Origin of the sequence: Mycobacterium sp. 1245499.0, assembly GCF_001673615.1 — a bacterium.
Classification (GTDB): Bacteria; Actinomycetota; Actinomycetes; order Mycobacteriales; family Mycobacteriaceae; genus Mycobacterium; species Mycobacterium europaeum_A.
In genome coordinates, this window is the sequence record NZ_LZMG01000407.1 from 1 (window position 1) to 43023 (window position 43023).

38 protein-coding genes, 1 tRNA gene and 5 pseudogenes are annotated in these 43023 nt (G+C 67.9%); 23 read left to right on the top strand and 21 right to left on the bottom strand.

Translation table 11 applies throughout. The annotated features are described in order from the left end of the window. Positions 1 to 363 (top strand): annotated as a pseudogene (locus tag A5646_RS25560) (fumarylacetoacetate hydrolase family protein); the annotation flags it as partial. A 98-nt stretch (positions 364 to 461) separates the two neighbouring features. Here A5646_RS25560 and A5646_RS25565 read toward each other — a convergent pair. After that, complete coding sequence (locus tag A5646_RS25565) at positions 462 to 2729, bottom strand: ATP-dependent DNA ligase (RefSeq protein ID WP_067025214.1); 2268 nt, start codon at positions 2727 to 2729, stop codon at positions 462 to 464. Between the two features lie 129 nt (positions 2730 to 2858). Here A5646_RS25565 and A5646_RS25570 point away from each other — a divergent pair, with 129 nt between their 5' ends. From A5646_RS25570 to A5646_RS25590, 5 genes are all read left to right on the top strand, one after another. Beyond that, positions 2859 to 4385 carry a mannitol dehydrogenase family protein gene (locus A5646_RS25570; RefSeq protein ID WP_067025217.1) on the top strand — a complete coding sequence of 509 codons (1527 nt, stop codon included), beginning with the start codon at positions 2859 to 2861 and terminating at the stop codon, positions 4383 to 4385. Next, positions 4382 to 5239, top strand: a complete 858-nt coding sequence (locus A5646_RS25575; RefSeq protein ID WP_067025219.1) for an HAD family phosphatase — start codon at positions 4382 to 4384, stop codon at positions 5237 to 5239. Before A5646_RS25570 ends, A5646_RS25575 begins: the two co-directional genes overlap by 4 nt. Before the next feature lie 34 nt (positions 5240 to 5273). Beyond that, a complete protein-coding gene (locus A5646_RS25580; RefSeq protein ID WP_082984856.1) occupies positions 5274 to 6686 on the top strand; it encodes a mannitol dehydrogenase family protein in 1413 nt (470 codons plus the stop codon). After that, positions 6683 to 7591 (top strand): carbohydrate kinase, encoded by a 909-nt coding sequence (locus A5646_RS25585; protein ID WP_067025222.1) that lies wholly within the window; start codon positions 6683 to 6685, stop codon positions 7589 to 7591. Before A5646_RS25580 ends, A5646_RS25585 begins: the two co-directional genes overlap by 4 nt. A gap of 96 nt (positions 7592 to 7687) precedes the next feature. Beyond that, entirely contained in the window at positions 7688 to 8605 is a 918-nt protein-coding gene (locus tag A5646_RS25590) for a Ku protein (RefSeq protein ID WP_066866734.1), read from the top strand. Between the two features lie 6 nt (positions 8606 to 8611). Here the strand turns inward: A5646_RS25590 and pstA are convergent, their stop codons facing one another. The 4 genes and pseudogenes from pstA to A5646_RS28595 form a co-directional block, all read right to left on the bottom strand. Further along, positions 8612 to 9514 (bottom strand): phosphate ABC transporter permease PstA, encoded by a 903-nt coding sequence (gene pstA / locus A5646_RS25595; RefSeq protein WP_066866841.1) that lies wholly within the window; start codon positions 9512 to 9514, stop codon positions 8612 to 8614. 49 nt (positions 9515 to 9563) lie between these two features. After that, a complete protein-coding gene (pstC, locus tag A5646_RS25600; RefSeq protein ID WP_156748919.1) occupies positions 9564 to 10538 on the bottom strand; it encodes a phosphate ABC transporter permease subunit PstC in 975 nt (324 codons plus the stop codon). A 30-nt stretch (positions 10539 to 10568) separates the two neighbouring features. Beyond that, positions 10569 to 11681 (bottom strand): phosphate ABC transporter substrate-binding protein PstS, encoded by a 1113-nt coding sequence (pstS, locus tag A5646_RS25605; protein ID WP_066866738.1) that lies wholly within the window; start codon positions 11679 to 11681, stop codon positions 10569 to 10571. 244 nt (positions 11682 to 11925) lie between these two features. Continuing rightward, positions 11926 to 12196: pseudogene (locus A5646_RS28595) on the bottom strand (phosphate ABC transporter substrate-binding protein PstS); the annotation flags it as partial. Between the two features lie 137 nt (positions 12197 to 12333). Between A5646_RS28595 and A5646_RS25610 the strand changes: the two are divergent. From A5646_RS25610 to A5646_RS25645, 8 genes are all read left to right on the top strand, one after another. Then, on the top strand, positions 12334 to 13125 hold the full coding sequence (locus A5646_RS25610; RefSeq protein ID WP_066878698.1) for an SDR family oxidoreductase: 792 nt from the start codon (positions 12334 to 12336) through the stop codon (positions 13123 to 13125). Between the two features lie 25 nt (positions 13126 to 13150). Beyond that, positions 13151 to 14227 carry a diacylglycerol kinase gene (locus tag A5646_RS25615; protein WP_067025225.1) on the top strand — a complete coding sequence of 359 codons (1077 nt, stop codon included), beginning with the start codon at positions 13151 to 13153 and terminating at the stop codon, positions 14225 to 14227. A gap of 100 nt (positions 14228 to 14327) precedes the next feature. Next, positions 14328 to 15554, top strand: coding sequence for an Nramp family divalent metal transporter (locus A5646_RS25620; protein ID WP_067025229.1), 1227 nt, complete (start codon positions 14328 to 14330; stop codon positions 15552 to 15554). Next, the gene (locus A5646_RS25625; RefSeq protein ID WP_067025232.1) at positions 15555 to 16628 is read left to right on the top strand and encodes a poly-gamma-glutamate hydrolase family protein; all 1074 of its coding nucleotides are present in this window, start codon (positions 15555 to 15557) and stop codon (positions 16626 to 16628) included. A 7-nt stretch (positions 16629 to 16635) separates the two neighbouring features. After that, a complete protein-coding gene (locus A5646_RS25630) occupies positions 16636 to 17460 on the top strand; it encodes an LLM class F420-dependent oxidoreductase (protein ID WP_067025234.1) in 825 nt (274 codons plus the stop codon). A gap of 49 nt (positions 17461 to 17509) precedes the next feature. After that, a tRNA-Arg gene (locus A5646_RS25635) sits at positions 17510 to 17582 on the top strand. Between the two features lie 85 nt (positions 17583 to 17667). Beyond that, positions 17668 to 18060 (top strand): hypothetical protein, encoded by a 393-nt coding sequence (locus A5646_RS25640; protein WP_067025237.1) that lies wholly within the window; start codon positions 17668 to 17670, stop codon positions 18058 to 18060. Positions 18061 to 18172: 112 nt separating this feature from the next. Beyond that, positions 18173 to 18457, top strand: coding sequence for a hypothetical protein (locus tag A5646_RS25645; RefSeq protein WP_067025240.1), 285 nt, complete (start codon positions 18173 to 18175; stop codon positions 18455 to 18457). 28 nt (positions 18458 to 18485) lie between these two features. On the opposite strand, the gene A5646_RS25650 is transcribed toward A5646_RS25645, so the two are convergent. Beyond that, positions 18486 to 19862, bottom strand: coding sequence for a PPE family protein (locus A5646_RS25650; RefSeq protein ID WP_067025242.1), 1377 nt, complete (start codon positions 19860 to 19862; stop codon positions 18486 to 18488). Between the two features lie 28 nt (positions 19863 to 19890). Beyond that, on the bottom strand, positions 19891 to 21126 hold the full coding sequence (locus A5646_RS25655; protein ID WP_067025245.1) for a PPE family protein: 1236 nt from the start codon (positions 21124 to 21126) through the stop codon (positions 19891 to 19893). Positions 21127 to 22103: 977 nt separating this feature from the next. Here A5646_RS25655 and A5646_RS28605 point away from each other — a divergent pair. Further along, the gene (locus A5646_RS28605; protein ID WP_082972386.1) at positions 22104 to 22322 is read left to right on the top strand and encodes a hypothetical protein; all 219 of its coding nucleotides are present in this window, start codon (positions 22104 to 22106) and stop codon (positions 22320 to 22322) included. A 60-nt stretch (positions 22323 to 22382) separates the two neighbouring features. Here A5646_RS28605 and A5646_RS25660 read toward each other — a convergent pair whose 3' ends face one another. Both A5646_RS25660 and A5646_RS25665 read right to left on the bottom strand, forming a co-directional pair. Further along, positions 22383 to 22766 carry a hypothetical protein gene (locus A5646_RS25660; protein ID WP_067025248.1) on the bottom strand — a complete coding sequence of 128 codons (384 nt, stop codon included), beginning with the start codon at positions 22764 to 22766 and terminating at the stop codon, positions 22383 to 22385. Between the two features lie 45 nt (positions 22767 to 22811). Then, the gene (locus A5646_RS25665) at positions 22812 to 24344 is read right to left on the bottom strand and encodes a DUF4185 domain-containing protein (RefSeq protein WP_066866762.1); all 1533 of its coding nucleotides are present in this window, start codon (positions 24342 to 24344) and stop codon (positions 22812 to 22814) included. Between the two features lie 842 nt (positions 24345 to 25186). Between A5646_RS25665 and A5646_RS25670 the strand changes: the two genes are divergently transcribed. From A5646_RS25670 to A5646_RS25680, 3 genes are read left to right on the top strand one after another with little or no spacing between them, the layout of a single operon-like run. Further along, complete coding sequence (locus A5646_RS25670) at positions 25187 to 26413, top strand: acetyl-CoA acetyltransferase (protein WP_067025251.1); 1227 nt, start codon at positions 25187 to 25189, stop codon at positions 26411 to 26413. Positions 26414 to 26416: 3 nt separating this feature from the next. Continuing rightward, entirely contained in the window at positions 26417 to 27931 is a 1515-nt protein-coding gene (locus A5646_RS25675) for a carotenoid oxygenase family protein (protein ID WP_067025254.1), read from the top strand. 2 nt (positions 27932 to 27933) lie between these two features. After that, entirely contained in the window at positions 27934 to 28410 is a 477-nt protein-coding gene (locus A5646_RS25680; RefSeq protein ID WP_066878712.1) for a VOC family protein, read from the top strand. Positions 28411 to 28414: 4 nt separating this feature from the next. On the opposite strand, the gene A5646_RS25685 is transcribed toward A5646_RS25680, so the two are convergent. The 8 genes from A5646_RS25685 to A5646_RS25720 form a co-directional block, all read right to left on the bottom strand. Beyond that, positions 28415 to 28849, bottom strand: coding sequence for a hypothetical protein (locus A5646_RS25685; protein WP_067025257.1), 435 nt, complete (start codon positions 28847 to 28849; stop codon positions 28415 to 28417). 69 nt (positions 28850 to 28918) lie between these two features. Continuing rightward, entirely contained in the window at positions 28919 to 29686 is a 768-nt protein-coding gene (locus tag A5646_RS25690; protein WP_067025260.1) for a VOC family protein, read from the bottom strand. An 82-nt stretch (positions 29687 to 29768) separates the two neighbouring features. Beyond that, on the bottom strand, positions 29769 to 30242 hold the full coding sequence (locus A5646_RS25695; RefSeq protein ID WP_066866772.1) for an SRPBCC family protein: 474 nt from the start codon (positions 30240 to 30242) through the stop codon (positions 29769 to 29771). 3 nt (positions 30243 to 30245) lie between these two features. Further along, on the bottom strand, positions 30246 to 30434 hold the full coding sequence (locus A5646_RS25700; RefSeq protein WP_066866774.1) for an antitoxin: 189 nt from the start codon (positions 30432 to 30434) through the stop codon (positions 30246 to 30248). Positions 30435 to 30499: 65 nt separating this feature from the next. Next, positions 30500 to 32890, bottom strand: a complete 2391-nt coding sequence (locus A5646_RS25705; RefSeq protein ID WP_067025263.1) for a cation-translocating P-type ATPase — start codon at positions 32888 to 32890, stop codon at positions 30500 to 30502. Further along, the gene (locus tag A5646_RS25710) at positions 32887 to 34479 is read right to left on the bottom strand and encodes a serine hydrolase (RefSeq protein WP_067025264.1); all 1593 of its coding nucleotides are present in this window, start codon (positions 34477 to 34479) and stop codon (positions 32887 to 32889) included. Before A5646_RS25710 ends, A5646_RS25705 begins: the two co-directional genes overlap by 4 nt. Before the next feature lie 40 nt (positions 34480 to 34519). Then, positions 34520 to 35632, bottom strand: coding sequence for an MBL fold metallo-hydrolase (locus A5646_RS25715; RefSeq protein ID WP_156765714.1), 1113 nt, complete (start codon positions 35630 to 35632; stop codon positions 34520 to 34522). A 2-nt stretch (positions 35633 to 35634) separates the two neighbouring features. Further along, positions 35635 to 36366, bottom strand: coding sequence for an enoyl-CoA hydratase (locus A5646_RS25720; protein WP_066866782.1), 732 nt, complete (start codon positions 36364 to 36366; stop codon positions 35635 to 35637). Between the two features lie 27 nt (positions 36367 to 36393). Between A5646_RS25720 and A5646_RS25725 the strand changes: the two genes are divergently transcribed. The 3 genes from A5646_RS25725 to A5646_RS25735 all read left to right on the top strand — a co-directional run bounded on the left by A5646_RS25725 (position 36394) and on the right by A5646_RS25735 (position 40045). Further along, positions 36394 to 37872, top strand: a complete 1479-nt coding sequence (locus A5646_RS25725) for a carboxyl transferase domain-containing protein (protein ID WP_067025270.1) — start codon at positions 36394 to 36396, stop codon at positions 37870 to 37872. A gap of 109 nt (positions 37873 to 37981) precedes the next feature. Further along, positions 37982 to 38692: a two-component system response regulator PrrA gene (gene prrA / locus A5646_RS25730; RefSeq protein ID WP_112632790.1), complete on the top strand. Its 711-nt coding sequence runs from the start codon at positions 37982 to 37984 to the stop codon at positions 38690 to 38692. A 15-nt stretch (positions 38693 to 38707) separates the two neighbouring features. Beyond that, positions 38708 to 40045: a sensor histidine kinase KdpD gene (locus A5646_RS25735; protein WP_066866786.1), complete on the top strand. Its 1338-nt coding sequence runs from the start codon at positions 38708 to 38710 to the stop codon at positions 40043 to 40045. Between the two features lie 4 nt (positions 40046 to 40049). On the opposite strand, the gene A5646_RS25740 is transcribed toward A5646_RS25735, so the two are convergent. From A5646_RS25740 to A5646_RS25745, 3 genes and pseudogenes are all read right to left on the bottom strand, one after another. Then, positions 40050 to 40520, bottom strand: a complete 471-nt coding sequence (locus A5646_RS25740; RefSeq protein WP_067025273.1) for a hypothetical protein — start codon at positions 40518 to 40520, stop codon at positions 40050 to 40052. A gap of 26 nt (positions 40521 to 40546) precedes the next feature. Next, positions 40547 to 40627, bottom strand: a pseudogene (locus tag A5646_RS30175) (hypothetical protein); the annotation flags it as partial. Positions 40628 to 40639: 12 nt separating this feature from the next. Beyond that, positions 40640 to 41539, bottom strand: coding sequence for an OmpA family protein (locus A5646_RS25745; protein WP_156765379.1), 900 nt, complete (start codon positions 41537 to 41539; stop codon positions 40640 to 40642). Positions 41540 to 41637: 98 nt separating this feature from the next. On the opposite strand from A5646_RS25745, the gene A5646_RS25750 reads away from it, so the two are divergent. Both A5646_RS25750 and A5646_RS25755 read left to right on the top strand, forming a co-directional pair. Next, positions 41638 to 41901, top strand: coding sequence for a DUF2630 family protein (locus tag A5646_RS25750; RefSeq protein ID WP_066866789.1), 264 nt, complete (start codon positions 41638 to 41640; stop codon positions 41899 to 41901). Continuing rightward, positions 41898 to 42821: pseudogene (locus A5646_RS25755) on the top strand (phytoene desaturase family protein); the annotation flags it as partial. The gene A5646_RS25750 and the pseudogene A5646_RS25755, both read left to right, overlap by 4 nt. Here A5646_RS25755 and A5646_RS29630 read toward each other — a convergent pair. Further along, positions 42788 to 43023: pseudogene (locus A5646_RS29630) on the bottom strand (NAD(P)/FAD-dependent oxidoreductase); the annotation flags it as partial. The pseudogenes A5646_RS25755 and A5646_RS29630 sit on opposite strands and share 34 nt — an antisense overlap.

The following is a 43023-nucleotide window of genomic DNA, read 5'->3' on the forward strand; positions in this document are numbered from 1 at the left end:
CAGCGCACCCCGTCGGCGACCGTCCCGCTCGCCGACGCGCGACTGCTGGCACCGATTCCGCGCCCGCCGTCGATCCGCGATTCCCTGTGTTTTTTGGACCACATGCGCAACTGCCAAGCCGCACTGGGTGCCGGGCGGGTGCTCGCCGACACCTGGTACCGCATTCCCGCGTTCTACTTCGCCTGCCCGACAACGGTATTGGGCCCGTACGACGACGCCCCGACGGCACCCGGAAGCGCTTGGCAGGACTTCGAATTGGAGATTGCCGCGGTGATCGGGACCGGCGGAAAGGATCTCACCGTCGAGCAGGCCGAACAGGCCATCATCGGCTACACCATCTTCAACGACTGGTCCGCGCGCGATCAGCTCGAGCAGCGTCACCCCCGGCGGCAGCGCGTAGATGGTGTCGCCGGACAGGATCCCGACGCGCTCGCCGTCATCGCCTTGGTAGGTAACCCATTTCACTCGCGTACCACCTCACTTGCTTCCTTGTCCGGGCGCAGCCCCCGCCAACTCGATTGGCGCAACCGGTTATCCGGGGTCCACTCGCTATAGCGCACTTCACCCACCAGGACCGGCTCCACGTAGGTCACGCCCCGGGCTTCGCTGCGGGGCAGCGGTGGGTGGAACGGGGATTCATCGGTGTGCAGCGGAGCCAGCGTCTTCTTCAGGTTGGCCAGGTCGCGTTCGGTGAACCCGGTGCCGACGCGCCCCGCGAAGTACAGGCCGTCGGCGGTGGGGATGCCCATCAGCAGTGAGCCGATGCCGCTGCTGCGTCCGCCCTCCCCGGCCTTCCAGCCGCCGATCACGACTTCCTGGGTGTTCCAGTGCTTGTCCTTGATCCACGACGACGAGCGCCGCCCGGGCTGATAGGTGGCGTCACGCCGCTTGGCGATCACGCCCTCCCAGCCGCGCTCGCCCGAATGCTCCAGCGCCTGCGCGCCGTCTCCGGGCAGCAGTTCGGGAACGATGAGAGCGCTGCCCGCGGCCAGCATTTCCAGCACCTTGCGCCGGTCCGAGTAGCGGGCCCGCAGCAGCGAGCGGCCGTCGAGGTAGAGCACGTCGAACGCCCAGAATTCGACGCGGGAGCCGCGGCCGCGGTTCTGCATCTCGTGGAAGTTGGGCACACCCGAGCCGTCCAACACCACCGCTTCGCCATCGAGGACCACATGATGCGCGGCGAGATCGGTTGCCAGCGACTGTAATTCGGGATATTCCCGGGTGACCTCGCGGCCGCGGCGCGACCGTACCCGCAGCGCGCCGTGGTCGGCCTCGATCAACAGCCGGTAGCCGTCCCACTTGCCTTCGAATGCCCACTGGCTCGCCTTGAGTGCCGTCACCGAGCCGTGGGTGGCCAGCATGGGGGCGATCGTGTCGAACTCGAAAACGTTCTGGTCCTTCATCCGGTGCGCCAGCCACTGATCGCCGTTGGTTTGGATTAGCGCGTAGCGTCCGGAGATCTTGCTGCCGTGCAGATTGACGATCACCTCCCCTTTTCCGGCGGAGTCGTTGAACTTCTCGGCCTCGTAAGTTCCGGAGTCCCAGATGATCACCTTGCCCGCGCCGTACTCGCCCTTGGGAATGGTGCCTTCGAAACCGCCGTATTCCAACGGATGATCCTCGGTGTGGACCGCGAGGTGGTTCACCGACGTGGTCTCGGGCAGGTTCTTCGGCACCGCCCAGGACACCAGCACGCCGTCTCGTTCCAGCCGGAAGTCGTAGTGCAGCCGGCGGGCGTGGTGTTCCTGGATGACGAAGCTGTTGCCTTGTCCGACAGCGGGTTTCGCCACGGGTACCGGCTCGGGAGTTTTCGAAGCGTCGCGCATGCTGCGGTATTTCGTCAACCGATCCGGAACGGGCGCATCCTCGTCCAGCTCTGCAAGCAGGTCGCCGTCGCGGGCCACCCGCTCCAGCACCTCGTCATAGCGAAGTTGGCGCAGCGACGGGTCGTCGAGTTCGGCCCAGGTGCGCGGTGCCGCGACGGTGGGCTGTTCGCGTCCGCGCAGCGAGTAGGGCGCGATGGTCGTCTTGGAGCCGTTGTTCTGGCTCCAGTCCAGGAAGATCTTTCCGGCGCGCAGGCTCTTGGTCATGGTCGACGTCACCAGCTTGGGCATCGTCTTTTCCAGTTGTTGCGCAACACGTTTGGCCAACACCGTCGCGCCCTTGCTGCTCACCGGCTCGGCGAGCGGCGTGTACAGGTGCAGGCCCTTGCTTCCGCTGGTGAGCGGATAGGTAGTCAGCCCGATCCCGGTGATCAGTTCACGGACGGCGTGCGCCACCTCGGCCAGCTGAGCCATCGTGACGCCTTCACCGGGGTCCAGGTCGAACACCAGACGGGTCGCCGGTCCGGGTTTCAATTCCTCGGCCCGGCTACGGGTCCACTCGGCGACGAAGCGCCACTGGGGCACGTGGACCTCCAGCGCGGCCTGTTGGGCGATCCAGGCCAGACCGGTGGGGCTGTCGATGATCGGATATGTCGTCGTTCCGGATCGATGGGTCACGCTGGCGCGCGGCAGCCAGTCGGGCGCCGATGCGGCCAATTGCTTTTCGAAGAAGGACTCTTCGTCGACGCCGTTGGGCCACCGCTTGCGCGTGGCCGGACGGCCGGCGACGTGCGGGATCATCACCTCGGCGATTTGCGTGTAGTAGTCGAAGATTTCGCCCTTGGTGGTGCCGGTGGCGGGGTACAGCACCTTGTCGGCGTTGGTCAGTTTCACCCGCGGTGCCATGTTGTCAACCTACGCGTTTCGCGCGTGTTAACCGTTTTGACCTCCACTAATCGTGTCACAGTCGACTTTTTTTGTGACATGACTAACGAAGGGGTTAGATTGCCGATCGACCCGGGGCACAGACACACAATGTTTGACGTAGTCCCCTCCCCTTGGCGTCGAAACAGCGGCGTCCCACTCAGCGATGCGACGCTGCGACTGCATTCACAACGCGTCGACATCCCCACCTACGACCGGTCGGCCCTCGGCCGAGGAGTCGTCCACATCGGCGCGGGCAATTTCCACCGCGCACATCAGGCCGTCTACTTCGACGACTTGGCCCGTTCGGGCATCTCTGGGCGTTGGGGGGTGACCAGCGTCAGCCTGCATTCCCCCGACGTCAAACACCTGCTGTCGGCCCAGGACGGGCTGTACACCGTCGTGCAGCGCGGCCACGACCGCCAGACCGCCCGCGTGGTCGGCTCGATCGGCTCCGTGCATTACGCACCGAACGACGGCGCGGCCGTGCGTGCCGCCCTGGCAGACCCCCAAACCCGCATCGTCAGCCTGACCATCACCGACAACGGATACTTCCTCAACCCGGTCACCGACGAGTTCGACGCCGACCACCCCGACGTGCGCGCCGACCTCGTCTCCTCCGACGGTTTCGCCACCACGTGGGGATACCTGGCCGAAGCCCTGGATCGGCGCCGCCGCGCCGGCATCGCCCCCTTCACGGTGCTGTGCTGCGACAACGTTCCCGGCGACACCCAGCCCGCGAGAACCGCGCTGGTGTCGTTCGCCGCGTTGAAGGACCCCGGGCTCGCCCGCTGGATCGACACGCACGTCGCGTTCCCGTCGACCATGGTCGACCGCATCACCCCGCAAACCACCAAGTCCGAGCGCAAATTCGTCGAGCAGACGTTCGGCGTCGCCGACAAATGGCCGGTGGTGACCGAGCCGCATCGCCAGTGGGTGATCGAGGATTCGTTCAGCAACGGGCGACCACCGCTCGACGAGGTCGGCGCCGAGTTCGTCGCCGACGTCAGCGATCACAAGCTGATCAAAACCCGTCTTCTCAACGGAACCCACATCGCGCTTGCCTGCCTGGCCACCCTGGCCGGCTACCAGCGCACCGACGAGGCGATGCGGGACCGCATCATCTTCGACTACGTCGAACAGCTCCTGCGCGACGAGATTCAGCCGCTGCTGCCCCCGGTTCCCGGCATGAACACCCCCGAGTACCGGGGCACCTTGCTCGATCGGCTCAGCAACCCCCGGATGAGTGACCAGCTTTCGCGGCTGGCGCGGCGCGGAACGAACAAGATCGCGACGTTCGTGCTGCCCTCGCTGCAGGAGGCCATCGCCCAGGGCAGGCCGCACACGCTGCTGATGTTGGCCGTCGCCGGATGGGCGCGCTACATGCGCGGCCACGACCTCAACGGGCGCAAGCTGCGCCTGGAAGACTCGCAGGCGATTCCGGTCGCTAGGTTGGCCAACATGGCACGCAGTAACCCGGATCCGCTGCTGGGGCATGAGATGTTCGCCGAGGTGCGCGCGGTTCCCGGCTTCTCCCAGCGCCTGGGCGCGATGATCGTCGATATCGACGTGCGCGGTGTGGTGCCCACGCTGCGGGACGCGATGCGCAATGACGAGCGGGAGTTGGTGTCGCGATGACCGGCGGGTTGACCTTTGTGCGCGCCTTCGACCCGGCGCCGATCACCACGTTGCTGTGCGACGCCGACGACAACCTGTTCGGTTCGGAACGGCCGGCTTTCGACGCCTCGACCGAGGTGACCAATCGTTTCCTGGCCAGGTTCGGCGTGACCGCCCCGCTCAGCTCCGAGGAGTTGCGCAAGCGAGCCGTCGGGAAGAACTTCCGCACCACGGCCCTCGACCTGGCGGTGCAGTGCGTCGTGCCGCTCGAGCAGTCCCTGGCCCGGGGCCGTCCCGCGGCGGTGATCGCCAACGCCGACGACCTCGCGGGCGGCAACGCGCTGTCCGCCGACGAACTCGAGCAGTGGGTGGGCGAGGAGCGCGAACGGGTCACCGCTCATCTGGCTGCCACGCTGACCCCCGATCCGCAGGTGCTGGAGCCGCTGCGAGAACTCGCAACGCGCTACGCGCTGGCGGCCGTGAGCTCCAGCGCCACCAAGCGGTTGCGTGCCTGCTTCGCCGCCACCGGTCTGGACGCGCTGCTATCGGAGGCGGTGACGTTCAGTGCGGAGGATTCTCTTCCGGTGCCGACAAGCAAACCCGATCCCGCGGTGTACCTGCATTGCGGCCAGGTGCTGGGCGTGGCGGCCGAACAAGGGCTGGCCATCGAGGACTCGGTGGCGGGCGTGACGTCGGCGGTCGCGGCCGGCTACGCCACCATCGGCAACCTGATGTTCGTGCCGCCCGACGAACGGGATTGTCGCCGTGAGGAATTGATCGAGGCCGGTGCAGTCGCGATAACAGATTCGTGGCACGCTATCGCCGATGCCCTACTGTTGTCGGCCGCACCGGGCGGAGGTTCGGTAGCCAGGTGACGATCCGGGCACTGACCCGGGGAGGAGTTGGCCAATGGAGGCTGGCGGAATCAATCTGAACAATGCGACGCTCGCCACGCTGCCGATCGAGGCGCCGACCTATGACCGCGGCAGCGTGACCGTCGGCATCGCGCATATCGGCGCGGGTCATTTCCACCGCGCGCATCAGGCCGCGTACCTCAATCTGCTGCTGCAGCAGGGCCTGGCGCGCGAGTGGGGCATCTGCGGGGTCGGGGTGATGCCCGCCGACTGGACGATGCGCGATGTGCTCGACGATCAGGACGGGCTCTATACGCTGATCCTGGAAAAGCCCGACGGCAGCCGGGACGCCCACGTGATCGGCTCGATCATCGACTACCACTACGCCCCCGACGATCCGGAGCCGGCGGTGGAAGTGCTTGCGGCACCGGCCACCCGGATCATTTCGCTGACCATCACCGAGGGCGGGTATCGGGACCCGGACGGGCCCGCCTTCGCGTTGATCGTCGAGGCCCTGGACCGGCGTCGCCGGCGTGGGCTTCCCGCGCCGACGATCGTGTCGTGCGACAACATCGAGAACAACGGTGAGATCGCCCGGCGGGCCGTGCTGGCGAACGCCGAAAGCCGGGACCCCGCATTGGCGCAGTGGATCGATGAACGCGCCCGGTTCCCGAGTTCGATGGTTGACCGGATCACCCCGGCGACGACCCTGCAGATGGCCGCCGAGGTGCGGCGCGATTTCGGCATCAACGACCGGTGGCCGGTGGTGGCCGAGCCGTTCACCGCCTGGGTACTCGAGGACGATTTCGCCGACGGCAGGCCGCCGCTGGAAAAGGCGGGCGTGCTGCTGGTCGACGATGTCGCCCCGTACGAGCTGATGAAGCTGCGACTGCTCAACGCGGGCCATCAGTGCCTGGCCTACTTCGCCCATCTGTGCGGCTTCACGTTCGTCCACGAGGCCGCGAGCGATCCGTTGTTCGCCGAATTCCTGCTTGCCTACTTTGAATCCGAGGCCATCCCGACCTTGCCGCCGGTGCCCGGGATCGACCTGCACGACTACACCCGCACGCTGGTCGAGCGGTTCTCCAACCCTGGCGTGCGCGACACGGTGTCGCGGTTGTGTGCCTACTCGTCGGATCGCATTCCGAAATGGTTGATCCCGGTGATCTGCGACAACCTGGCCAGCGACGGCCCGGTTCAGGTGACGGCCGCGGTGGTGGCGAGCTGGGCCCGCTACGCCGAAGGCACCGACGAATGGGGTAAACCGTACGAGGTGGTGGATCAACTTGCGGATTCGCTGATCCCGATCGCGCGTTCGCAGTACGAGACTCCCACGGCGTTCATCGAAATCGCGGCCGTGTTCGGCGATTTGGCCCACCAGCCGCGCTTCGTCCAGGCCTACACCTGGGCGTTGGACTCGCTGCACCACAAGGGCGCCCGCGCGACGCTGGAGGCCTTGGTGCGATGACCCGCGGCCTGGTCATCGGCGAGTCGCTGATCGACATCGTCGGGGCCGACGAGCATGTCGGCGGTAGCCCGCTCAACGTCGCCGTCGGGCTCGGCCGGCTGGGCCGCGAGGTCGACTTCCTGACCTCCATCGCCGACGACGCGTACGGCAGGCGCATCGCGGACTACGTCGAATCCGCGGGCGTGCAACTGCTTTCGGATAGCACAACGGCGCGGCGCACCGCGACCGCGCGTTCAACGATCGCCGAAGACGGCTCGGCCGACTATGTTTTCGATCTGGACTGGCGGCTCTCCGGAACCCCGCCGGTCGCGCCGCCGCTTTTCGTGCACACCGGATCGATAGCCGCCGTGCAGGATCCGGGCTGCCTGGCGGTGGCGGCGCTGATCGATACCTATCGCGTCTCGGCCACCGTCACCTTCGATCCCAACGTGCGGCCGTCGCTGATCGCCGACCGGGAGCCGGCCGTCGCGCGCATCGAGCATCTCGTCGAACGCAGCGACATCGTGAAAGTCAGCGAGGAAGACCTGCGCTGGATCGACCCCACGCGGCCGCCCGAGCAGATCGCGCAGACGTGGCTGCGGTTGGGGCCCGCGATCGTGGCGGTGACGATGGCCGACCGCGGCGCGGTGGCTTTCTGCGCGGCCGGGGTGGCCCGGGTGCCGACCCGCGCGGTCCGCGTGGTCGACACCGTCGGGGCCGGCGACTCCTTCATGGCCGGCCTGCTCGACGCGCTGTGGGAATCGGAATCGTTGGGCGGTGACCGGCGCCCCGCGTTGCGCGAAATCGATGTGGACGCGCTGACCGCGGCACTCGAGACGGCGAGCATGTGTGCGGCGCTGACCGTCGCCCGCGCGGGAGCTGACCTGCCGGACCGGGCTGCGCTGGATGCCGCTTCGGCTCGCTAGGGGCGCCTCCCGTCGGTGCGCGGGCCCGGTCCAACGACCAAGGTCGTAGCCTCGTCGTGCTGTTGTGCCGCAGGCCCGCCGGGCATACTGATCTGCATGCGCTCCATCTGGAAGGGTTCCATCGCGTTCGGGCTGGTGAATGTCCCGGTCAAGGTGTACAGCGCCACCCAGGATCACGACATCAAGTTCCACCAGGTGCACGCCAAGGACAACGGCCGCATCCGATACCAGCGCATTTGCGAGGTGGACGGCGAGGTCGTCGAATACCGTGACATCGCCCGCGCCTACGAATCCGACGACGGCCGCACGGTCATCATCACCGACGACGACATCGCCACCCTCCCCGAGGAGCGCAGCCGCGAGATCGAGGTGCTGGAGTTCGTGCCGGCCAGCGACGTGGACCCGATGTTGTTCGACCGCAGCTATTTCCTGGAGCCCGACTCGAAGTCGTCGAAATCCTATGTGCTGCTGGCCAAGACGCTGGCCGAGACGGATCGGATGGCGATCGTGCATTTCACCCTGCGCAACAAGACCCGGCTGGCGGCTTTGCGCGTCAAGGACTTCGGCAAACGCGACGTGATGGTGATCCACACGTTGTTGTGGCCCGACGAGATTCGCGATCCGGACTTTCCGATCCTGGACAAGAAGGTCGAGGTCAAACCCGCCGAGCTCAAAATGGCCGGGCAGGTGGTGGATTCGATGGCCGAGGAGTTCAACCCCGACCGCTACCACGACGACTACCAGGAGCAGCTGCACGAGCTGGTCCAAGCCAAACTCGAAGGCGGAGAGGCGTTTACCACCGAGGAGAAGCCGAAGGAGCTGGACGAGACCGAGGACGTCTCCGACCTGCTCGCCAAGCTCGAGGCCAGCGTCAAGGCGCGCTCCGGTAACGGCAAGGCACCCGCGAAGAAGGCGCCGGCGAAGAAGGCCGCGGCGAAAAAGGCCCCTGCGAAGAAGACGGCCGCCAAGAAGGCTCCCGCCAAGAAGACGGCCTCAAAAGCGTCGTCGAAGTAAGCCCGCTCAGCGTTTGCGTGTGGCCAGGAAACGGGTCAGCGCGGCGACGATGTTGATGGCGGCGACCATGATGATCAGCGTCAGCGCCGCACCCCAGATCCGCAGGAAGCCCGCGTGTTCGGGGTTGGTGAGCTCGGTGTAGATCAGCAGCGGCAGCGAAGCCATGTTGCCGTGGAAGATGTCGAGGTTGATCGACCGGCTGTAGCCGACCAGCACCAGCACCGGCGCCGTTTCGCCGATCACCCGCGCGATGGACAGCAGGATGCCGGACACGATGCCAGGCATCGCGATCGGGAAGACGATCCGCACGATGGTCTTCCATTTGGACACACCGAGCGCATAGCTGGCTTCACGCAGGTCGTCGGGCACCAGCCGCAGCATCTCCTCGGCGGAGCGCACCACCACCGGCAACATCAGCAAGACCAGCGCCAGCGACACAGCGAACGAACTCTGCTGGAAGCCCAGCGTGGCGATCCAGAGGCTGAAGATGAACAGCGCCGCCACGATCGAGGGCACCCCGGCGAGCACGTCGACCATGAATGTCGTCAGCCGCACCAGGCGCCCGGATCCGTATTCGACCAGAAACACCGCGGTCATCAGTCCCAGCGGTACGGCCAGGGCCGCGGCCACCCCGGCCTGCACCAGCGTGCCGTACAGCGCGTGGTACACGCCGCCGGAGAACTGTTCCGGCAGCACGCCGTGCAGCGAATGCGTCCACCACCCCGACCGCGTCACGGCGTACCAGCCGCGTTCGATGACGATCCAAAGCACCCAGATCAGCGGCACCAGCGCGACGCAGAACGAGCCGAGGAAGAAGATGGTCGCGGCGTTGTTGGTGATCCGGCGCCGAAAGCTCAGCGGCCTGAACACCTCGACCTTGACCGGCCGGTCGAGCGCTTCAGCCGTCACGAGCGCCACTCCTCCTCATCGCTTCGCTCTGCATCGTCGCCGGCGCGGGTCATCCGTTGACCTTGCCGCCGGCGATCGCCCGCGCGAGCGCGTTGACGACGAACGTCAAGACGAACAGCGCGAACCCCGCCGAGATATACGCCCCGGTGGGCAACGGCTCGCTGAACTCGGCGGCCGCCGAGGCGATCTTCGAGGCGAACGTGTAGCCGCCGTCGAACAGCGACCAGTTACCCGGCCGGGCGGCCGACCGCAGGATGATCAGCACCGCCACGGTTTCGCCCAGCGCACGCCCCAACCCGAGCATCGAGGCCGCGATCACACCGCTGCGGCCGAACGGCAGCACGGTCATCCGCACCACTTCCCATTTGGTGGCGCCCAGCGCCTGGGCCGCTTCCATCTGGATGTGCGGGGTCTGCCGAAACACCTCACGCGAGACGGAGGTGACGATCGGCAGGATCATCACCGAGAGCACCACCGCGGCGGTGAAGATGGTCCCACCGCCGGCCAACGAGACGTTGCCCTGCTTGAACAGGAAAAACCAGCCGAGGTGGCGATTGAGATACGCCGCCACCGGCTCGATCTGGGGTGCCAGCACGAAAATCCCCCACAGCCCGAAGATGATCGACGGCACAGCGGCGAGCAGATCCACCACGGCGCCGAACGGGCGCGCCAGCCGCTTCGGCGCGTACTGGGTGAGGAACACGGCGATGCCGACCGCGACGGGGACGGCCAGCACCAGCGCGCTGACTGAACTGAGCACCGTGACCATCAGCAGGTCGCGGATACCGAACGCGAGGTTGTGCGGGTCGCTGGTGCTGAATTTGGCGCTGGTGAAGAAGTTCGCGTGGTTGACCCGCAGCGACGGGACGGCACGCAGCAACAGGAACACCGCGATCAACAGGATCGCGACCACGATCGTCGAACCGGCGGCGGCGGCGATCAGCTTGAACAGTCGATCGGCACGCCGTCCCACGTGTTCACTCAGCGCTGTGAGTGCCGGCTTCTCCGTGGTCGACGGGCTGATTGCTGTTCCTCGTGTCACGACCACCTCAGGTTATGTGATCGCGTTGATGGAAGCAGACAACCTCGCTTTGAACGCGTCAGGGATCGGGATATAGCCGTTGTCGGCCAGGCCGTTCTGCCCGGCGCCGATGGTGCTCTGCAGGAACGCCTTGACCGCGGTACCGATCTGGGCGTCGGGATACTTCGAGCAGACGATCTCGTAGGTCGCCAACACGATCGGGTAGGAACCGGCCTGGGTCGGCTTGTAGAACGAGAGCGTGTCGAGCACGAGGTCGTTACCCTGGCCGGCGATTTTGGCGCCGGCAATCGTCTTGCCCACCGAGTCGGCGCTGATCGACACCGCGTCCGGGCCGGCCGAGGTGACGATCTTGGCCATGTTCAGTTTCTGCGCCTGGGCAAACGACCACTCGTTGTAGGTGATGGATCCTTCGGTGGCCTTGATCGCCGCCGAGGTGCCGTCGTTGCCCTTGGCTCCCTCGCCGACCCCGCCCTTGAACGTCTTTCCAGCACCCTTGCCCCACGCGCCGTTGGCGGCGGCATCGAGGTACTTCTGGAAGTTGTCCGTGGTGCCGGATTCGTCGTTGCGGAACACGACGTGGATCGGTTCGGCGGGCAGCGTAACGCCGGGATTGAGCGCCTGGATCGCGGGGTCATTCCACGTCGTGATCGCGCCGTTGAAGATCTTCGCGGCAGTCGCGCCATCCAGGCTCAGCGAATTGACGCCGGTGACGTTGTAGGTGATGGCGATCGGACCGAATACCACCGGCAGATTCAGCGCCGGCGAACCGCAACGTTGTTGCGCCGCGGCGTATTCCTTCGGCGCCAGGGGCGAATCCGAACCGCCGAAATCCGTTTGCTTGCCGTTGAATTCGCTGATTCCCGCACCCGAACCGTTGGCGGTGTAGTTCAGCGTCTGGCCGGGGCAGGCCTGCTCGAACGCGTTGACGAAGCGGGTCATCGCATTGGCCTGGGCCGTCGAACCGCTGGCCTTGAGGGTCTTCGCCCCGCCGCAGCTCACCTTGCCCGATGCGGATCCGCTGGTAGCACTCGCGCCGGTCCCGTTGTTGTCGCTTCCGCATCCGGACAGCGCCAGCGCTGCGGCGCTGACGACACTGAGCACGGCGCCAAATCGGTTGAGTTTCAATTCGCTTCCTTACGGTAGGGATGAAACAGCATCGCCGCCGGTCGGTAACGCTGCGCCCCGACCGGCCCGTCTCGCAGCCACGAAGCTAACAGTAACAAGGTTAACTATGAGCAAACTGTTCGGCGATCGCCGCTGAACGCGTCGGCGACCCGCGTCGACGTGGGCGGGGGCCGAACGCGGTGTCACCTGGAAAGCGCGGGGCAGCAAAGAAAATGGCCCATCCGGCGAGGGCCCGTTCGGCGAATCACGCGATGGCGTCGATGGCAGCCGACAGCCGGGACTTGAACGACGCCGGTACCGGGATGTAGCCGTTGTCCGCCAAGCCGTTCTGCCCGCTCCCGATGGTGCTCTGCAGAAACGCCTTCACCGCCGCACCCACCTGGGGGGTCGGGGTACTTCGAACACACGATCTCGTAGCTGACCACCACGATCGGGTAGGACCCCGCCCGGGTCGGCCTATAGAACGAGAAGGTGTCCACGACCAAGTCGTTGCCCCGGCCGGTGAGGGTGGGGCCGGGTGCGGGCAGACTTCGTCTTCGGGTGGCGTCGACCGGCCGATATGCAAAAAGTAGAACCTGTTCCAGAAATGCCCGTTCCGAGACGGCGCGGCTTGCTACCGTGTCGGCTGATACCGAAACGAAGAGAGGCCGCCATGATCCTTGACAGGTTCCGTCTCGACGACAAAGTCGCCGTCATCACCGGTGCAGGCCGTGGCCTCGGCGCGGCCATCGCGCTGGCCTTCGCCGAGGCGGGCGCGGATGTTCTCATCGCCTCGCGCACGGAATCACAACTAGAAGCCGTCGCCGAGCAGGTCCGCGGCGTCGGGCGGCGGGCCCACGTGGTGGCCGCCGACCTGGCGCACCCGGAGTCCACCGCGGAGCTCGCCGGCCAGGCCGTCGAGGCCTTCGGAAAACTAGACATCGTCGTCAACAACGTCGGCGGGACCATGCCCAACACGCTGTTGACCACCTCGACGAAGGATCTCAAGGACGCCTTCACCTTCAACGTCGCCACGGCCCACGCGCTGACGCTGGCGGCGGTGCCGTTGATGCTGGAGCACTCCGACGGCGGCAGCATCATCAACATCACCTCGACCATGGGCCGGCTGGCCGGGCGTGGTTTCGCCGCCTACGGCACCGCCAAGGCCGCGCTGTCGCACTACACCCGGTTGACCGCCCTGGATTTGTGCCCGCGGATTCGGGTCAACGCGATCGCCCCGGGTTCGATCCTGACCTCCGCGTTGGACGTGGTTGCCTCCAACGATGAACTACGGGCACCGATGGAGAAGGCCACACCGATGCGCCGCCTCGGTGACCCCGTCGACATCGCCGCTGCCGCAGTCTATTTGGCCTCGCCCGCGGGCAGCTTCCTCACCGGCAAGACGCTCGAGGTCGACGGCGGCCTCACCTTCCCCAACCTCGACATCCCCGTCCCGGATCTGTGACCCCTGACCACTTGAGGAGCACGTCATGCCCATCCCCGTCGTCCAATTGGGCACCGGCAACGTCGGTATCCACGCGCTGCGGGCGCTCATCACCAATCCGGAGTTCGACCTCAAAGGCGTCTGGGTCTCGTCCGAAGCAAAGGCCGGCAAGGACGCGGCAGAACTTGCGGGACTTACCGACTCGACCGGCGTGCTGGCGAGCACCGACCTGGATGCCGTACTGGCCACCGGGCCGCAGTGCGCCGTGTACAACGCGCTGGCCGACAACCGGCTGCCCGAGGCGCTCGAGGACTACCGGCGCGTCCTGGCCGCCGGCATCAACATCGTCGGCAGTGGCCCGGTGTTCTTGCAGTACCCGTGGCAGGTGATTCCCGAGGAGCTCATCAAGCCCCTGGAAGAGGCTGCGCAACAAGGTAATTCGAGCCTCTATGTCAACGGTATCGATCCCGGCTTCGCCAACGACCTGTTACCGCTGGCGCTGGCCGGCACCTGCCAGAGCATCCAGCAGATCCGGTGCATGGAGATCGTCGACTACGCCACCTATGACAGCGCCGCGGTCATGTTCGACGTCATGGGGTTCGGCAAGCCGCTGGACGACATCCCGATGCTGCTGCAGCCCGGCGTGCTCAGCCTGGCGTGGGGATCGGTGATCCGTCAGATCGCGGCGGGCCTGGGCGTTGCGCTCGACGAGGTCACCCAGGACTACGTGCGCATCCCGGCCCCCGAGGACTTCGACATCGCCTCGGGCCATATCGCCAAGGGCACCGCCGCGGCGCTGCGCTTCGAGGTGTTCGGCAAGGTCGACGGCCACCCCGTCGTCGTCCTCGAACACGTCACCCGGCTGCGCGAGGACCTGTGTCCCGACTGGCCGCAGCCGGCCCAAGAAGGCGGCTCTTATCGCATCGAGATCACCGGCGAGCCGTCCTACGCCATGGATGTCTGTCTGAGCAGCCGCAAGGGCGACCACAACCACGCCGGCCTGGTGGCGACCGCGATGCGCGTCGTCAACGCGATCCCCGCGGTGATCGCCGCCGAACCGGGCATCGTGACCACCCTGGACCTGCCGCTGGTCACCGGCAAGGGGCTCTACCTGCCGCAGTGATGCGCGACGGGCGGGAAACGCCCTAGCCGCTGCGGGTCGCGCCCAGATGTTCGACTACCCTCACTTTCTTATTCGGTGAAGTGAATCGAGGGTCGGCACGTTGGGGCAGCGCACCCAGGGCTCGCTCAAGGGCAACTGGTACTTGCTCGGGCCCGCGTTCGTCGCCGCGATCGCCTACGTCGACCCCGGAAACGTCGCGGCCAACGTCAGCGCCGGCTCGCAGTACGGCTACCTGCTGTTGTGGGTGATCGTGGCGGCCAACGTGCTGGCGGGGCTGGTGCAGTACCTGTCGGCGAAGCTGGGGCTGGTCACCGGGCGCTCCCTGCCCGCCACGATCGGCAAGCGGATGGGCCGCCCGGCTCGGCTCGTCTACTGGGCTCAGGCCGAACTCGTGGCCATTGCCACCGATGCGGCCGAGGTCGTCGGCGGGGCCATCGCCTTGCACATTCTGTTCAACCTGCCGCTGCTGGTGGGCGGCGTGATCACCGGCCTGGTCGCCTTGCTGCTGTTGGGAATTCAGGATCGGCGCGGACAGATCATCTTCGAGCGCGTCATCACCGGCCTGCTGCTGGTGATCGCGGTCGGGTTCGCGGCGAGCTTCTTTGTCAAGACCGCCCCTCCTGAGGAGATGCTCGGCGGCCTGGTGCCCCGGTTCCACGGCACCGAAAGCGTGCTGTTGGCGGCCGCCATCCTGGGCGCCACCGTCATGCCGCACGCGGTCTACATGCATTCGGGTCTGGTCCTGGACCGGCACGGCCATCCCGACGAGGGGTCACACCGGCGCCTGCTGCTGCGCGTCACCCGCTGGGATGTGGTGCTGGCGATGACGGTCGCCGGCACGGTGAACGCCGTGATGCTGATCATCGCCGCGATCAACCTGCAGCACCGCGACGTGAGCGCCTCCATCGAGGGTGCCTACTCCGCGATCCACAACACGCTGGGCGCGACCATCGCGGTGCTGTTCGCGATCGGGCTGCTGGCATCGGGTCTGGCGTCGTCGTCGGTGGGCGCCTACGCCGGCGCCATGATCATGCAGGGGTTGCTGCACCGCTCGGTCCCCATGGTGCTGCGCCGGTTGATCACCCTGGTGCCCGCCCTGGTGATCCTGGCGGTGGGGTTCGATCCCACCCGCGCGCTGGTGTTGTCCCAGGTGGTCTTGTCGTTCGGAATACCTTTTGCCGTGCTGCCTTTGATCAAGCTGACCAGCGATCGCGGCCTGATGGGCGGCGACGTCAATCACCGCATCATCACCATTCTCGGCTGGGCCGTCGGCGTATTGATTAGTCTGCTTAACGTGGTGCTCATCTGGCTGACGGTGACCGGCTGAATGCCGGCCCGCCGGCACCTTTACTTCGCATACGGGTCGAACCTATGCGTCCGTCAGATGGCGCAGCGCTGCCCCGACGCCGCGGATCCGCGGCCGGCGGTGCTGGCCGACCACGACTGGCTGATCAACCAGCGCGGCGTGGCCACCGTCGAACCGCTCGCCGGTAACCAGGTTTACGGGGTGGTCTGGCAGATCTCCGACGGTGACTTGGCGACGTTGGACAGCGCCGAGGGTGTGCCGGTGCGCTACCGGCGCGACGAAATGACCGTGCACACCGACGACGGACCGGCGCCGGCCTGGGTGTACATCGACCACCGGGTGACGCCGGGCCCACCGCGGCCGGGCTACCTACCCAAAATCATCGACGGCGCCACCCAGCACGGGTTGCCGCAACGCTGGGTCGACTTCTTGCGCCGCTGGGATCCGGCCGGCTGGCCCCGCCTGAAATCGTCGACGTCCGGGGCTGGGCCGCAATCGTTTTCGGTGTTGCTGAGCGAGCCCGGGGTGACGGAGAGCAGCCAATTGCGTTCGCGTTTCGGCTTTTTGGCGATCCACGGCGGTGGGCTGGAAGAGATGACGGACGTCATCGCCGAACGCGCCGCCGAGGAGGCCGGTGCGTCGGTGTATGTGGTGCGCCATCCCGATCGCTACCCGCACCACCTGGCGTCGGCGCTGTTCGACCCGGCCGAATCACCGCGGCTCGCCGAGTTCCTCGACCATGTGGACGTCGCGGTGTCACTGCACGGGTACGGCCGCGACGGCCGCAGCACCCAGCTACTGGCGGGGGGCCGCAACCGGGCGCTGGCCGCCCACCTGGCCCGGCACGTCCGGCTGGACGGCTACCAGTTGATCACCGACCTCGACGAGATCCCACCGGAACTGCGTGGCCTGCATCCGCGCAACCCGGTGAACCGGGTGCGTGCCGGTGGAACCCAGCTGGAGCTCTCGGCGCGGGTCCGCGGGATCAGCCCGCGCAGCCCGCTGCCGGGTGACGACGGTTTGTCGTCGGTCACCAGCGCCCTGATCCAGGGGTTGGCCGACGCCGCCCGCAGTTGGTCGATATCGCATCGTTGAACGGAGAATGTTGGTGGCCAAGGATTTTCGCTTCGGAATGAGCATGCGGTTCTTCAAGTCGCGCGATGCCCTGCTGTACAAGGCCAAGCGCGCTGAGGACGCCGGCTTCGACATCCTCTGTGTGCCCGACCATTTGGGCGCCGCCGCGCCCTTCCCGACGCTGACCGCGGTCGCGATGGCCACCACGACGCTGCGGCTGAGCATGTATGTGCTCAATTCGGCGTTCTACAAGCCGGCCCTGCTCAGCCGGGACATGCAGGCACTGGACCTGCTCGGCGACGGCCGCCTGGAGATCGGGCTGGGCACCGGTTACGTCCGCGAGGAGTTCGAAGCCGCGGAGATCCCGTATCCCAGCGCCCGCGAGCGGGTCGACTACCTCGAACACATGACGAAGTACCTGAAAGCGCACCACCCGTCGACGCCGCTGATCATCGCCGGCAACGGCGATCGGGTGCTGACGATCGCCGCCCGCAACGCCGACATCATCGGGCTGACCGGATCCAGGGTGCGCGACGTCGAGGACCCGTTCGCCGAGCGGGTCGACTTCGTCCGCAAGGCCGCCGGAGATCGGTTCGACTCGCTGGAGCTGAATCTGGCCATCACCGCGATGCCGCGGGCCGGCGAGACCGAGCCCGACCTCAAGCTGACCCGCGCCTATTCGCCGGATCTGTCCGACGAGGAGATCCTGTCGCAGCCCTCGGTGCTCAGCGGTTCGCCGCGCGAGATCGCCGACACCTTGTCCGGGTACCGGGAGAAGTACGGCGTCTCGTCCTTCACCGTGCAGGACAACAACATCGAGAACTTCTCGAAGGTGATCGCCGAACTGCGCTGACCGCCGTGGCGATTCAGGGGTCGGCCTGCCGGTAAGCTCAGGCCCGTCCGCCCTCGTAGCTCAGGGGATAGAGCACGGCTCTCCTAAAGCCGGTGTCGCAGGTTCGAATCCTGCCGGGGGCACCGCATAATGTGTGACGGGCCGCCACTGTCATGGCCAGTCCGGCGAGGGGTATGAATCGGCGGCACGGCGCAAGAGGATGGTCGGATGACCACCTCACCGAACCGCGTTCTCATCCCGACATTCGCCGCGCTGCGCTTCGCCACCGGCGTGACCGCATGGGCGGCTCCGGCCAAGGCCGCGCGCCTGTTTGGGCTGGCCGGCGCCGAGCGGCAGCCCTTCACCACCCAGCTGTTCGGGTCTCGCGAATTGACGCTGGCCCTCGCCGTCACGGATGCCTCTCCGCGGTTGCGCACCCGCGCGCTACAACTTGGGCTGCTCACCGACGCACTGGACGTCATCGGGGCGCTACGCGGCGTCCAACGCCAGACGCTGCCGCCGGCCGGTGCCGTCATCACCGGCGGCGGCGCGGCGTTGTTTCTCGGCTTGGGACTTGCCGCGTTGGCAAACCAGAATCGCGCCGGCGCCTCGACGGCGTGAGCCGGGTGGTGAGTTGGGTCACGTCGTCGCCCGATCGGGCAACCTTCCGATCGTCCAGGTGTTGCAACACCTAGTCACTCAACGAACGGTGACCCCACCTAGCGAGGCTGACATGCAGACCCCCACCGGAGGACGTTTCGGCGCCCGCTACCCGATCGCCGAGACACTGTGGATCATCGCGGGCACAATCTTGTTGCTCGCCTTCGGGGACGTCGTAATCGTATTGGCCTTGGCGGTCGGCTTCGTGGGTATGACGGCCGCCTGGTGGATTCATCGCGACGCCCGCCCGCGCAGCGGTGACGAGGCCTTGGCTTCGGTGTCTCACCTGCCGGCCGACGCGCGCGACCTGACGATGGCGTCGGCGCACGCACCGTGGCATCGCCGCCGCGCGGCCTAGCGGCGCCACAGGCCGAGCCCACGTTTGGCTACCCCCAGGTGGCCCGGGGTGGTGTGGCCTTGGACTTCTCGGCAGAGGACAAGTGCACGGCATGGACGCCCGGTTTCTTGGCCAGCTGGTCTAGAAGGCTTTCCAGGTGCGCCTTGTCGGTATGCCAGTGCTGAACCGCCTCGGGCGCCTGTTGCAGTTCCGCCAGGACGGTCTTCAGCTTGTCCGGCGTGTCGGCGTCGTCGTCCGACCGGCGTCCCACCCCCCGCAGGGCGGTTCCGGTGATCCCGCGGGGCACCGCACCGCCCAGGGCGCTTCCGGCCAAGGCCGCCAGGGCAATTTCGCCAGCGAGACCACTCGTGCTCGCCATGACCGTCGGCGCTGCCGCCGCGCTGGTGCACTCCAGCAAGGTGGCGGCCAACTTGATCCCCGGGCTGGCCACCGCCCAGCTCGGCGGTACGGATAACGCTCCTGCCAGGCCGGCGCTGCCGACACTTGCGGACACGGCGGACGCGCCGGCCGTCGTGGCCGCCTGCGTGCTCGAGCCGAGCGCGGCGAACAGCGGTCCCTCCAGGTCGACCGCCGTGTCGCTCCAGGTCCGTGCCGTCACCACCAGGCCCAAGCTCAGGCTGAGCAACGTGTCGTTCACCGGACGAATGGCTTTGGTGACGAACTCGACGTTCGCGGCGATCCGCGCCAGCGGTGTGGAGTTCAGGTTGTTCAGCCATGTCGCCAACGACGACGGATCCGCTGCGGGGGATGCAGCCGGCGCTGCCAGGCTTTGCAAGGTTCGCGGCGTCGAGGACATCAACTGCGACAGGGCGGATTGCGCGTTGGCCGGAGCGACGCCGGCGGCCTGGGCGACGGCGCCCGATTGACCGAACGCTCCGGCGGGATTGGTGGTTTGTGGCGCCGAGTCGAACGGCGTCATCTGCGCGGCGGTCGCCGAGGATCCGGCGTAGCCGTACATCACCGCGGCGTCTTGCGCCCACATCTGCCCGTACTCCGCCTCCGTGGCCGCGATCGCGGCAGCGTTGTGGCCCAGCACATTGGTCGCCACCAGTGCCGTCAGCCGGCTGCGGTTCTCCGCGATCGCCACCGGGGGCACCGTCGCCGTGAACGCGGTCTCGTAGGCGGCCACCGCCGCCCTGGCCCGCGCGGCGGCCTGCTCGGCCTGCGCGGCGGTGAGACTCATCCATTCCACGTAGGGTGCAACCGCGGCCGCCATGGCCGCCGACGACGGCCCCTGCCAACCGCTGGCCAGGTTGGAAATCACCGCGTCGTACGCTGCCGCCGCAGAGTGCAGCTGAGCGGCCAAGCCATCCCACGCCGACGCGGCGGCCAACATCGGCCCCGAACCGGGACCCGCATACATCCGAGCGGAGTTGATCTCCGGGGGTAAGGCTCCAAAATCCATTGCTGCTCCTCGATATTGGCGACGGCAGCTAGTCCCGCGCGTCGTCGGCGTTGATGACGATGATGGTGGCGGTAGTTGCCGCCCGCCCGAATGCGCTGCCCCCGAGGCTCATTCCGCGAGTAGAACCACCGCCGGCGGCAGCCACGGCACGCCCGGCCAGACCCGAAGCGGCCATATTGCCGAACAGCGACCCCTGCCCCTCTGCCGCCAGTGCCGCCGGCGCACCGGCGACTGTGGTTTGTGGCAACACCATGGCGACCGGCCGAACTTCCGGGGCGGCGGCGGCCCATCCCTGTGGCACCGACAGGCGCCCGACCATGGCCGCTCGGCCTATCCCCGTTGGAACTTCGGCACCACCGGGCCTCGGTGAGCCGACCACGCGGTTGCCCGGCTCGGCCCCGCCGCCGAGCTGGGCCAGCTTGAGTCGGTCGCGGTCCAGCCGCTGCCTGGCACTGTTCACATTGGCCACGTTTTGTGGCACCAGATAGTTTTCGACGCCCAGCAGATAAGGGCTGCCGCCGATGCCGAAGAGCGACACTGGGCCCAGTGGACCCGTGAGCGCCGAGTCGAGAGCCGACAGCAGCGACGGGGGGTCGGCAGCAGCAGCAGCAGGCGTGGTCAGGCTCTGCAGTGATTGAGGCACGACGGACATCAGTTGCGGCAGAGCCGATTGCGTGTGGGTCACGACCGACCCGCCGGCAGCGTTGGCGACGGTAGCGGCTTGTGCCGCCGTCCCGGCCGGGTTGGCGGTCTGCGGCGCCTGGGTGAACGGCGTCATCTGAGCGGCGGCCGCCGAGGAACCGGCATAGCCGTACATCGCCGCGGCATCCTGGGCCCACATCTCGGCGTACTCGGCCTCGGTTGCCATGATCGCCGGAGTGTTTTGACCGAGGAGGTTGGTCGCGATCAGCGCCATCAACCGCGCACGGTTGGCGGCGACGATCGGCGGCGGCACGGTCGCGGCGAACGCGGCTTCATAGGCGGCCACCGCCACTCGCGCCTGATCGGCGGCCTGCTCGGCTTGGGCGGCGGTCAAGCTCATCCACGCGACATACGGCGCTGCCGCCGCCGCCATCATGCCCGACGAGAGGCCTCGCCAATCACCGGTCAGGCTCGCGATCACCGACTCGTACGACGCCGCCGCGGAGTGCAGCTGGACGGCCAACCCATCCCACGCCGCCGCGGCGGCCAGCATCGGGCCGGCGCCGGGGCCGACGTACATCCTGCCGGAGTTGACTTCCGGCGGTAGGAATCCGAAATCCATTGTTATCCCACCTGATTCAGCGGCACGGCGGTCGCACCTCGAGGCAAACCCGCACCGGCCGCAGTACCGGTTTACTGATTGGAAAATTATTTGCGGCCCGGCGTCGCGAGCCCGATTCGCTTTCGGTGCCGGGGGTGCAATACCGACCGGCTCGTGACCGGGCTGCGAGCGGCCGGTCGAGTGCTCTGACGTAAGTTGTTGATTCGCACATCGATTCGACGAATCACAGTCCGCGACCAGGAATTCCGGCAGGGAACTCGGAGAACCTTGCGACGTGGCTACGGCAGTTCGTGGGCCGTGGTGATAGCCGACGCCGCCGGCGTTGTCGCGCAACGCCGGTCACGACATGAAAGGGTCAACCTCGAATGGTTAGGATCCCCTGCTGCGCCACGGGCGATGCCTTCGACGCTGCAGGTATGACTCGACGCGGCAATTATGGGTATCCGTGATGACTTCGATTGCGCGCCAGCTGTCTTGACGGGTCTGCTCGGCGATGAACGCGGCGAGGAAGGGCCGTCCCCGGGTGAGGTGACCGGCCGGCACCGGGGCGTGCCCCAGGCGGCGCAAGGCGATTCCACAGGCGCTCGCCGCAAACACTGACGGCGAGCTGCCCTCCAGAGACCTCATTGCAACGCTCCTGCTTGCACGGCTTTGTGCCGCAAGAAAATCCCCGCTCTACAAGTAGATGAACAGAACACGATCGTACTTTTCGTTGTGACGCGATGTCCAGCTTGCGTTCATCCACTTCGTCTAGTGTCCCGCGCTACTCCGCGGGCGCCACCGGGGAGGCGCGCCGGGGCCGGGCGCCGCGGCGCATCTGGCCGGCCGGCCGGCCCCGTCGCCGCCAATTGGTCGGCAGTCACCACTCGAGTTGCGCGCGAAAGCCGGAGAAGAGGACTACCATCCATAACATGCGTGTGAGGGAAGAAACGTAGCGCCCGTCGCTTCGTTGGGGCATACGATCTGCCGAGCCTGCGATGCGGAAGCTAGTCGCGACACTGATGGCCGCTGGGGCCGTGCTGCTCAGCGGGGCTACCGCCAGCGCCGAGAATCAACCGGCGCCGCCTCCCCCGCCCGCCCCTTCGTTCTACGCACCGAAGTGCCTGAGTTTCGACCCCAATCCGCCGGCACATTGGAACTATCTGCCCTGCGGGTGGACCACGGACGGCAAGCGGTGGATTCCGCCGCCGCCGTGACCGAGACCCCCTGACACAGATCGGCGACGACGGCCTCGCGGAAAAGCCTTGCGCCGTTTGCTAACTGGCTTTGAGGTGTCCGCCTCCCCGGCAGCTAACGCCGCAGACGCCCGCATCCCCCCGGGCGTCTGCGAGCGAAAGCGCCTGGTCGATCGGAACACCACTGCAGTCCAGGCCGTTGACCACCAGACCGAGACTGATCGCGCCGTCGGCGCGGGTCCCTTCGATGCACACCTCGATGTCCCGCAGGCCCGGCCTGCCCACCGTCCAGAAATCCGGCCGGTGACCGTCGAACACCGTGTGGGTCTGCGCGCCGACACTGTCGCCCCTCGACGCCGCGCCCGCCGACGAACTGGGCACGCCGTCGGGTAGGGCCGCCGCCGCGAGAGGAGTGAGCGGGTCGGCCAGGCCGCAACAATTGTCGTGATACTCCAAGGCGATCATCGTCGCCCTCCTCTCACTCGGCCATCGTTGTTCGGTGGCAACGCTTTACGGCAGCACGGTGTGCATCAGCATCACGTCGTATGCCGACCACAACGACAGGTTGAAGTACAGGTCTCGTCCCGACGACCAGGGATGGATCATCGGCGCGTAGATGCCGCCGGGCATCTGGAAGGAGGACACCAGCGGTTGCTCGGGACTCCAGGGGCCTTGCGGCGTCGGCGCGGTCCTTGCCACCACGTCGTTGCTGCCGCCGTCGGTGTAGAGCACCAGGTACTGCTTGAGATAACTGTTGTATTGCGCCGACATTTCGCCAACCGGCCCGGGGAAGATCGGCGTCGCCGCGCCGGGATTGTTTGCGACCCAATGGCCGCCGTTGTCGCCGTTCCAGTACTGGTACTTGGTCAGGTCGGGCAGTTGGTTCGGTGGGACGCGGGACAGAAACGCCGCGCCGCCACGTCCCGACGGGGTGCCGAATTGGTAGAGGTAGCCATCGTTCCCCTTCAGGAACGCGCCCATCTGGAAGTTCTCATTGCCCGGCGTAAACCCGGCTCCCGGAATGGCGTCCGGTGAGGCCGTGCGGATGGTGGTCGGGAAGATCCCCCAGTTCTGGCCGTTGTCGTTGGACCTGGCGATCGCCGAGTAGTTGGTCGACCACTCGCCGTCGCGGCCCCACTGGCGGATCGACATGTAGCTCATGTACTGCGTGCGGCCCATGGACATCGCCGCGGTCGGGATGATTCCCGTCTCGTGCGCCGCCTTGTGGATGGTGTTGACGACCTGCTTGGACAGCCCGGGCGCCCACACCGGCGACCCCGAATACCGGTCGTTGGGCACACCGTCGGCGATGTGAATCCCCTTGGACAGGTCGTGGTCGTTGCTGCGGAACAAGGTGTTGTAGCGCCACTGCTGGCCGTGCACCTTGCAATAGCCGAACGTGTCACCGAAGGCCATCAGTACCTGACGGTTGGCGGGATCGCCGTTGTCCCAGGCGATCCCGAGGTCGGTGCCGGAGATGCTGAAGCGTTGCAGGGTCTTGTTCGGACCGTTCGGTCCGGTCACCCAGTCGACCAGTGACGTCGGCGCACCGGCGATCGAAGGAGGCGGCGGGCCGGGCTCGGGCTGCGGCTGCGGCATCGGCGCGGCGTTGGGACGCAGCTGGTTGGCATTCGGCGGCAGCGCGGGAACCCCGGGCGCGGGCGGATTGGGTCCTGGCGGCAGCACCTCGGCTTGCGGGTACATCGGCGCGGCCGGGTCGGCTCCGGGCCCTTCGGCTCGCGGATGCACCGGTGCCGAGTACTGCCGGCCTGGAGCTGTCGGCTTGAGCAGTGACGAGATCAGCGGGCCCAGCCGAGGCAGCGGCGCCTGGTCGTTCGTGTGCGTGGGCCGGCGCCCGGTCGGCGGCTGGACGACCGGCTGCGGCGCGGGCATGGCCACCGGCGGCGCGGGAGGATCGACGTTCGCCTCGGGCGCCCCACACGGTGTGGCGTTTGCCGTTGGCGCGGGCCCGATCACGAGGACGAATCCGACAGCGGCCGCCGACGCCATCGTGAGCGACACACTTCGCAGAAACGCCGACATGTAACACCTTTCGAGGGGTAGGACGCCGGTCCTTAGTTGGCTCATGTGACGATAGTGATCCACGGGGCATATGTGACCAGTGATGAACCGATAGGTATCCATCCGTGACCGTGTCGCAACGCGGCGATCGCGGCGGGGCCGCACCCGTTCGACGGTTAACTCCGGGCCGAACCGTGCAGTTGAGAGGCGTTGTCGGCTTTGCCGTTGTCGCCAACACAGTCAACCACGCGGCGCCGGAAGCGCTGCCAGGATGGGGCCACGGGCCGGTCGGACCGAACCGAGGCGGCTTCCCGCCGGCGACACTCCCGTCACTCGGTAGCGGGCGTTTCATTCCCGGGGTCCATCGGCGCCCGGCGCCGCCGTTCGAGGCGCCGCGGGGGGTGGGGCACCACTTTGCTGACCGAGCCGAGGAGAACGGCACAGACATCGGCTTGCGCGACGACCTGTCGTCCAGCCGGGCAGCGGCGCGCCGCGCCGGTCGCGCCCCGGGCGCGCATCGGTACAAGCGCACCACATTGGCGCAGCTCAGACTCTCGCCGACGGGACCGACCCGACGCTGTTGCACACACGCAAAACGAAATTCGCCATTCGCCTGGCACAGCGCGAACGCCATGCCACACTGAAACAGATTGGGTCAGCATGTTTGTCGACCCCCATGGGCGGCAATGATCCAACAGAGGCGAGCACGTCGGCCGGCCTTCGTGTCCGCCTAGGTCCCGTCGGTTCAGCCCGAGAGCCGACGGGGCCGCCCTCTTCTCGGGCCTTTCACGGCCCGAACACCGGTCCGCAACGGCTCGCCGATTGGCCTCAACAACACCGCCGCGCGGGAGTACCGTCGGCGTATGGATGGGTCGCCAGGCGTGTGGATTCTCGGTGGTTACCAAAGCGATTTCGCGCGCAACCTGACCAGAGAAGGCCGCGACTTCGCCGCGCTGACCGTCGAGGTTGTCGACGCCACACTGACCGCGGCGAAGGTCGATCCGGCCGCCATCGAGGTGGTGCACGTCGGCAACGCCTTCGGTGAGATGTTCGCCCGCCAGGGCCACCTCGGGGCGATGCCGGCGACGGTCTGCGACGGCCTGTGGGACACCCCGGCCTCGCGCCACGAAGCGGCGTGCGCGTCCGGCAGCGTGGCGGTGCTGGCGGCGATGGCCGATCTGCGATCGGGCGCATACGACACCGCACTGGTGGTGGGCATCGAGCTGGAGAAGACCGTCCCCGGCGACACCGCCGCCCAGCATCTGGGTGCCGCCGCGTGGACCGGACACGAGGGCGCCGACGCCCGCTACCTGTGGCCGTCCATGTTCGCCCAACTGGCCGACGAATACGACCGGCGGTACGGCCTGGACGACGCGCACCTGCGAGCCATCGCACAGCTCAACTTCGCCAACGCTCGGCGCAATCCCAACGCGCAGACCCGCGAGTGGACCATCCCGGACCCGATTGGCGACGACGACGCGACCAACCCGATCACCGAAGGCCGGCTGCGGCGGTTCGACTGCAGCCAAATGACCGACGGCGGCGCGGGTTTGGTGCTCGTCAGCGACGCCTATCTGCGCGAGCACCCCGATGCGCGCCCGATCGGGCGCATCGACGGGTGGGGTCACCGCACGGTCGGGCTGGGACTACGACACAAACTGGACCGCGCCGACGGTGACCCGTACGTTCTGCCCCACGTGCGGGCCGCGGTCGCCGATGCGTTGCGCCGCGCGCGGCGCGGCCTCGACGACGTGGACGGATTCGAGGTGCACGACTGCTTCACCCCGAGCGAGTACCTGGCCATCGACCATCTCGGGTTGACCGGTCCGGGTGAATCGTGGAAGGCCGTCGAGAACGGCGAGATCGAGATCGGGGGCCGGCTGCCGATCAACCCCAGCGGCGGGCTGATCGGCGGCGGACACCCGGTCGGCGCGTCCGGCGTGCGGATGCTGCTCGACGCGGCCAAGCAGGTCAGCGGCGCCGCCGGCGAGTATCAGGTCGACGGCGCGCAAACCTTCGGCACGCTGAACTTCGGCGGAAGTACCGCAACCACAGTCAGTTTCGTCGTCAGCGGCACCGAAGGCGCGTGAGCCATGGATGTTGAAATCGTCGGCAAGTTCCTGTCAACCCTGCCCGAAGACGACGATCACCCCTACCGAACCGGGCCATGGCGCCCCCAGACCACCGAGTGGGACGCCGATGACCTCGTCGCCGTCGAGGGTGAGATCCCCCGCGACCTGGACGGCGTCTACCTGCGCAACACCGAGAACCCGCTCCACCCCGCACTGAAGACCTATCACCCGTTCGACGGCGACGGCATGGTGCACGTGGTTGGCTTCCGGGACGGAAAGGCCTTCTACCGCAACAGATTCATCCGCACCGACGGTTTTCTCGCCGAGAACGAGGCCGGCGGACCGCTGTGGCCGGGTCTGGCCGAGCCCGTCCAACTGGCCCGCCGCGAGCAAGGGTGGGGCGCGCGCACCCGGATGAAGGATGCGTCAAGCACAGACGTCATCGTCCACCGCGGGGTCGCGCTGACCAGTTTCTACCAGTGCGGCGACCTGTACCGGATCGACCCGTACACGGCCGACACCCTCGGCAAGGAGTCCTGGAACGGCGGCTTTCCGGCCGACTGGGGCGCGTCCGCACATCCCAAGGTAGACAACAGAACCGGCGAATTGCTGTTCTTCAACTACAGTAAGCAAGAGCCGTACATGCATTATGGCGTGGTCGACGAGCGCAACGAGCTGGCACATTATGTCGACATCCCGCTGCCCGGCCCGCGGCTCCCCCATGACATGGCGTTCACCGAAAACTACGCCATCCTCAACGATTTCCCCTTGTTCTGGGATCCTCAGCTGCTCGAGCACGACGTGCACCTGCCCCGCTTCTATCCCGACATGCCGTCGCGATTCGCGGTGATTCCGCGCCGCGGCGGCACCGGAGACATTCGCTGGTTCGAGGCCGATCCCACTTTCGTGCTGCACTTCACCAATGCCTACGAGGTCGGCGACGAGATCGTGCTCGACGGATTCTTCGAAGGTGATCCGTCTCCCCTGGATACCGGAGGAACCAAGTGGGAGAAGCTGTTTCGCTTCCTCGCCCTGGATCGTCTGCAGGCCCGGCTGCATCGGTGGCGCTTCAACCTGGTCACCGGCGCGGTACGAGAAGAGCAGCTCTCGGAGTCCATCACCGAGTTCGGCACCATCAATCCCGGCCACGCCGCGCGCGACTACCGCTACACCTACGCCGCCACCGGCAAGCCCGGCTGGTTCTTGTTCGACGGTCTGGTCAAACACGACCTGCGCACCGGGTACGAGGAAAAATTCGCCTTCGGCGACGGCGTCTACGGCAGCGAGACCGCGATGGCGCCGCGCGCGGGCGCCGTCGGCGAAGACGACGGCTACCTGGTCACCCTCACCACCGACATGAACGCCGACGCCTCCTATTGCCTGGTGTGCGATGCCACCCGGGTCGGCGACGGCCCGGTGTGCAAAGTACAACTGCCGGAGCGCATCTCCAGCGGCACCCATTCGACGTGGGCACCCGGAACAGAGCTGCGGCGTTGGCGCACCACGGAGTCGGCGGCCGCGGCGATTGGGCTGTGACGATGCCGCATCGCCGCCGGATGACGCACTGGCCCGCACAGCTGGCCCCAATCGGCGGTCTGCGTTTCGCTCGCCGGTCGTCGAATTTCGCTGAGACGGTGCGGTTTTACCGTGAACTAGTAGGGCTGCCGCTCTATGAGACTTTCGAGGGAAGCTACGGCAGCAACGGCGCCATCTTCGGGCTGCCCAGCTGGAACCTGACGCTGGAGATCGTCGAATCGCCCGAGCCCATCGCTGTGGACCAGCACGAGCAGCTGTGCCTGTACTTCCCCGACAAGCGGGCCCAACAGGCCGCGACCGCCCGTCTTCTAGCGGCCGGGACGTCGCCTGTCGAACAGCACCCCTATTGGGCGGCCACCGGTGCGGTCACCTTCCGCGACCCGGACGGTCGCGAGATCGTGTTCGCGCCCTTCGTGTTCGGCGTCAACGAGCCCGGCCACAGCGCCAGTTCGGGAAAACACGAATTCCCGTCGGCCTGACGGTTCAGCGGACGGGCCGTCCAGAGGCCAACGCCGCGATGACGGCCACTAGCGAGCACGCCACCGCGCAGACGGCAGCACCCGCCCCGACGTAGAGGCCGTATTCGGCCGACACCGGCGGGCTGACGTTGATCTTGTAATACCACACCGTGAGGGCCACCAGCAGCGACGAAATCAACAGGGCGGCAATCGAAGCCACTTTCACCGAGAGGCCACGACCGATCATCGCGCCGACCACCAGTAGCGTCGAGGCCAACAGCACGATGAGCTGGCCCGCGCCGAACCCCCGCGGCAGTTCCAGGTTGCCGTGTGCGCCGCCGATGGCGTTGGCCCAGCCCCCGCCGTTCACGGTCGTCCTCAGCCACGGCAGCCATGCGCTGGCCGACACCACCACGGCGAAAAACGCCACCAGCCAACCGGGACGGAGTCGGCGAGTCATGCTAGCGAGATTAACGGACTGCGGCACCGGCCCGCGTGAGCGAGCGCGCGGCTCGCCGCACTTGGATCGCTAGGTCGGCAGCGAGGACAGGTTGAAGATCGCACCCGTCGGATCGCTCGCGGCGGCCAGCCGTCCGTACGGGGTGTCCTCGGCGTCGCGCACCACGGCGCCGCCGTTGTCGGCGATCACCCGCAGCGTCTTGTCGACATCCTCGGCGCCGAAGAAGATCACCCAGTTAGGCGAAATCTCCTCCGACAAGGCCGCGCCGTCCATCACGCCGAGCAGCTCCTCATCGCCGAACCGGGCTGTGCTGTAGCGGAATTCGTCTGTATCGGAAACCGGCTCGGTCTGCCATCCGAGCACGTCGCGGTAGAAGTCGAGGGCCGCGCCGTAGCCGCGCGTGGTCAGCTGGTGCCAGACCGGACTGCCGGCCGCCCCGATGAGCTCGAAGCCACGGTGCTCCAGCGGCTGCCACAAGCCGAACACCGCGCCGGTTGGGTCGGTCGCCACGGCCATGTGGCCCTTGGCGGGCACCTCGATCGCCATGCACACCGACCCGCCGGCCCCGGTCACCGCGGACAGCGTGGCGTCGAGGTCGGCGGTGTGAAAATAGGTGGTCCAGTGGTCCGGTGATCCTGCTTCGGGCCGGTTGGCCATCAGGCCCGCGACCATATGGCCGTCCTTGGCGGCGTTGACGTATCCGTGGTACTCGGGACCGGCGGACTCGAACGTCCAGCCGAAGACCACGCCGTAGAACTCCTGGGCACGGGCCACGTCGGATGTGGTCAGGTCGATCCAGCAGGGAGCGCCCAGCGGCGCGCTGTCACGGGTGGGCACGGTGACCTCCTTGGGGTGTCTGGCCCCGGACAGGGGGGCTTCACCACTACCGACTGCCGCCCCACCGAAAACTCATCGGCGGTCAGCCGTGCGCCCTGCCGTCGCCGTTTGTGCTGGGGTCGGATCGGGTGAACACCGTGACGAAGTTCTCCAGCGACCGGTCGATGTCGCCGCGCAGGGCGGCAGCGACGATCATGCCGATGGGCCCGAACAGCGCCGGGCCGCCCAGATGCACGTCGAAGCTGACGACCGAGCCGTCGTCCTTGGGCGCGATCTTGGCCATCAGCTTGACCTTGACCCCGCCGACGCCGTCGCCGTTGAGCGTCATGCCCTCGGGCGGCTTGTAGCGCACCACCGTCCATTTGATCCGGTTGTACATGCCCTTGACCTCGACGATCGACTCGACGACCGTGCCCTTTTCGATCTCGTCGGGCAAGGTGCTGCGCCACACCCGGTGAATGGTCAGCCAGTCCTTGTACCGGGACAGGTCAGAGGCGTGCTGCCAGGCCACCTCGGGTGGCAGCGGGACATCGATGGATCCGGAAAGCTTGGCCATTGCTCAGTTCTGCTGGTCGCCGGTGTCCGCGGTGCCGGCGGCCTTCTTGGCCTGCTCCTGCACCTGGTGGATGGTGTCGGTGTACTTGCCCTGCGTCTTGTCGTCGACGAACTCGCCGGCCTTGTCGATCGCCTTTTCGACCTTGTCGGCGTTCTGCGACAACAGGTCCTTCGCCTTATCCAGGAATCCCATGCGCCCTCCCTTTTCCCGGCATCGTACTTGGCCGGTGACGACGCCCCGCGGTGAGTTCGGCGCGCTCAGCGCCACAACCGCGGCTGCACGCCCAGCACTTTGGCCCGGATCCACCACGTGGCCTCGATCGCCGCCGCGCCCAGCACGCCGACCCCCAGCGCCGTGGCGGTCACCGCGACATTGGAGGGGTCGAGCAGGAACGCCTTACGCGCCAGCGGCAGGCTGAAAATCACCACATAGGCCAGGCCCGAAGCGATTACCAGCGCCACCCGCCACCACTGGTAGGGGCGGGCCACCACCGCCAGCACCCACAGCGCCGTCATCAGCAGCGTGATCAGCGCCGCGGTCGACGCCTGATCCTGTTGGACGTAGGTGGCGTGGCGGCCGTGATAGGCCAGCAGATAGGACGCGAACGTCGCGGTGCCGACGATCAGCCCGCAGGGCAGCGCCGAGGTGAGCACCCGGCGCACGAAACCCGAGTGGGCCCGTTCGTTGTTGGGCGCCAGCGACAGGATGAACGACGGTATGCCGATGGTGAACCAGGCGGCGATGGTGACGTGGATGGGTTGGAACGGATACAGCAGCGGGTCGGCCTTCAGGGGCTTGGCGAGCAGGCATTCGATGCCCACCAGCAAGGCCAGCAGGACCGAGTACACCGTCTTGGTCAGGAACAGGTTGGCGACGCGCTCGATGTTGCCGATCACCCGGCGTCCCTCGCCGACGACGTAGGGCAGCGTGGCAAACCTGTTGTCCAGCAGGACGATCTGGGCGACGGCGCGAGACGCCGGGCTGCCGGCGCCCATCGCGACGCCGATGTCGGCGTCCTTGAGGGCCAGCACGTCGTTGACACCGTCACCGGTCATCGCCACGGCGTGGCCACGCGACTGCAGGGCGTGCACGATGGCGCGTTTCTGGTCCGGCCGGACCCGACCGAACGTGGTGTGGGATTCCAGCGCGTCGGCCAATGGTGCCGGCTCCGACGGCAATTGGCGCGCGTCCATCGTCTCGCCGTGCAGCCCGAGCTTACCGGCGACGGCCCCGACCGAGACGGCGTTGTCACCGGACAGCACCTTGACCGAAACACCTTGACCGGCAAAGTAATCCAGCGTCTCGCGGGCGTCCGGTCGCACCTTCTGTTCGAGGACCACCAGCGCGACGGGGGTGACGCGGCCCGGCGCGTCCGGGTGATCGACGGCGACGTCGCCGGCGGCGACCAGCAGGACCCGCATCCCCTGCGCGCCGATCCGCTCGGCCTGTTCGGCGGCCGCCGATCCCGGCTCGAGCAGCACGTCCGGGGCTCCCATCACCCAGTTGCCGTGGTCTTGAAAAGAGACGCCGCTCCACTTGGTGGCCGACTTGAAAGGTGCTGTCGCCGTTGCGGTCCAGCCGGGTGGCTCGCTGTAGGTCTCGGCGATCGCCCGCATGCTCGCGTTGGGTCGCGGATCCTGGGCGGCCAACGACGCCAGCACGTCGGCGATGGGCGGGCGCTGCCCCGGGTCGTCGAGTTCGTCGACCCGCGCGACCCGCATGCCGCTTTCGGTCAGGGTGCCGGTCTTGTCCGCGCAGACCACGTCGACCCGCGCGAGTCCCTCGATGGCGGGCAGCTCCTGTACCAGGCAGCGGCGCTGGCCGAGCCGGACCACCCCGACCGCGAACGCGACCGACGTCAGCAACACCAGCCCTTCGGGGACCATGGGCACCAGCGCGCCGACGGTGCGCAGCACGGCCTGCCGCCAGCCGGTGTGCGTGGTGGTGAACAGCTGGGTGTAGATGGTGAGCAGACCGGCGGGCACCAAGAGGTAGGTGATGAACTGCAAAATGCGGTTGATGCCGTTGCGCAGTTCGGATTTCACCAGGGTGAACTTGCTGGCCTCCTCGGCGAGCCTGGTCGCATAGGCGTCCGGTCCGACCTTGGTGGCGCGGTAGGCGCCGCTGCCCGCGACGACGAAACTGCCCGACAGCACCGCGTTGCCGACGGTCTTGGCGATGGGGTCGGCCTCACCGGTCAGCAGTGACTCGTCGACTTCCAGGTTCGCTTCCTCGACGATCTCGCCGTCGACGACGACCTGATCCCCGGGGCCCAGCTCGATGATGTCGTCCAGCACCACCTCGGCGGGCGGCACCGCCCGGGTGCCGGATTGCCTGCGCACCAAGGGTTTCGCCTGCCCGACGATCGCCAGCTTGTCCAGGGTCTGCTTGGCCCGGATCTCTTGGACCATGCCGACGACACTGTTGGCGATGATCAGCAGCCCGAACATGCCGTTGATCAGCGAACCGGTCGCCAGCACGATCAGCAGCAGCACCCCCAGTATCGCGTTGATCCGGGTGAAGACGTTGGCGCGCACGATGTCGGTGATGCTGCGCGTGGCGCGTTCGCGCACCGCGTTGGTCTTGCCGTCGGCCACCCGCTGCGCCACTTCGGCGTCGGTCAGGCCAGACGTAGCAGCGAGAGTCATCGCGTGAAGGTCCCCAGCTTGTCGGAGTCGTAGTATTCCAAGTTCAGCGAAGGCGTCGGCGAACCAGAAAATGTAGCCTTGGAAATCGTTCCGGGTGGGGCGTTTTCGTCGGTCAGGCCGAAGGTGAAGGTGTCGCCGTCCCAGTGGGTGAGGGTGAGCGTCCGGTGCCTCGGACCCATCGCCAGTTGCAGCGCGCCGTCGTGTTCGGTGACGACGGCCGGTCCCCAGTAGTCGCTGGCGTAGATGCCGGCGTAGTCGCCGAGGGGTCTGGCCGGTGCGGGGTTGGCCGGGGGTTGCTTGCCGACCAATGACCCCAGCGGGTTGTTCAGCCAGCCGATCGCCTTGTTGTACAAGGGCCCCCAGTCCTCGCGAATGTGGCCGTACTGGACGAGGTCCATGAATTCGGCGGTCAGCGTTTCCGGGATGCCGTAGGGCGCGGCGTTGGTCAGCGCGATGATGCCCAAATCCTCGGCGGGCAGCGCGACGAAGTTGGTCGCCGCGCCCAGATCGAAAGCGCCCGAATGGCTGTACTCGGTGCGTCCCGAAGAATCCACCGAGGAGTTGAAACCGTATCCATAAAACCCGGTGCGCGCCTGCGGAGTTTTCGCGGGCGCCGATACCACCTGCGGGCTGACGGCGGGCAGCAGCGCTTCCGGCGAGACGATCCGCCGGCCGTCGTAGGTTCCGTTGCCCAGCAACATCATCAGCCAACGGGCCATGTCGTTCACCGATGAGCTGACGCCGCCCGCGGGCGACTGGGCATCGGGGTCACGCTGGAACCGGGCCTGCCACGTGCCGTCGATCTTGATGTGGTTGACCGCATGGTTGGGCCGGGCGAGGAAATCGGCGAACCGTGAGCTGGTCGACGTCATGCCCAGCGGGCGGTAGAGCACCTCGTCGGACAGGTCCTCCCACGGCTTGCCCGCCGCGGCCGCCACCGCCTCCGCCCCGGCGGTGATCCCATAGTTGGTGTAGGCGTAGCTGATTCGGAACGGGTCCAGCGGCAGGTACTTGAGCCGCTCGAGCGTTTGCCGACGGTCGTAGCCCAGGTCTTCGAGCTTGTCACCGGCGTGGTCGGGCAGCCCGGAGCGATGCGCATACAGGTCGCCGACGGTCACATGGCCGGTGACATAGGGATCGCTCAGCGCGAACCACGGCAGCTTGGCCGCGACGGGCGTGTCCCAGGCGACAACGTTGTCGCCGACTTCGTGCGCGATCACGGTCGCGCCGACCGATTTGGACACCGACGCCAACTGGAAGACGGTGTCGGCGTCCACCTTGTTGTCCTGCCCCTGCCCCTTGCTGACGTCTTTGACGCCAAAACCTTTGGCGTACAATATTTTCCCGTCGTGCACAATGGCCACGGCCATTCCGGGGATGCCGCTGCTTCTCATCAGGTCGCCGACCAGTCCGTCGACCTTGGCGACGGCCTCGTCGATGCGGCCGGCGGGGATCGATACGCCGAAGACCTGGTTGGGCGGGACGTCGGACAGTGTGGACGGCGGCCCGGCGGTCGGCTGGCCGGAACCGCAACCCGTCAGCCCGAGCAGCGCCGCGGCGATGGCGGCCATGGCCGCGCGTGTGGTCACCCGCGCACCCTAACGCGGTGACGATGCGCGTCGCGGGAACCTACAGCCGCCACCAGGGATCGGATTCCTTCGGCGCCGCGGGATCGATGCGTTGACCGGGCAGCGGCACCGCCACGTTCACGCCCTCGGGTCCCGCGGCGGCGAGCAGGCGCTCAACCGGTTCCGCCCACGGGTGGGGGGCCAACCGGAAAGTGCCCCAATGGATTGGCACCAGCAGCCCACCGTCGGTGACGTCCAGGTGCGCCCGCACCGCCTCCTCGGGGTTCATGTGCACGTCGGGCCACGCCGTGTTGTAGGCCCCGATGGGCAGCAGGGTCACGTCGAACGGTCCGTGGTCGGCGCCGATCTGCGCGAAGCTCTTGGTGTAGCCGGTGTCGCCGCCGAAGTACGCGCGGTGGGCGGGGCCGACGAACGCCCACGACGCCCACAGCGTCGTGTTGCGGTCCAGAAAGCGTCCCGAAAAGTGCCGCGCCGGTACACAAACCACCGTGAGCTCGTCGACCTTGGCGCTCTGGTGCCAGTCGAGTTCGACGATGCGGTGCTCGGGTATCCCCCACCTGCGCAGGTGGGCCCCGATGCCGAGCGGCACGAAGAACGGGGCCCGCTGGGTGCGGGCCAGCGCCAGGACCGTGTCGATGTCGAGGTGGTCGTAATGGTCATGGCTGATCACCACCGCATCGACGGCGGGCAGCGCCTCGAGTTGGATCGGCGGCGGGTGCAGCCGCTGCGGGCCGACGACGTCGGAGGGTGAACACCGGTCGCTCCACACCGGATCGGTGAGCACCCGGTAGCCGTCGATCTCCAGCAGCGCCGTGGAGTGGCCGAACCAGCTGACGGCCAGCCGGCTGGGGTCGGCGTCGAGGATTCCCGGCGACGCCAGCGGGATCGGCCCCTTCGGCCGGCTGCCGCCCCGGTTCCCGATCAGCTCCCAGGCGACCAGCCGCAGTTGCTCGCGGTCCATCCTGGCTTCCGAGGGGGGCTCGAGGTTGACGAAAGCGCCGTCGCGGTAGTTCGGCGACCCCGCCGTCACCGCGGCGATCGAGGCGGGGTGGGCGCCGAGCGCGTCCGGCGCGCCGTGCAGCGCTCGCACCAGCCAACTTCCGGCCGCCAGCGACGCCGTACCGGCGACCAGCCGCAGCGTCCCCCGCATGATCGTCAGGCCCCCTGGAACTTCGGCGGCCGCTTCTCGATCCGGGCGACCTGGGCTTCGATGACGTCTTGGCTGCTCCAGGCCTTATCGAAGAGTTCCTTGTGCACCGGCCCGGCCTCCTCGATGGCGCCGTCGTCGTTGAGCACCCGCTTGGCGTGCTGGATCGCCAGCGGCGCCAGCCCGGCGATCTCGGCCGCCCAGGCCTGCGCGTCGGCGAGCGTGCCGATGCGGTTGGCCATCCCCGTTTGCAGCGCCACGTCGGCGGGCAGCTTCTCCGCCGTCAGCAGCATGGCCCGGGCGCGGCCGTGGCCGACGAGCGAGGACAACCGCCGGATGCTCCAGTTGTCCAATGCCAGACCATATTTCGAGGTGGGGAACTGGAAGAACGCGTCGGGTGCCACCACCCGCAGGTCGCATTGCATGGCCAGTTGCAGGCCGGCGCCGATCGCCGGGCCGTTGATGGCCCCGATGACCGGGATCAGCGTGGCGTCGAGCACCCTGTGCAGCTCGACGAGCCGGTCGGGGTAGTCGGCGGCGAAGGCGTCCCCGGACAGGTCCGCGCCGGCGCAGAACACCGTGCCCTGACCGGTCAGCACGATCGCGCGGGTGGAGCCGTCGCCCGCCTTCAGCACGGCCTCGCGCAGCTCCTCGACCAGCTCGGAGTTCAAGGCGTTGCGGCGCTCGGGACGCTGCAGCTCGATGGTCATCACGGCCTCGGCCTGGGTAACACCGATCATGGCAGCCACCCTATATAGCCTCGTCTCGTGAGTCGTATCACGGCTGGTGAACTGCGCGATGCGGTGCTGGACGAAAATTCCTTTCTCCGCTGGGACACCGAGCCGCTGGCGGTGCCGGTCAGCGCGTCCTACGCCCAGGAGCTGGCCGATGCCCGCGCCGCGACGGGTCTGGACGAATCGGTGCTGACCGGCGAGGGGCGCGTCTTCGGGCGCCGGGTCGCGGTAGTGGTGTGCGAGTTCGGCTTCCTGGGCGGTTCGATCGGTGTCGTGGCGGCCGAACGGATCACCGCCGCGGTGCAGCGGGCCACGGCCGAGGGGCTGCCGCTGCTGGCCTCGCCGAGCTCCGGCGGCACCCGCATGCAAGAGGGCACGGTCGCGTTTCTGCAGATGGTGAAGATCGCCGCGGCCGTGCGGCTGCACAAGCAGGCACACCTGCCGTACCTGGTGTACCTGCGCAATCCGACGACCGGTGGGGTGTTTGCGTCGTGGGGCTCGCTGGGCCACGTCACGGTCGCCGAGCCGGGCGCGTTGATCGGCTTCCTGGGCCCGCGCGTCTACCAACTCCTCTACGGCGAACCGTTCCCCGATGGCGTGCAGACCGCGGAGAACCTGCAGCGCCACGGCGTGATCGACGGCGTCGTCCCGCTCGATGAGCTGCGCCGCACCCTGCACCGCGCGATGACCGTCATCGCCGACGCCCCCGAACCGCTGCCCGCCCCGGCGCCACCCGAACCGACACCCGACGTTCCCGCGTGGGATTCGGTGGTGGCGTCGCGACGGCCGGACCGGCCCGGGGTGGGACTGTTGCTGCGGCACGGCGCCACCGACCGGGTGCTGCTGTCCGGGACCGGCCAGGGCGAGGCGGCGACGACGGTGTTGGCGCTGGCCCGCTTCGCCGGCCAGCCGGTGGTGGTGCTGGGCCAGCAGCGACTGACGGGCGGTCTGGTGGGGCCGGCCTCGCTGCGGGAAGCCCGGCGCGGCATGGCGCTGGCCGCCGAGCTGCGGCTGCCGCTGGTGCTGGTGATCGACACCGCGGGCCCGGCCCTGTCGGCCGAGGCCGAACAGGGCGGGCTGGCCGGCCAGATCGCCCAGTGCCTGGCCGAGCTGGTGACGCTGGATACGCCGACGGTGTCGGTGCTGCTGGGCCAGGGCAGCGGCGGGCCGGCGCTGGCGATGGTGCCCGCCGACCGGGTGCTGGCGGCGTTGCACGGCTGGCTGGCGCCGCTACCGCCCGAGGGGGCCAGCGCGATCGTCTTCCGCGACACCGATCACGCCCCGGAACTCGCTGCGGCACAGGGCATCCGATCGCGTGATCTTCTGGAGTCTGGAATTGTTGACGCCGTCGTGCCGGAGCATCCCGACGCCGCCGACGAGCCGGTCGAGTTCGCGCAGCGGTTGGCGCGGGCCATCGCCGCCGAGGTGCAGGCGCTGCGCGATCTTCCCGCCGCCGAACGGCTGGCGGCCCGGTTGCGGCGCTACCGCAACATCGGCCTGCCCGCCACCTAGCCCCGCGAGCAGACGCAAATGTCCCGGTTTCCTCGGCGTTTCGGGTGCTTTTGCGACTGCTCGGCCCCCAGGTCGCGCCTCCCACAGCGATAGTCGACAATCAGGCAAAATGGGCCGCATGGACACTGGAGCTAGCTCACCGCGGGTCTTGGTCGTCGACGACGATTCAGATGTGCTCGCGTCGCTCGAACGCGGTCTGCGGCTGTCCGGATTCGAGGTGTCGACCGCGGTCGACGGCGCCGAGGCGTTGCGCAGCGCCACCGAGACGCGCCCGGACGCGATCGTGCTCGACATCAACATGCCCGTGCTGGACGGCGTCAGCGTGGTCACGGCGCTGCGCGCCATGGACAACGACGTCCCGGTCTGCGTGCTCTCCGCCCGCAGCTCGGTCGATGATCGGGTGGCGGGCCTGGAGGCCGGCGCCGACGACTACCTGGTCAAGCCCTTCGTGCTGGCCGAGCTGGTGGCGCGGGTCAAGGCGCTGCTGCGCCGCCGCGGCGCCACGGCCACATCGTCCTCGGAAACCATCACGGTGGGCCCGCTGGAGGTCGACATCCCGGGCCGGCGCGCCCGCGTCAACGGCGTCGACGTCGACCTGACCAAGCGGGAATTCGACCTGCTGGCGGTGCTGGCCGAGCACAAGACCGCGGTGCTGTCCCGCGCGCAGCTGCTCGAGCTGGTGTGGGGTTATGACTTCGCCGCCGACACCAACGTCGTCGATGTGTTCATCGGATACCTGCGCCGCAAGCTGGAGGCGAACGGCGGCCCCCGGCTGCTGCACACCGTGCGCGGAGTGGGATTCGTACTGCGCATGCAGTAATCAGGTCGGCCGGCCATGAAGTTCCTGTCCCGAATCCTGACCCGGACGCCCTCGCTCCGGGCCCGGGTCGCGGTCGCGACGGCCATCGGCACCGCGATCGTGGTGGTCATCGCCGGAGCGGTGGTGTGGTTCGGCATCACCAGCGCCTGGAAGGAACGCCTGGATCGCCGCCTGGACGAGGCTGCGGGTTTCGCCATCCCCTTCCTGCCCCGCGGTCCCGACGACATCCCCCGCACCCCCAACGATCAGGACACCGTGATCACCGTGCGGCGCGACGGCCAGGTCAAGTCCAACTCGGACGTCACGCTGCCGCCGCTGGACGTGGGTTATGCCGACACCTACATCAACGGGGTGCGCTATCGAGTGCGAACGTTGGAGGTGCGCGCGCCGCAGCCGGCGACGCTGGCGGTGGGCGCGACCTACGACGACACCATCGCCCAGACCAACAACCTGCATCGCCGGGTGATCCTGATCTGCGCGCTGTCGATCGGCGCGGCGGCGGTATTCGCTTGGCTCCTGGCGGCTTTCGCGGTGCGGCCGTTCAAACGCCTGGCCCAGCAAGCCCGTTCGATCGATGCCGACGAACGCCCGCAGGTGGCGGTGCGTGGCGCCAGCGAGGCGGTCGAGATCGCCGAAGCCATGCGCGGGATGCTGCAGCGCATCTGGACCGAACAGGACCGGACCAAGGATGCGCTCGCGTCGGCGCGCGACTTCGCCGCCGTGTCCTCGCACGAACTGCGCACCCCGCTGACCGCGATGCGCACCAACCTCGAGGTGCTGTCCACCCTGGACATGCCCGACGACCAGCGCAAGGAGGTGTTGGGCGACGTGGTCCGCACGCAGTCGCGGATCGAGGCCACGTTGACCGCCCTCGAGCGACTGGCCCAGGGCGAACTGTCGACGGCCGACGACCACGTGCCCGTCGACATCACCGAGCTGCTGGACCGCGCCGCGCACGACGCCGCCCGGATCTACCCGGGGGTCGACGTTTCGCTGGTGCCGTCACCCACCTGCATCATCGTCGGGTTACCGGCCGGGTTGCGCCTGACCGTCGACAACGCGATCGCCAATGCCGTCAAGCATGGCGGCGCCACCCGCGTCCAGCTGTCGGCGGTCAGCTCGCGCGCCGGTGTGGAGATCGCGATCGACGACAACGGCAGCGGCGTGCCCGAGGACGAACGACAGGTGGTCTTCGATCGGTTTTCTCGCGGATCGACGGCCTCCCATTCCGGGTCGGGCCTGGGATTGGCGCTGGTGGCCCAACAGGCCCAGCTGCACGGCGGGACCGCTTCGCTGGAGAGCAGCCCGCTCGGTGGTGCTCGCCTGGTGTTGCGGATCCCCGCCCCCAGCTAGCGCTCTACGGGTAGTCCTCGTGGTCGCGCCACGGCGTGAAACCGGCTTGCTGCGCGGACTTTTCGTCTCGAAACCAGACCTGGGCGGTGGTCGAGTCGTAGGACGGATCGTCGGGCGTGAGATACAGCCTTTCGGCCATCCGGGCCTTGATCAGGAATCCCGCCGGCCCGCCGCCGTCGGGGTCTGCGTCGGCGGAGCCCGGGCCGTACGGCGCGCGGGGCGTCACCGCTATTTTGGTGGTCGGCGATTCCTTGGCGGCCGGGATCTTCGTGGTGCGCCGTTCGGTGGCCGGGATTGTCGTGGTGCGCTTTTCGGTGATCGGGATCCGGGTAGTGTCGGGCTCGCGCGCCGCCCGCTCATCCCGCGAATCCGGCACCGGCGCTTGGGTTTTGGCGGGAGGTATCATCAGCGCGAGCGTCAGCGCCAGCCCCAGCGCGAAGGACAGGCCGAAAAGCCACCAGTTCACGTGGGTCATCGCACGCCCTCGCGCACCCGGTCGAGGATCGTGGCGATCACCCAGGCGACGGCCGAGCCCGCCAGGAAAGCGAGCAGGTACCACAACCACCCGATGACGAAGTCCATGCCGAATGCTCCTCAGCTCACCACGATTTCGACCCGGCGATTCTGGGCGCGACCGTCGTCGGTGCCATTGGGCGCGACCGGGTTGGCCGAACCGAAACCCGTGGTGGTCAAGCGGTCGCCTGGCACGCCATGGGCTTCCAGAAACGCCGCGACGGTTTGGGCGCGCTGTTCGCTCAACGGAACGTTCAGGCTGGTATTGCCGGTGCTGTCGGCGTAGCCGTTGATCGCCACGCGAGCGTTCGGGCATGCCTTGAGTTTGTCGGCGACCCCGGTCAGAACCTGCTCGTCGGACGCGGTCAGGTTACCGAGGTTCGACTCGAAGGTGAGCGCACCGTCGGTCAGGGTGTTGATCGCCGACTGCAGGTTGGCGCACGACGCGGCGGCACCGGGCGGCGCAGACGTCGGTGAGTTAATGGCAAGGTTGTCAACGACATTCAGGTTGGACCAGACCCGCTTGGCATCGGTGTCGATGGTGTCCTTCTGGTCCGGCGACGCCGCGGTGCCGGCCAGCGTGATGGTGTCGCCGCCAACCGTGAGCGTGAAATCGGCGATCGACGCGCTGTCGGCGAAAACCGGTTTGGCCTTGGCGAAATCGAGGGCGTCGACGGCCGGGTCGATGCGGATCTGGTCGACGACGCCGACGCCGGCCGGCAGCGCGCTGCCGAGCACCTTCAGCAACGCGGCTTTGGCGGTCTCGTCGGGGAAGGCCCCGGTCAGGGTGACGCTGTCGCCGCTGCGGGCCATCGAGAACGCGGCCAACGAAATCGTCGGCGCGCCACCGCTGGTCGAGGGCGCCGGCGACCCGCGACCGGACGCCGATCGGGTCGAGACCGCGTGGCCGATCACGGCCAGCAGAAGTGGGATGATCACCAGGGCGATCAGCCAGGGCAGGCCGAGCCGTTTGACGCTCACGACGGCCCTCCCTCATCTCACTCGCCCGGGCCGGCCCGGGTGGCAGGCGATATGCAGCCTACCGATTCACCACCCCCCGGGTCGGGCACACTGGAGCGATGGCCAACGGCAGTAAACCGACCGACAACGACACCCTCGCCGTCATTCGCGACCTGGTCGCCGAGGAGAAGGCGCTGCGGGCCCAGCTGCAGCGCGGGGACATCGACACGTCCGAAGAACATGACCGCCTCCGCCGGGTAGAGGTCGAACTCGACCAGTGCTGGGACCTGCTGCGGCAGCGCCGTGCGCTGCGCGAGAGCGGCGGGGACCCCCGAGAGGCGGAGGTGCGGCCGCCCGACGAGGTCGAGGGCTACCTGAGCTGAGCGACCATGCGACCGACGCCGACGCCGTAATCGTCGGGGGCGGCCACAACGGTCTTGTCGCCGCCGCGTACCTGGCCCGCGCCGGTCTGCGGGTGCGCCTGCTGGAACGGCTGGAGCACATCGGCGGTGCCGCGGTCTCGGCACAAGCCTTCGACGGCGTCGACGTCCGGGTATCGCGCTACTCCTACCTGGTCAGCCTGCTGCCGCCGAGCATCGTCCGGGATCTGGGCGCCGCGGTGCGGCTGGCGCGACGGCCGTTTTCGTCCTACACCCCCGACCCGGCGAGCGGCGGGCGCGGCGGGCTGCTGATCGGGTCGCCCGCCGACACCTTCGCCGCCATCGGGGCAACCGGGGACGCGCGGGGCTTCGCCGACTTCTACCGACGCTGCCGGCTGGTGACCGAACGCCTCTGGCCGACCCTGCTCGAACCGCTGCCCACCCGCGATGGCGCCCGCCGGCGCGTGATGGCAGGCGACGAGCGCCGCGCCGCGGCCGCGTGGCGGGCCATGATCGACGAGCCCATCGGGCATGCCATCGCCGACGCCGTGGCCAACGACGTGGTTCGCGGGGTGATCGCGACCGACGCCCTGATCGGCACCTTCGCCCGCCTCGACGAACCGACGCTGACACAGAACGTCTGCTTCCTGTATCACGTGCTCGGCGGGGGCACCGGAGACTGGGACGTCCCGATCGGCGGCATGGGCGCGGTGACCACCGCCCTGGCCGCGGCGGCGGTCCGCCATGGCGCCCAAATATGCACCGGCGCAGACGTTTACGCCGTCGACCCGGCCGGCGAAGTGCGCTATCGCGCCGGGGAGGACGACCACCGTCTTACCGCCCGGTTCGTCCTGGCCGGCGTCGCACCCACCGTCCTGGCCGGACTACTCGGCGAAGAACCGGCGCCCGCGGCGGGCGGCGCGTAGGCGGTGTCGAGCTGTGTCCAGGTCTCGTTGACGTGGAAGGTCCCCGCGAAGGCCTGTTCGGGTGTGACAGCGTGGTCGCGTAGCCGGGGCAGCCGGGCCAGCACCATGTTCACCTTGACCTGCGCGCCGCCCGCCGCGGGCGCCGGTTCTTCGCCGAGTAGTCCGGCCAGGACGGTGGGTGCGACGCCGGCCAGGACGA

Excerpts from the sequence above, each read along its gene's own strand:
- A5646_RS25685 (WP_067025257.1), bottom strand. The coding sequence starts at position 28,849 with ATGACTCGCCGACTCCGTCCCGGTTGGCTGGTGGCGTTTTTCGCCGTG.
- A5646_RS25580 (WP_082984856.1), top strand. The coding sequence starts at position 5,274 with ATGGAGGCTGGCGGAATCAATCTGAACAATGCGACGCTCGCCACGCTG.
- prrA (WP_112632790.1), top strand. The coding sequence starts at position 37,982 with ATGGGCCGCATGGACACTGGAGCTAGCTCACCGCGGGTCTTGGTCGTC.
- A5646_RS25680 (WP_066878712.1), top strand. The coding sequence starts at position 27,934 with ATGCCGCATCGCCGCCGGATGACGCACTGGCCCGCACAGCTGGCCCCA.
- A5646_RS25670 (WP_067025251.1), top strand. The coding sequence starts at position 25,187 with ATGGATGGGTCGCCAGGCGTGTGGATTCTCGGTGGTTACCAAAGCGAT.
- A5646_RS25660 (WP_067025248.1), bottom strand. The coding sequence starts at position 22,766 with ATGATCGCCTTGGAGTATCACGACAATTGTTGCGGCCTGGCCGACCCG.
- A5646_RS28605 (WP_082972386.1), top strand. The coding sequence starts at position 22,104 with ATGCGGAAGCTAGTCGCGACACTGATGGCCGCTGGGGCCGTGCTGCTC.
- A5646_RS25740 (WP_067025273.1), bottom strand. The coding sequence starts at position 40,520 with ATGACCCACGTGAACTGGTGGCTTTTCGGCCTGTCCTTCGCGCTGGGG.
- A5646_RS25675 (WP_067025254.1), top strand. The coding sequence starts at position 26,417 with ATGGATGTTGAAATCGTCGGCAAGTTCCTGTCAACCCTGCCCGAAGAC.
- A5646_RS25585 (WP_067025222.1), top strand. The coding sequence starts at position 6,683 with ATGACCCGCGGCCTGGTCATCGGCGAGTCGCTGATCGACATCGTCGGG.
- A5646_RS25625 (WP_067025232.1), top strand. The coding sequence starts at position 15,555 with ATGCCGGCCCGCCGGCACCTTTACTTCGCATACGGGTCGAACCTATGC.
- A5646_RS25575 (WP_067025219.1), top strand. The coding sequence starts at position 4,382 with ATGACCGGCGGGTTGACCTTTGTGCGCGCCTTCGACCCGGCGCCGATC.
- A5646_RS25650 (WP_067025242.1), bottom strand. The coding sequence starts at position 19,862 with ATGGATTTTGGAGCCTTACCCCCGGAGATCAACTCCGCTCGGATGTAT.
- A5646_RS25700 (WP_066866774.1), bottom strand. The coding sequence starts at position 30,434 with ATGGGATTCCTGGATAAGGCGAAGGACCTGTTGTCGCAGAACGCCGAC.
- A5646_RS25720 (WP_066866782.1), bottom strand. The coding sequence starts at position 36,366 with ATGATCGGTGTTACCCAGGCCGAGGCCGTGATGACCATCGAGCTGCAG.
- A5646_RS25665 (WP_066866762.1), bottom strand. The coding sequence starts at position 24,344 with ATGTCGGCGTTTCTGCGAAGTGTGTCGCTCACGATGGCGTCGGCGGCC.
- A5646_RS25610 (WP_066878698.1), top strand. The coding sequence starts at position 12,334 with ATGATCCTTGACAGGTTCCGTCTCGACGACAAAGTCGCCGTCATCACC.
- A5646_RS25705 (WP_067025263.1), bottom strand. The coding sequence starts at position 32,890 with ATGACTCTCGCTGCTACGTCTGGCCTGACCGACGCCGAAGTGGCGCAG.
- A5646_RS25695 (WP_066866772.1), bottom strand. The coding sequence starts at position 30,242 with ATGGCCAAGCTTTCCGGATCCATCGATGTCCCGCTGCCACCCGAGGTG.
- A5646_RS25570 (WP_067025217.1), top strand. The coding sequence starts at position 2,859 with ATGTTTGACGTAGTCCCCTCCCCTTGGCGTCGAAACAGCGGCGTCCCA.
- A5646_RS25735 (WP_066866786.1), top strand. The coding sequence starts at position 38,708 with ATGAAGTTCCTGTCCCGAATCCTGACCCGGACGCCCTCGCTCCGGGCC.
- A5646_RS25750 (WP_066866789.1), top strand. The coding sequence starts at position 41,638 with ATGGCCAACGGCAGTAAACCGACCGACAACGACACCCTCGCCGTCATT.
- A5646_RS25615 (WP_067025225.1), top strand. The coding sequence starts at position 13,151 with ATGCCCATCCCCGTCGTCCAATTGGGCACCGGCAACGTCGGTATCCAC.
- A5646_RS25590 (WP_066866734.1), top strand. The coding sequence starts at position 7,688 with ATGCGCTCCATCTGGAAGGGTTCCATCGCGTTCGGGCTGGTGAATGTC.
- A5646_RS25565 (WP_067025214.1), bottom strand. The coding sequence starts at position 2,729 with ATGGCACCGCGGGTGAAACTGACCAACGCCGACAAGGTGCTGTACCCC.
- A5646_RS25655 (WP_067025245.1), bottom strand. The coding sequence starts at position 21,126 with ATGGATTTCGGATTCCTACCGCCGGAAGTCAACTCCGGCAGGATGTAC.
- A5646_RS25640 (WP_067025237.1), top strand. The coding sequence starts at position 17,668 with ATGACCACCTCACCGAACCGCGTTCTCATCCCGACATTCGCCGCGCTG.
- A5646_RS25645 (WP_067025240.1), top strand. The coding sequence starts at position 18,173 with ATGCAGACCCCCACCGGAGGACGTTTCGGCGCCCGCTACCCGATCGCC.
- A5646_RS25630 (WP_067025234.1), top strand. The coding sequence starts at position 16,636 with ATGTTGGTGGCCAAGGATTTTCGCTTCGGAATGAGCATGCGGTTCTTC.